The sequence below is a fragment of the Pseudomonas sp. ICMP 3272 genome, from assembly GCF_001466905.1.
Lineage (GTDB): Bacteria > Pseudomonadota > Gammaproteobacteria > Pseudomonadales > Pseudomonadaceae > Aquipseudomonas > Aquipseudomonas amygdali.
Genome location: NZ_LKEK01000059.1, coordinates 1 through 56923, shown reverse-complemented (window position 1 = coordinate 56923; position 56923 = coordinate 1). Strand labels below are relative to the sequence as shown.

The following is a 56923-nucleotide window of genomic DNA, read 5'->3' as shown; positions in this document are numbered from 1 at the left end:
CGGCCAAGCCTTCGTCAATGGCTTTCAGGTGCCAGGCTTCTGCTTCGACATAGCGAGACAAAGCACGTTTCAGGTGGTACTGACGATCACGGTCCGTGGCAAGCGCTAGCTGGTCAAGCATTTCGACCAAGCCTTCTTCAACACGGAATGACAAAACAGGCGATGCCATATCGGCCTCCACGGATGGTGGTTGTAAACAATGTATACAGAGGCTTGGAACGTATACTTGATACCTTGATCATGCAACAGATTTGTCTGCTTTTCGCCGAGTTGCTATTCATTTTTGGAAAATCGACAGCCACCCCGAACGACTGAACAACGTCAGAACGATCAAGCCCCCATCACCAACCCCAAACTATTCACTCCTCCCGGTTTCCCCTTTAGCCCTTTCTGATCTATACCTTGGGTTCAACGTTTTGTGAGGCGAGGAGCTATCAGATGTCGGACGTAGATCAGGTACAAAAGTCGCAACCCTCTCCCAGTCAGAGCCATGATGACGTGATTGCCCAGTTCAAGTGGCAGGGCAAGCAGATCGACTGGTTGCTGCAATGGCTGGTCAAGTTTGTCGCAAACACCAAGGTGGAGCTGGGCGTGACGCTGTCCGTGGGCGGGAATCTGGTTTCCGGGCACCTGATTTCTCACGACACCTATTTTGAGCAGTTGGCCGACGATATTTCGGCGCCGTTCAGTTCGTTTGCCAATGGCACTGACGCGACGATGAAAGAAATGATTCTGTCCTTCAAGCCGGGAGAGTCTTCCGAAGACACGCCAGCATTCCATTTCATTCACTTGAAGGATTGCCGGACCTATTCCACTGACGGTAATCCGATTTGCGACGCAGGTGTGCTGTGGCGCGGCAGGATCTCGGCGGTGGACGGCTTCACCATCGGGCTCATCGCTGAAAAACCAGGCGTGTCCTGACCTTTTCAGGCCCCGGCTTTCGTCGGGGCGTTCTCATCCATTCTGATGATGGTCTCCAGCGTGCTATGTGCACCCGCTGGTCTGGAAAGCTGCGCCGGTAGTAGCGTCACTTAGCCATTCTTTGCGCGACAAAATGTCGCAATGGGCCTTTAGCCGGGTAATATGTTCGCCCTGACCTCACACGCCGAATGGTTTTCGGCATGGCCTGATAGAGAACTGGCGACAAGAAAAAATAACAAGAAACGAGCCAGGCTGCCCGCCCCGGTCGACGTAAAGAATTAATGAGTAGACGAAAAAGGCGATTAGAGAAAATGACCAAAACTTCGCGACCTTTGTACATTTCCTACGCAGGACCCGCACTGCTGGAAATGCCCCTGCTGAACAAAGGCAGTGCCTTCACCCCGCAAGAGCGGGTCGAATTCAATCTGATCGGGTTGCTGCCGCAGAACGTAGAGACCATCGAAGAGCAAGTCACCCGGGTCTACAGCCAGTACAAGCAGTGCGCGAGCGATCTGGACAAGCATATCTACCTGCGTTCGATCCAGGACAACAACGAAACCCTGTTTTTCCGCCTGTTGGACTCTCATCTGGACGAGATGCTGCCGATCATTTACACCCCGACGGTGGGTCAGGCGTGTCAGGAATTCTCCAAGATCTACCGCACGCACCGTGGCCTGTTCATTTCCTATCCCGAGCGCGACCGCATCGATGACATTCTGCGTAGCGCCACCAAGGACCGGATCAAAATCATTGTCGTGACCGACAGCGAGCGAATTCTCGGTCTGGGCGACCAGGGCATCGGCGGCATGGGCATTCCGATTGGCAAACTGTCGCTGTACACCGCCTGTGGCGGGATCAGTCCGGCGTACACGCTGCCGATCGTGCTGGATGTCGGCACCAACAACCGTGAGCTGCTGGATGACCCGATGTACATGGGCTGGCGTCACGAGCGGGTATCGGGCAAGGAATACGAGGACTTCATCGCGCTGTTCATCGACGCGGTGCAGCGTCGCTGGCCGGACGTGCTGTTGCAGTTTGAAGATTTTGCCCAGTCCAACGCCATGCCGCTGCTCGAAAAGTATCGGGACGAGCTGTGCTGCTTCAACGATGACATCCAGGGCACCGCGTCGGTTGCCGTGGGTACGTTGCTGGCGGCCTGCAAGGCCAAGAATGAAACCCTCGGCCAGCAGAAGGTGGTGTTTGTCGGTGCCGGTTCGGCGGGCTGCGGGATCGCCGAGCACATCATCGCAGCGATGCGAATTGAAGGCCTGAGTGAAAGCGAAGCGCGCAAACGAATCTTCATGGTTGATCGCTTCGGCCTGCTGACCGAGGGTATGGACAACCTGCTCGATTTCCAGAAGCGTCTGGCGCAGAAGACCGCCGATGTGTCTGGCTGGACTGCTGGCACAGAAGCCTTCCCGCAGTTGCTCGACGTGGTGACGAACGCCGGGGCCACGGTGTTGATCGGCGTGTCCGGGCAGCGTGGTCTGTTCACCGAGCAAGTGATTCGCGAACTGCACAAACATTGCGCCAAACCACTGGTAATGCCGCTATCCAATCCGACTTCCAAGGTAGAAGCCACGCCGGAAGAAATCCTGCGCTGGACGGATGGCAATGCGCTGGTTGCTACCGGCAGTCCGTTCGCGCCGGTGGAGATCAACGGTCGCACCGTGCACATCGCTCAGTGCAACAACTCCTATATCTTTCCGGGCATCGGCCTCGGCGTGGTGGCTTGCAAGGCGTCGCGCATCACCGACCGTATGCTGATGGCGGCATCCAATGCGCTGGCCGAGTGTTCGCCGATGGTCACGGGGCAGGGCGATGCGGTGTTGCCGCCGCTCAAGGAGATCCAGCAGGTGAGCCGCAAAATTGCGCTGGCTGTTGCCAAAGAGGCCCAGGCTGAAGGCTTGGCACTGGAAACCTCCGAAGAGGCACTGCTTGAAGCCATCGAACGTAATTTCTGGTTGCCGGGCTATCGTGCCTATCGCCGTCGCTCGGTCTGATCGAGCGTTTCTAGAGTGACAGCGTCTGCGCGAGCTTGCTTGCGCAGACGCTTTGTTGGCGGGGTAAGTGCACGTTCATGGGCGGGTATTGCTTCACGGTGAAATAAGCTTCATTCACCCGATCCTCTCACCGTTTTCACATAAAATTGATGAAGCGCTGCCTAGAGTGCGCGCCATCGGGGAGTTACCTGGCTCCTGAATGCCCGATGCATATTAATTCGATAAGCAGACCACGATGCCGACACCCAGAACTGTTCGTCCAGAGGTTGTTACCTTACTTGCCAGTGCCTTTCTGTTACTGGGTTTCAATATAAATCTGTGGCAGCATCTTTTCGCGATTACCAGCTCCGATGCCAAAGGCCTGGCCATGCGCTTTGCGTTCGGGCTGATGATTTTCTGCGTATTCAATATCGTTCTGACGCTGTTGGCATTTCGTCGTGTGTTTAAACCCGTGGTGATCGCTCTGTTTATGATCAGCGCCGGGGTGGTGTATTTCATGACCGAGTACGGTGTCATGATTGACGCCGGGATGTTCCGAAACTTCGCCGAAACCAACGTAACGGAAGTGCAGGGGCTACTGTCTTTTAAACTGGCGTTGTATATCGTTCTGTTGGGTGTACTGCCTTCGCTGATTCTGTGGAAACTGCCGATCAGCTACCGTCGCTGGCACCTGGAACTGTTCAGCAAGCTGGTGGTAGGTGTGGTCTGTTGCGTGGCAATAGGCGGCGTTGCGCTGGCGAATTATCAAGGCTTGTCCTCGTTGTTCCGCAATCATCACGAATTGCGCCTGATGGTCGTCCCAAGCAATTACATCGGTGCCTCGCTTGGCTACCTGAGCGAGCAAGTGATCTCCGCACAGCGCCCGTTCGTCAAGATTGGCGAGGACGCCAAGCGGTCGGCGGACTGGGCCACGCATGCCCGCAAGTCGTTGACCGTACTGGTGGTGGGTGAAAGTGCCCGTGCCGAAAACTTCGGAATTCTTGGCTATGGTCGCGACACCACGCCCAACCTGAACAAGGAGAGCGGGTTGGTGGCGTTTACCGATGTTTACTCGTGCGGCACCGAAACCGCCGTGTCGGTGCCGTGCATGTTCTCCAACATGGGTCGAAAGAACTACAACGCAACCAAGGCCCGTAATCAGGAAGGTTTGCTGGATGTCCTGAAGCGTGCCGGTATAGAAGTGGTGTGGCGTGATAATCAGGCGGGCTGCAAAGGGACCTGTGATCGAGTGACCTTCCAGGATGTCAGTAATCTCAAGGACCCGTTGTTGTGCAACAGCCATGAATGCCGCGACGAGATACTGTTGCAAAACCTGCAGGGTTTTATCGACAGCCTCGACAAGGACACTGTTCTGGTCCTGCACCAAATGGGTAGCCATGGCCCTGAATACTTCAAGCGTTACCCTAAAGAGTTTGAAAAGTTTACGCCGGTGTGTGAAAGCAATGCCTTGAACAATTGCAGCCGGGACAGCATCGTCAATGCCTACGACAACACACTGTTGTATACCGATCACGTACTGGCCACGTTGATTGATCTGTTGCGCAGTAATCAAAACAAGGTCGACACTGCCATGGTGTACCTGTCGGACCATGGTGAGTCGCTTGGCGAGTACAACTTGTTCCTGCACGGCACACCGTATGTGCTGGCTCCTGATCAGCAAAAGCATGTGCCGATGCTTATCTGGTTGTCCGATACCTATCAGAAGTCCTTTGCAGTCAGCCCGGAGTGCCTGGCCAAACAGCGCAATGCGCCGTTGAGCCAGGACAATCTCTTTCATTCAATGCTCGGCTTGTTGAAAGTCGACACTCAGGTCTACAACCCAAGCCTGGATATGTTTGCCGGGTGCCGCACTGAGCTGGCCGCCGCCGACAAGCAGTAAAATGTGTGCTTGCTCAGGATAGAGATCGTTTCCACGCCTGCGTGGAGGCGATCATCCTTGGCCCTTTTGCCAGGCAACAGCCCCTCCTGTCTGTCATTTGCGTGAAGATACGCCAGACCCGGACGACAGACGCGCGATAATCTCCCATCACGATATATACTGCGCGCCATTGTTGAAGGGAGAGCCGTGTGGCCATCGATATTCACTGGATTCGCGACGACGACAGCCTCGCCCGGCATTGCGCAGAATGGCAGTTGCTGCCTTTTGTCGCGCTCGACACCGAGTTTATGCGGGTCGATACTTTTTATCCGATAGCAGCGTTGCTGCAGATTGGCGACGGGCAAAGCGCCTGGCTTATTGATCCTTTGCTGATCAACGACTGGCAGCCGCTGTCTGCGCTGCTCGAAAACCCCGACGTCATCAAGGTAGTGCACGCGTGCAGCGAGGACCTCGAAGTTTTGCTGCGTCTGGCTGGCAGCCTGCCGGTGCCGTTGTTTGATACCCAGTTGGCAGCCGCTTACCTGAACCTCGGTTTTTCCATGGGCTATTCGCGTCTGGTGCAGGAGGTCCTCAACATCGACCTGCCCAAGGGCGAAACCCGTTCTGACTGGCTGCAACGTCCGCTGTCGGAAACGCAGATCAGCTATGCCGCTGAAGATGCAGTGCACCTTGCCGAACTGTTCGCCATCCTGCGCCCGCGTTTGTCCGATGACAAATACGCCTGGCTGCTGGATGACGGTGCCGAACTGGTCGCCAACCTGCGCCGCGAAGTTGACCCGTACGAGGTGTACCGTGAGGCCAAACTGGCCTGGAAACTGTCCCGTGCCCAGTTGGCGGTGCTGCGTGAGTTGTGTGCCTGGCGTGAGCGCGAGGCGCGCGCCCGCAACCTGCCGCGCAACCGTATTGTGCGCGAGCACTCGCTGTGGCCATTGGCCAAGACGCAGCCGGACAACCTCGCTGCACTGGGGCGTATCGAAGACATGCACCCGCGCACCGTTCGCCATGACGGCGAGTTTCTGCTTGAGCTGATAAAGACCGCAGGCACGCTTCCACCGGAAGAGTGGCCGCCTGCATTGCCTGAGCCACTGCCCATTGATGCAGCCGGGTCGATCAAGCGTCTGCGTGCAATCGGTCAGCAATACGCCGAGCAGCTGGACATGGCTCCAGAGTTGATGCTGCGCAAGAAGACCCTCGAAGCGCTGCTCAAGAGCGGCTACCCCGACGGTCCTTACCAATTGCCCGACTCGCTGCGTGGCTGGCGTCGCGAGTTGATGGGGCAGGCGCTGCTGGACAGCCTGGCCACCCCCGGAGAACAGTCTTGAAGCGTATCTGCTCGATTTATCGCAGCCCGAAAAGAAACGAGATGTACCTTTACGTCTTGAAAAGTGATGTCCTCAAACGCGTGCCGCCTGAACTGCTGGTCGCGTTTGGCAAGCCTGTTCATGCATTCGACCTGGTCCTGAGCCCCGAGCGTGCGCTGTCGCGCGAGGACATCAATGTTGTGCTGGAGAATCTCGACAGCCAGGGCTATCACCTGCAGATGCCCCCTGCCGAAGATGACTACATCGAGCATTTGCCGGAAGAGCTGCTGCGCCGCAACGATCCGATGTAATAGTTGCTCACGTTGTAAAGCGGTCCACATCGCCGTGGGCTGCCTGTCCTGTTTTTAAGGTTTTTGAAACATGCGCGTTCTGATTGCCGAGCACGATTATCACGTTTACACCCAATTGTTGCGCAAGGCTGCGCCTGATCTGGAAGTCTTCAGCACGGGCGACTCTGCCGAGCTGGCGCGAATGGCCAGCGATTGCCCGGTCTGGCTGGGACAGCCGGACTTGATGGCCAACCTGCTGCGTCAAGGGCACAAGCCTCAGTGGCTGCAATCCACCTGGGCGGGTATTACGCCACTGCTGGCCGACAGCCTCTCGCGCGAATATCGCCTGACGCGTGCAGTCGGGATTTTCGGTCAGGTCATGGCTGAATTTGTTTTGACCTACATGCTCGGCCACGAGCGTGAGGTGCTGGCGCGTTTGATGAGTCAGGTCGAGCGCAAGTGGGACAATCGTACTGGCCAGAGTCTGTCGGGCCGCAAGGCATTGATCGTCGGTGCCGGTGATATCGGTCAGCGGGTTGCCGAGTTCCTCTTGCCGTTCGGTGTGCAGGTGTACGGTGTGGCCTCCAGTGCGCGCACTCAGGCGCCGTTCGTCGAAGTGACAGCGCTATCAGACATGGCGCGGCTGCTAGGCGAGATGGATTACGTCATCAACCTGCTGCCCAATACACGTGAGACACACGACCTCTACGACGCGAAGCTGTTCGCCAGCTTCAAGCCAACGGCGCTATTCATAAACGTCGGGCGCGGTGTAGCGGTTGTGGACGCAGATCTGGTCGAGGCGTTGAAGGAAGGCCATCTGGCCGGTGCGGTCATTGACGTGTGCCGTCAGGAGCCTTTGCCGCAGCGCCATCCATTCTGGACGGCCTATGGTCTGCTGTTGACCGGTCATAGTTCGGCCCCGACATCGCCGGTGGCCATGACCGAGCTTTTCGTTGAAAACCTCAAGGCGTTTCAGGCTGGAGAAGCACTGCGTGGAGAGGTCGATTTTTCGCGAGGTTATTGAAGCGGTTCCAAACGAGCCGACGTTTCAGGCGTCGGCTCGCCGGCATCGATTGCAGAGATCAGTCAGTTACAGCGAAAAATCACCTTCAGCGGCCAGTTCTGCCAGTGGCTTGCGCGGGCTAGGTGCTTCGCGGCCTTGCAGGTATTCCGGCAGTGTCGACTTGTCACCGATCTTGCCGATGGCCACCGCGGCATGCAGTGCGTAATCCTCGGGAATGTTCAGCTCCTTGCGGGTCAGGTCCTGATCGAAGCCGGCCATGCCGTGGGTGTGCCAGCCGCTCAGGCTCGCCTGCAGCGCAAGATATCCCCAGGCCGAGCCGGTATCGAAGGTGTGCCACAAGGCCGGGCTTTCTTCGGTTGCCCCTGGTGCGACGAAGGTGGTCTTGGAGACGATGATCACCAATGCTGCTGCATGTTGCGCCCAGTTGCGGTTGAACTCGTTGAGCAGGCCCAGATAACGCTCCCAGTTAGGCGTGTCGCGACGTGCATACAGAAAACGCCAAGGCTGCGTGTTGTAGGCTGAGGGTGCCCAGCGTGCGGCTTCGAAAAAGCTCAGCAGGGTTTCCTGATCGATGCTTTCGCCGCTGAACGCGCGTGGCGACCAGCGTTCGGTGAATTGCGGGTCGATAGGGTGATCGGCGATGCGAGGGTTCGTGCTCATGAAAGTCCTTGATAGCGAAGGTAGAAAACGAGCGTGGCTTGATGGGCCGTGGTCGGCAGGCATCGCTTGAGCGCACTGGAAAACCCGTTAACGCTACTGTTTTGCCCTGTCGCTGACAAGTCCCGGCTACCGGCAGTCGCAAGTGCTTGGCCCGCACCCTTTGTACCTCTAGACTGACGGCCTTTTCATTTTCGATACCGTTGTCCGAACCATGGCCGCTAAAGTTGAACCCTTCTGGATTCGCAAGACCCTTGACCAGCTCAGCACCGAAGAGTGGGAATCGTTGTGCGATGGCTGTGGCTTGTGCTGCCTGCAGAAGCTGGAAGACGAAGAAGACAACAGCGTTTATTACACGCGGATCGCCTGCAAGCTGCTGGACCTGAAGACCTGCCAGTGCTCCGACTACGCCAATCGTCGTGCGTCGGTGCCTGACTGTATTCAGCTGACGCCTGGCCAGGCAGATGAATTCAAATGGCTACCGCCGACCTGCGGCTACCGGCTGGTCAGCGAGGGCAAGGATTTGCCGCTCTGGCATCATTTGGTGTGTGGTGATCGCACGGCTGTGCATCACGAGCGTATCTCCCAGTCCGGCCGCATGCTCAGCGAGAACAGTGTGGCCGAAGACGACTGGGAGGATTACCTGATCTTTCGCGCAGGTTGAGCGTTTACACGACCGGCTTTGGCTCGGTCAGCGCTTCCACGCCTTTGACGGCAGCGTTTTTCACCGCGTTTTCGGCGTCGTCTTTCAGGTTGTTCAACTGGGCACCGGCACGTTCGATGGTCGAGCGGGCGCTGTGCAGGTCGCTGCGACCTTTTTCCACCAGGCTTTTGGCCGAGCAGTGACCGCTGATGCCACGAGCCAGCACTGCGCCGCCGATTGCCAGTTGGATCAGGCCCAGAAAGCCGCCACGACGGACACCTTTGCCCATCATCAGTACACCGCCAGCCAGTGAGCCAATGCGCTCCCAGCCGTGGACGTTCTGATCAGGGTTGCGCTGCAGCAGTTCAGGTGTGTCGATGCGTTCGATAATCGGGGTGTCGCGCATGATGGCTCTCCATGAGGCGGTAATTCGCAGGAAGTAGGTAGTAACCCGGTTCAGAGAAACTGACTGTTCGCCCGCGACACAGGTTCAATGCTTTTCCGTCAGCGGTCGCTGGCCGGATCGATTTTCTCGCGACCGAACTGTGGCCCCGAGCGGGTATTGATGCCTTTGGCCATGCGGTCGTAGAGCACGACGTTGACGGTTGCGGCCAGATTCATGCAGCCCTCGGTCGGTATATAGACCACGTCTTCACACCAGTCGCGAATGTCCTGATCGAGCGAGCCGTCCTCCGGACCGAAGATATACAACGCGCGGTCAGGGTGCGTGTATTCAGGCAGGGCACGGGCACCGTCCACCAGTTCGACGGCCACCGGAATACAACCCAGCGGCAGAATGCTCTTGAGGTCTTCGATGCCGATCAGCGGGATGTCCTGATGGATTTTCTTGGTGTCGGTGATGAAGTCCCGCGCACGCTCATAGCGTTTACCGGTATAGAACACCGACGCCACGCCGTAGCAGCCGGCCGCTCGCATGACGGAGCCGACATTTTCCGGGGACTTGGGGTTGTAAAGACCGATGCAGGCGTACCGTTTATTGGCCACGGGGAGGGTGCTCTGAAGAAAACCGCGGATTATACGGCAGCTTCAGAGCAATGCCATTTTCAATTCCGACGCTCAGAACCACATGCGTAAACCGACGACCAGCCGCGCGTCGGCAACGTCCTCACCGTCTTCGCGTGCGTAATCGGCAGTATTGCCGTAGGACCGATCCCAGGTTACGCCCACGTAAGGAGCGAATTGCGGGGTGATTTCATAGCGCAGCCGAAGGCCGAACTCACTGGTCGACAGGCCCGAGCCATTGCCGCGTTGCGGGTCGTTCTTGCCGTAGAAATTCAGCTCGGCAGTGGGCTGAAGAATAAGATTGTTGGTCAGCAACAGGTCGTAGTCGGCTTCCAGGCGCGCAGCGGTCTGCCCGGCTTCACCGATAAATGCCGTGGCTTCGATATCAAGATCCGAAATCGCCTGCCCTTGCAGGCCGAAAGCCGCCCAGGTTTGTGGCGCGCCAGGTTTGAAGTCCTGGCGTGCCCCGGCGACTACGTCCCACGATGAGCTGACGGCATGACCCCATAACGCCTGGACTTCCGCCTCCTCGGTCTTGCCGTTGCTGCGCTCGCCCTCTGAACGCAGCAGCAAGCGGTCGACATCACCGCCAATCCAGCCGGACAGGTCCCAGGCCAGCGCGCTGCCGTCGTTTGCGTCCTGCCATTCCAGCTTGTCGGCCAGAAAGTAACTGTTGATGGCGCTGTCGTGGACCTGATGCCCGCTATGGCTGGTGTACACCGCAGCCCGGTCGGCGTCGGTGACAGGCGGGATTGGTGTCCGGCTCTGCATTGGGGTGGCATTGTGCTCGCTGGCGTCCATAGGCATCGAGTGGCTGCCATGATCCATGCCTTCCATGCCATCCATTCCGGCAGCCAGCGTGGTTGCCCAGGGTGTTATGGCCAGGCCTGCCGCCAGCAGCACGGTTGGCAGGCAGGACGAGTTGCGCAATCCATTCACCGGTAAAATCCTCATTCTTCCACCCGTACTTCGCGGAACATGCCCATTTCCATGTGGTACAGCATGTGACAGTGATAAGCCCAACCGCCCAGTGCGTCAGCGGTGACGCGATAGCTGCGGCGTGACCCCGGAGGCATGTCGATGGTGTGTTTGCGCACCATGAACTGACCGTTCTCGTCTTCCAGATCGCTCCACATGCCGTGCAGATGGATGGGGTGAGACATCATCGTGTCGTTGACCAGCACGACACGCACTCGCTCGCCGTACTTGAGCATGAGCGGTTTGGCGTCCGAGAATTTCACACCGTCGAACGACCAGGCGAATTTTTCCATGTGCCCGGTCAGGTGCAGCTCGATCGTGCGGCTGGGCTCACGACCGTCCGGGTCTTCGAAGGTGCTGCGCAGGTCTGCGTAAGTCAGAACTCTGCGCCCGTTGTTCCTGAGGCCGATGCCCGGATCGTCGAGTTTGGGCGAGGTGCTCATGGCCTGCATGTCGACCAGCGGATTGTTTTGTTCGCTGTCCGGGTGTGACTGCATGGCAGGTGTTTCTTTCATCGGCATCTTGCTGTGGTCCATGCCGGGCATCGAGTCATGGCCCATCTTGCTATGGTCCATGCCTGACATGTCGTCCATCGCCGGGGCTGCGCCGTGGTTCATGCTGCCATGATCCATTCCCGCCATGCCCACATCATCCATGCTCAGCAATGGGCGTGGATCCAGAGGCGGGACCACGGCATGCAAGCCGGGCCTGCTGGCCAGGGTGCCGCGGGCGTAGCCGGTGCGGTCCATCGACTGGGCGAACAGCGTGTAGGCTCCTTCGGCAGGCTCGACGATCACGTCGAAGGTTTCTGCCACTGCGATGCGCAATTCATCGACCGTTACTGGCTTGACGTGCAAGCCATCGCTGGCGACTACGGTCATTTTCAGGCCCGGAATACGCACGTCGAAATACGTCATGGCCGAGCCGTTGATCAAGCGCAGTCGAATCCGCTCGCCAGGCTTGAACAGCCCGGTCCAGTTCATGTCCGGGGCCTGGCCGTTCATCAGGTAGGTGTAGGTCGCGCCGCTGACATCCGCCAGGTCGGTCGGCTCCATCCCCATTTTCGCCCACATCCAGCGATCACGAGTGGTCTCGCTCCAGCCTTTCTCACCGACGTCGTTGATGAAGTCGCCGACAGTACGCTTGTTATTGTTGTAATAATCGGACTGTTTCTTGAGCGTTTTCATCAGTTGAAGCGGCTCTTCGTCGGTCCAGTCGCTGAGCATGATCACGTGTTCGCGGTCGTACTTGAATGGCTCTGGCTCTTTGGCGTCGATCACCAGCGGCCCGTAAACCCCCGACTGTTCCTGAAAGCCCGAGTGGCTGTGGTACCAATAGGTGCCGTTCTGTTTGACCTTGAAGCGATAGACGTACATGCCATCGGCCGCGATACCGTCGAAGCTCAGCCCCGGAACGCCGTCCATGTTGGCGGGCAGAATGATGCCGTGCCAGTGGATCGAGGTGGCTTCGTCGAGACGGTTTTTTACCCTGATGGTCACCGTATCACCTTCGCGCCAGCGCAACAGCGGGCCTGGAATACCGCCGTTGATCGTCATCGCGGTTCTAGTATTACCGGTGATATTGACCTGGGTTTCGCCGACATAAAGATCGAACTCGGTGCCGGACAGCCCGGCCGGCTGACCCGGGTTCGGAACCGCCCATGCCGGACTGCGCCACAGCCCCAGGCCGCCGAGGATGCCACTGGCGGCAAGCCCTTTCACAAAGGTTCGTCTTGAGGTACGGGAGGGCATGGCGAAGTATCCGGTCAGTCGGTTGGCCGCAGGTCGAAGGCTGCGTGGGTAGGGCGGGGAAATACGGTTGCGGGAAAGTACCGGGTTACTCGTCCTTCTTCATCAATCCCGCCAGCGCGGCGAACGGGTTGTGGGTTGCCTTGGCGGTTTTCGGAGTGCTCAGCGAACCGTCGGCGAAATACTGCTGATCGGTGTAACGCGAGTGCTCGTTGTCGTGGCAATACAGGCACAGCAGCTCCCAGTTGGAACCGTCCTGCGGGTTGTTGTCATGGTTGTGGTCGCGGTGGTGCACGGTCAGTTCGCTGAGGCGTTTGCCAGCGAACTCGCGGGCGCAACGGCCGCAAACGTGCGGGTACATGCGCAACGCCTTGTCGCGGTAACCCATTTCTCGGTCGCGCTGGGCGTCGGCCAGAATGCGGTCCAGCTTGGCAGTATGGGAAGGAGGATTGGCCGTGCTCATGGTGTCACCTGTGCGTGTGCGCATTGGAAGCGGAATATCGGCAAGTTTAGCGCCAGATGGGCAAACTCACACCTGCTGAGACAGTAATTGGCCGTCGACCATGCGCAGGCGCCTGGACAACGAGATGGCCAGGGCACGAATGATCTTGGCGGCGATTTTCGGCGCTTCGTCGAGCATCTTGTCCAGAGAGTCGCGTCCCAGGTTCAATAACTGGCAATGGGTGGCCGCGATACAACTGGCTGAGCGACGTTCGCCATCCAGTACAGCCATTTCTCCGAATGCCCGCCCGCGACGCAGAACGGCAATGTCGACCTGTTGGCCGTCTGCAGCAAGTTTCTGCACGGACACGGTGCCTTGATGAATGATGCACATGAATGTCCCGGCATCGCCCTCGGCAAAGATGGTCTCGCCTTTTTCGATGTCGGTAATGCTGAAATACCCGGCTACGGTCACGAAGTCGCCGGGCAGCAGCGTGTCGAACAGGCCGCAGTCCAGCAGCATGTCGCGTATGGCGTTGTTCAGGTTGGACAATGGTTCTGACATGGTTCGGTCTTTCAATCCTGATACGAAGGGGGCAGCTCCGTGCCCCCCGATGCTAGTAAGACAGGTGTTTCACGCCAAGTTCATTCGGCGATCTGCAATACCTTGAAGATAAACGCGTACTCCAGCGCCACGTCACGCAACCCTTGATAGCGACCGCTCATGCCGCCGTGTCCGGCACCCAGTTCGGTCTTGAGCAGCAGCAGATTATCGTCGGTTTTGCTGGCGCGTAACTTCGCGACCCATTTGGCGGCTTCCCAATACTGCACACGACTGTCGTTGTAACCGGCGATGACCAGCATGGCCGGGTACGCCTGAGCGCTGACGTTCTCATAAGGCGCGTAGGCCTTGATGCGCTCATAGACCTCAGGCTCCTGCGGGTTTCCCCATTCGTCGTATTCGGTAACGGTCAACGGCAGGTCCGGATCGAGCATGGTGTTCAGCACATCGACGAACGGTACTTCGGCAATCGCTGCCTTGAACAGCTCGGGTCGCTGGTTGAGCACCGCACCGATCAGCAGACCACCGGCGCTGCCACCGCTGATCACAAGCTGTTCGGCGCTGGTTAGGCCTTGGGCAACAAGATGTTCGGCGCAGGCAATGAAGTCGCCGAAGGTGTTCTGTTTATGCTCCTGCTTGCCATTGCGATACCAGGCCTCGCCCAGCTCGCCACCGCCGCGTACATGGGCGATGGCAAAAGCCACGCCACGCTCGAGCAGGCTCAGGCGCGCGTGGGAAAACCACGGGTCGAGGCTTTCGCCGTAAGCGCCGTAGCCGTACAGATACAGCGGGGTCGCTTTGCCGACCAGCTCGCGCTTGACCACCAGGCTGATCGGCACCTGAGTGCCGTCACTGGCGGTGGCCCACAAACGCTGGCTGACGTAGGCATCGGCGTCGAAGGTGCCCAGCACCGGCGTTTCCTTGAGTACCACTTGCTCGCCGCTGGCCAGGGTCAGTTGACGCACCTGCGCCGGACGGTTCAGCGACTGGTAGCGCAGGCGAATCCTGTCGCTGTCGAACTCCAGGGTGTCCTGCACATACAGGCTGTACGCGGCGTCGGGCAACTGCACGCGATAGGCAGGCAGATCCTGCGGGCGTACTTCGATGATCGGCAGGCCGCCCTCACGAAGGCTCAGACTGACGGCCTTGGCGTTGAGGCTCACGCCTTCGAGCATGACCTTGTCATCGTGTGCAACCAGGGTCTGCCAGTCTTCGCGAGCCGGGGCGCCACTGGCGTGTTCCGCTGCGTGATACAGCGCGAAGTTGATGCCGCTCTGATTGCTGCGGATGAACCAGCTCCACACACCATTTAGCAGGCCGTGATCCGGGTAATACTCGTGCCCTTCGCTGCGCGGCGCGAGGCAGGTGAAGGCCTGTTGCGGATGATCGGCGTCCAGCACCCAGGCTTCGCTGGTGGTTTTGCTGTTGAGCAGAGTGATCAGTTGGCGTTCGGAACTGCTGCGGAAGCAGTGCAGGAAGAATCGGCCGTCCGGCTCGTCGAACACCAGCTCTGCCGATGCATTGCCAAGCGTGTGGCGATGCAGCCTGCCGGGGCGATGGGTCTCGTCCAGCTCACCGAAAAACAGGGTCTGGCTGTCGTTGGCCCAGGTCATGCTGCCGTCGCAGTCCTCAAACGGCAGGCTGCTGATCTGGCCGGTGCTCAGTTCCTTGACGTAAAGCTGGTACACCTCGTCGCCACTGGTGTCCAGGCTGTAGGCCAGACGCTGATGGTCGGGGCTGATGCTGAACGCACCCAGCGAAAAGAAGCCGCCATCGGCCATCGCGTTCGGGTCCAGCAACAGTTCTTCACGTCTTTCGTCCACCGTGTTGGAGTCGTCGGCCGGGCGCGGGCAGCGATAGTGACGGGCGTATTCATCGCCTTGTGTGGTGCGCGTGTAATAAAGGTACGGCCCCCAAGGGGAGGGCAGTGACAGATCGGTTTCGAGGATACGGCCCTTGATCTCCTGAAACAGGTTTTCGCGCAACCCGGTCTGCTCTGCCAGTTGCTGCTCCTGCCAGGCGTTTTCCGCCTTGAGGTAGTCGAGCACCTCATCAGTGTCGCGGTTCTGTAGCCAGGCATAGGGATCGGAACCGTCGGCCTTGCGAGCAATCGGGGCGCTGGAGGTTGCATTCGAGAAGGACATGCTGGGCTCTCTGTTTAGGCATCAATCATGGAAAATCGGTACACGCTGAACCGATTACTGAAGCGAGGCAAGCCGCGTCAGGCAAAAGCCGTTATCATAAGCGCCTCTTTACCTGCCTTACCACGGACGTCATGACCGAAAACGACTATCTGATCGCCTGGAGCGTCTACGCCTTCGCCGCGTTGGGTTGCCTGCTGGTATGGTTCCTGATGACCCGCTGGATGTGGCGTTATCTCAAGGAACCGTTGCTGGTAGCAGTCGCGGTGCTGCTGTTTACGCCGACCATGGTCGACCCTGCCAAGGATGCGATGGCGCCAGCCGTGGCGATCACCGCGCTCGACCTGATGTTCAAGGTCGGCAGCAATGTCTGGACCGCTGTGTCGGATCTGGCCATGTATGGCATGTTCGCCTTCGCTGCGTACGCGCTGTTCGTGCTCATCCGCTGGCCGATCGAGCGCAGCCGCAAGGCTCGCCAGCCCCGGCCCGCCGCTCAGCCTGCCGACACAGACCCCACTGATGAGCCGTTTGCCGAGGACGATCATTACCCTCGCAAATCCGCTGCGCCGCTTCCTCCGACCAGGGCTGCGCGAGTCGAACCGCGGTTGTAGATCCCGCTTCGTTGGCATGCGCCGTCATTGTCGGCGCATGACCTGCTGCAAAACGTCTTGAAGCGAGAACCTGAGCATGTGTGAACTACTGGGCATGAGCGCCAATGTCCCGACCGACATAGTCTTCAGCTTTACCGGGCTGATGCAGCGTGGCGGGCGTACTGGTCCGCATCGCGATGGCTGGGGCATTGCCTTCTACGAAGGTCGCGGCCTGCGCTTGTTCCAGGACCCCGCAGCCAGCAGTGAATCTGAAGTTGCGCAACTGGTGCAGCGCTATCCGATCAAAAGCGAAGTGGTTATTGGCCATATTCGTCAGGCCAACGTCGGCAAGGTCTGCCTGTCCAACACTCATCCTTTCGTGCGTGAACTCTGGGGCCGCAACTGGTGCTTTGCGCACAATGGTCAGCTAGCCGATTTCACTCCCGGTGCCACTTTCTACAGGCCTGTGGGCGATACCGACAGCGAAGCTGCATTCTGCGACCTGCTCAATCGCGTTCGCGAAGCCTTTCCCGAGCCGGTTGAGGTCGAGCAATTACTGCCCTCACTGATCCAGGCCTGCACTGAATACCGTAGTAAAGGCGTGTTCAACTGCCTGTTGAGCGATGGCGACTGGCTGTTTTGCTTTTGCAGTACCAAACTGGTCCAGATCACCCGGCGCGCGCCGTTCGGCCCGGCAAGGTTGAAAGATGTCGACGTGATTGTCGATTTTCAGGCTGAAACAACGCCGCACGACGTGGTGACTGTGATCGCCACCGAGCCATTGACCGAGAACGAAAACTGGAAGCGCTATGAGCCGGGCCAGTGGAGCCTGTGGCGCAAGGGTGAGTGCGTGGCGCAAGGCTCGGTCGAGACAGCAGTGCAGTAACGGCGCCTCCACCGGCACATTGGATAAAAAAGAAGAGGGATATTGATGCTGCGAAGTTATCTGCGATTGGTCCTGTTCACCACAGGCCTGCTTTTCGGGGTACAGATTCCCGGGTTCATCAGTGATTACAGCAAGCGTGTCGAAGCGCATCTGATCGAGGCGCAACAGGCCGTCAAGGGCTACACCGCTACTGCGCAGCAGTTCTTCAAGGGCGATATACAAGCGCTGATCCAACACTATCGCAGCAGCGAAGACCCGGTTTTCCGAGCCGATGCGGACAACATCGATACGTTGATGAGCCGTACCCATATCCTTGAGCGTCAGTGGCTTGGGCTCCAGGGGCCGTGGTATTCCAAAGCCCTGTTCGTCGTCACGTCTGCCGATGCGGATATTCGCCGGGAAACGTTCAACGGTTATACGTGGCAAGTTCTGCTGGCCCCCGAAGTCATTGCCTGGGGAATCATCAGTGCATTGCTGCTGGCCCTTGTGGTGGAAAGCGTTGGGCTGTTACTCGGCTGGGTGATTCACGGTGGACGACGCAAGCCGCAACTTGAGCGGGACTGGCGCTGATTGCTGGATACGGTAATAACGACAACGGGCGTTGCATAAAGTCAGCACGCGCCCGTCATGCTTATTTCGCCAGATGACGCATGCCTTCTTCCAGGCCGCGCAGGGTTAGCGGGTACATGTGCCCTTCAATCAGGTCGCGCACGATATGCGTGGACGTGGTGTACTCCCAGGCATCCTTGGGGTAGGGATTGATCCAGATGATCTTCTTGAATTTGGCCATGAAGCGCTGCATCCACACATAGCCTGCCTCTTCATTCCAGTGTTCGACGCTGCCACCGGGCTGGGTGATCTCATACGGTGCCATCGAAGCGTCGCCGATGAAAATCACTTTGTAGTCTGCGCCGTACTTGTGCAGCAGGTCTTGCGTGGCGGTTCGCTCTGAGCCGCGGCGCAGGTTGTTCTTCCACACCGATTCGTAGATGAAATTATGGAAGTAGAAATACTCCATATGCTTGAACTCGGTCTTGCAGGCCGAGAACAGCTCTTCGCAGATCTTGACGTGCGCGTCCATCGAACCGCCGATGTCGAACAGCAGCAATAATTTGATGGTGTTGCGCCGCTCAGGGCGCATCTGAATGTTCAGCAGGCCCGCGTCGCGTGCGGTGTGATCAATGGTGCCGTCGATGTCCAGTTCATCCGCAGCGCCCTGACGGGCAAACTTGCGCAGACGGCGCAGGGCCACCTTGATGTTGCGCGTACCCAGCTCGACCTGATCGTCCAGGTTTTTATATTCGCGCTGATCCCACACCTTGACTGCCTTGCCCTTGCGTTCCCCTGCGTCGCCGACACGAATGCCTTCAGGGTTATAGCCCCCCGAGCCGAAAGGGCTGGTGCCGCCTGTGCCGATCCATTTGTTGCCACCGGCGTGGCGTTCCTTCTGTTCTTCCAGACGCTTCTTGAATTCCTCGATCAGCTTGTCGAGGCCGCCGAGGGACTGAATCTGCGCGCGTTCCTCGTCACTCAACGAGCGCTCGAACTCTTTGCGCAGCCAGTCTTCGGGGATCAATGCCTGCAAATGATCGTCGAGATTTTCCAGACCTTTGAAATACGCACCGAAGGCCCGGTCGAATTTGTCGAAATGGCGCTCGTCCTTGACCAGAATCGTGCGCGCAAGAAAGTAGAACTCATCGATATCGGCAAAGATAACCCGCTGTTTCAGCGCATTGATCAGGTCCAGCAGTTCACGCAGAGACACCGGCACCCTGGCCGCGCGCATTTCGTTGAACAGGTTGAGCAGCATGGCTGTCGCCCTTTTACGTAACGGGGTTGATGGAGGCGCTCAACGGTTGCCGCGGCGGCTCATGAACGCCAGACGCTCAAGCAAATGCACATCCTGTTCATTCTTGACCAGCGCCCCGGCCAGCGGCGGGATAGCCTTGGTCGGGTCGCGCTCACGCAGTACGGCTTCACCGATGTTGTCGGCCATCAGCAGCTTCAGCCAGTCCACCAGTTCGGACGTGGAGGGCTTCTTCTTCAGGCCCGGCACTTTGCGCACGTCGAAAAACACGTCCAGCGCTTCGCTCACCAGGTCTTTCTTGATGTCCGGGTAATGCACGTCGACGATGCGTTGCAGGGTGGCACGGTCCGGGAAGGCGATGTAGTGGAAGAAGCAGCGACGCAGGAAGGCGTCCGGCAATTCCTTTTCGTTGTTGGAGGTAATGATGATGATCGGGCGCTTTTTGGCCTTGATCGTTTCATCGATTTCGTAGACGTAGAACTCCATCTTGTCGAGTTCCTGCAACAGGTCGTTGGGGAACTCGATGTCGGCCTTGTCGATCTCGTCGATCAGCAAAATGACCCGCTCATCGGACTCGAAGGCTTCCCAGAGCTTGCCCTTTTTCAGGTAGTTACGTACGTCGTGGACTTTGTCCACGCCCAATTGAGAGTCACGCAGACGGCTGACGGCATCGTATTCGTAGAGGCCCTGATGCGCCTTGGTAGTGGACTTGATATGCCAGGTGATCAGCTTCGCGCCAAAGGACTCGGCCAGTTGCTCGGCCAGCATGGTCTTGCCGGTGCCGGGCTCGCCCTTGACCAACAGCGGACGCTCCAGCGTGATTGCCGCGTTGACCGCCAGCTTGAGATCGTCAGTGGCGACGTATGCCGGGGTACCTTCGAACTTCATGATCAATCCTTTTCACGTGGGTAGGCGCAGCCTGTCGGCGCGCACACCGTAACAGGGGCAAGCAATGCCGGAACTATAACGTGGCTGCCGGACGACTGTGAACGCAGACGCCTCATTCAGTTCTTGAATGGGGCGTCACGCAGTGACCGGGTCGAAATTGTAACGCTGCTTTTGGTATGGCTAATTTGGCTATACCATACGCTTCATGTCGACTAAATACAGATTCAGGGATAAGTACAGGATTCAGTTGAGGGAAAAAGACCACCTGCCGCCGCATGTGCATCTGACCGGTGGTGGTCTGGATGTACTGATTTGCCTTGAGCTCGTAGAGCCCATGCGCGGACATGCCCCGACTGTTGTGCTTAAGGAAGCTCTCGAATGGATACGAATTCACCGCGATGAACTGATGGAGGAGTGGAAACGATGGCATCCATGAAACGACCCCGGCTCAGGGATGTTCAGGCGCAGTCCGGATACCGGCTGGCCCTGACATTCATCGACGATCAACAATTCGTCCTCGACATGAGCGCTGATGTGCAGGCTTTTCCGGGGTTACGACCCCTGATTGCTGCTGAAGCCTTTGCCCACGCCCAAGTGGGCGATGATGGCTGGACGGTTGAATGGCCTGAACTGGATATCCAGATCGGTGCGGATACCCTGTATCTCGACGCTCAGGCTCAAGCTGCCACCGACGAAAACACGCGTATTTTCATCGGGTGGCGTGCCCGCACGGGTTTGCCCTTGGCTAAGGCCGCACAGGCATTGGGTGTCAGCCCTCGCAGCATTACTCGCTACAGCAACTCTCGCGAAGCTACGCCACGTACCCTTGCGCTGGCTTGCCTGGGCTGGGATGTATTGCAGCAACAGGCACATGCCGCCGAGGAGCGGGGTGTTTATTCCGTGGATAAAAAGGACCACTAAGACCCCTTGCTGCTCTCATAACGCGCATTGAATGCCTGCACGAAAGCATTGCGCAGGATCTGCAGAAACGCCTGGAAGCCGCTGATGTCCTGCTGATGGACGCTGCCGCTCAGGTCGACACGGGTGGCGAACTGGTTTTCCCGCTGGTTTTTCAACACGGTTTCGCTGGTGCCGACCAGCGCTTCCCAGATCGAGCGGAAAACGCCCTTGTCCTTGTTCTCAACGTCCTGATGCCAGTTGAACACGTCAACATTGCGTAGCAGGGGCTTTATGTAGCCGCTGAGCTGCCCTTTATCCGCTTGCGCTTCAATCACAAGATCGCCGTCACCGGCGTTAAAGTCGAACTTGCCATACGCCGACGAGAAGTCGTTGAGCTTCTTGAGCTGAATGCCGGTGGCGCGCAGTTTGAAGTCGAAATCTTCAAAGTTGCTGAACGGATCGAATCTGGCGGTGCTTTCCAGATCGGCATGGTCCAGCAGGCGTGCCTTGCCCTTGAACTCGGCATCGCGGTTGCCTTCCACGTCGACCACGTTGGTCAGGTTATAGATGCTGGCATTGACCTGATCCGCCTCGATTTTTACTTTGGGCGTGGAGTTGAAGTTATTGAACGTGATGCGCCCGTTATCGATGCGCAATTCGTTGAGGGTGATGGGCAGCAGCTTGTCCATCTGGGTACGCCAGTCGGTGCCCTGACCGGTCTGCGAGTTCTGCTTGCTGCCGCCGTCCACGAAGTTGATCTGCGGTCCGGTGAAGAGGGCTTTCGCGACCACGGCATGGTCATACCAGAGCGAATGCCAGCTGACTGCCAGCTCGATCATCGGCGCGTCGAAGAAAGGCACCGGGACCTTGCCGTCGGTCTTGACGATCTTCAGTCCTTTGATCCGGTAAGCCCCTCGCCACAGTGCCAGGTCTACGTCGGTGATCTCACCTCGGTAGTCGCCCATGTCGGCCAGTTTGTCGTTCAGATAGTCGCGCACCAGATAGGGCAAGGCGATATTGACCGCGATCAGCAGAACTACCAGAGCGGCCATGGTCCATAGCGGCCAGCTGTAGCGACGTTTCATGACATGAGTCTCCTGTTTCAATGAGGGATTGACTGCGTACGCGGTCATCCGTTCGGTCAGACTGGACGCCCCAGGGTTGGCGGCATAGGCTTTGGGTCTTTAACCGATGTGCACAAGGACACTTTCATGAGCCGTATCTACGCTGATAACGCCCATTCCATCGGTAATACGCCGCTGGTGCAGATCAATCGTATTGCGCCCCGCGGTGTCACGATTCTGGCCAAGATCGAAGGACGTAATCCGGGCTACTCCGTCAAGTGCCGTATCGGCGCCAACATGATCTGGGACGCTGAAAGCAGCGGCAAACTCAAGCCCGGCATGACCATCGTCGAACCGACCTCGGGCAATACCGGGATTGGCCTGGCATTCGTTGCCGCCGCCCGTGGTTACAAATTGATGCTCACCATGCCCGCTTCCATGAGCATAGAACGTCGCAAGGTACTCAAGGCGCTGGGTGCCGAACTGGTGTTGACTGAACCGGCAAAGGGGATGAAAGGCGCGATTGCCAAGGCAGAAGAGCTGCTGGCGGGCGATCCGGAAAAATACTTCATGCCCGCACAGTTCGAGAACCCTGCCAACCCGGCCATCCACGAAAAGACCACCGGCCCTGAAATCTGGGCGGACACCGACGGCGCTATCGACGTACTGGTGGCAGGCGTCGGGACTGGCGGGACTATCACCGGTATTTCCCGCTATATCAAGCACACCGCAGGCAAGCCGATCCTGTCGGTTGCGGTCGAGCCGGACGGTTCGCCGATTATCACCCAGGCGATGGCCGGTGAAGAGATCAAGCCCAGCACGCACAAGATTCAAGGCATCGGTGCCGGTTTCATTCCGAAAAACCTCGACCTGTCGATTGTGGACCGCGTAGAGCGTGTCACCGATGAAGAATCCAAGGCCATGGCGCGGCGCTTGATGCAGGAAGAGGGCATCCTTTGCGGTATCTCGTGCGGAGCAGCCATGGCGGCGGCCGTCCGTCTGGCTGAAAAACCGGAGATGCAGGGCAAGACAATCGTGGTGATCCTGCCTGACTCTGGCGAACGTTACCTGTCCAGCATGCTGTTCAGCGACCTGTTTACCGATCAGGAGCTTTCCCAGTAACACATCTTCGCAAGTGTGCACTTCATGCGGGCAACGCAAGGGTTTATGATGGCCAGCTTACGCGTCACCGGACGATTATCTCTGTTCGTCCGGTGCTTGCGGTCCTTCATTCAGAATCATGCATCAGTACTGCCCGCGTGACGTTTGGCGTTATCTGCCCGCTTCAAGGAGAGCTTCATGACCCTTTCATTTGTTGCCAAGGCATCGATCCTGATGCTGTTTCTGGGCAGCACGCTGTACGTTCATTTGCGCGGTCGGGCCCGGCTGCCCCTGTTGCGGCAGTTCGTCAACCATTCGGCATTGTTCGCGCCTTACAACGCACTGATGTACCTGTTTTCCCGCGTGCCGTCCGAACCGTATCTGGACCGCAGCAAATTCCCTGAGCTGGATATCCTCAAGGACAACTGGGAAACCATTCGCGACGAAGCCATGCACCTGTTCGATGAAGGCTACATTCGGGCTGCCGAGAAGAACAACGACGCCGGTTTCGGCTCGTTCTTCAAGAAGGGCTGGAAGCGCTTTTACCTGAAGTGGTACGACAAGGCACTGCCATCTGCCGAAGCGCTGTGCCCGAAGACTGTCGAGCTGGTCAACAGCATTCCCAACGTCAAAGGTGCGATGTTCGCGCTGTTGCCGGGCGGCAGCCACCTCAACCCGCACCGCGATCCGTTTGCCGGTTCCCTGCGTTATCACCTGGGGCTGTCTACGCCGAATTCCGATGACTGCCGGATCTTTGTCGATGGCAAGGAATACGCCTGGCGTGACGGCCAGGACGTGATGTTCGACGAGACCTACGTGCACTGGGTCAAGAATGAAACGCCGCAGACCCGGGTGATTCTGTTCTGTGACGTCGAGCGTCCGCTGACCAACCGCTTCATGACGCGTGTGAACCGCAGCGTCAGTGCGTTTCTGGGCCGCGCAACCGCGCCGCAGAATCTGGATGACGAGCGTGTCGGCGGGATCAATCAGGCGTATGCGTTCAGCAAGCGCTTCAGCGACGGCTTCAGTGGCAAGGTCAAGCAGTTCAAGCGCGCCAACCCCAAGGCCTACCGCATTTTGCGGCCTGTACTGGCGGTGGTGGTGCTGACGTTGCTGGGCTACTGGTTGTTTGGTTAAGCAACCGCTTTGATCCGGTTGTTCGCTGTCACGGCGAACAACCGTCAGCCCTTTCTCAGTCCAGATTCACATGCCGGCTCAACAACGCTCGCAGCGCTGCGGGTTTGACCGGTTTGGGCAGGTAATCGAGTCCTGCTGCATGCACCTGAGCAATCAACTCCGGACGGCCATCAGCGCTGATGAGCACGCCGGGCACCGGTTGACCCAGGCGGGTTCGTAGCCAGGCCATCAGTTCAGTACCGGTTTCGCCCTCATCCAGATGGTAATCCACCAACGCAATCTGCGGCCTGACGCCATTGTTCAGCAGCGCTTCGCATTCCAGGCGACTGCGAGCGGTCCACACCTGACAACCCCAGCGTGACAACAGGCTGTTCATGCCGATCAGGATGCTGTCTTCATTGTCGACACACAGCACCTGCGTGCCGTTCAGCGCGGGTCGGCTGACATCCGGCAGCGTATCGGGCATTGTCGCCGGGGCTGCTGCCAGTGGCACGCGCACGCTGAAAACGCTGCCTTTGCCAGGCCACGAACGCACCTGCAAAGGGTGCTCGAGAATGCGACACAAACCATCGGCAATCGCCAGCCCCAGGCCCAGCCCCTTGGCTGCGTGAGTCTTGTGGCTGTCGAGGCGTTTGAATTCTTCGAAGATCACCTGGCGCTTGTCTTCGGGGATGCCCGGCCCGCGGTCCCAGACCTCAAGGCTCAGGCTGCCGCCGTGACGTCTGACACCCAGCAGAATAGGGCCTTTGGCATAGCGGAAAGCATTGGTCAGAAAGTTTTGCAGGACCCGGCGCAATAGCTTGATATCACTGTCGACGCGCAGTGAACTGCCTCTGAAACGAAAACTCAGACCCTGCTCCTGGGCCAGCGCTTTGAATTCGGCGCCCAGGGTGTCAAACAGCGCGTTGAGCGGGAACGGTTGGCGGTCCGGGGTGATCTTGCCGTTTTCCAGGCGCGAGATGTCCAGCAGGTCGCTGATCAGGTCTTCGGCAGAACGCAACGAGCTGTCCAGATGCTGGACCAGTTGCTGGGCGTCGCTGGAAATGCCGTCCTGCTGATGCGACAGCGCAGCAGAAAACAGTCTTGCAGCATTCAGCGGCTGCATCAGGTCATGGCTGACGGCGGCCAGAAAGCGGGTTTTCGATTCGTTGGCGGCTTCGGCGGTGCCCTTGGCCTCGGTCAGCGCCTGATTGAGCTGCGACAACTCGTGGGTACGTGCGGCGACACGCTGCTCAAGGCTTTCATTGACGCCTTTGAGGGCCTGTTCGGCGGCACGAAACGCGGTGATGTCGGTGAAGCTCATGACGAAACCGCCGCCGGGCATCGGATTGCCGATCAGCTCGATCACCTGACCGTTGGGGAACAGTCGCTCCGAGGTGTGCGCGCGGCCCTGACGCATCCAGTGCAGGCGTCGCGCCACGTGAACTTCAGCCTCACCCGGCCCGCACAGCCCGCGTTCGGCGTTGTAGCGAATGATGTCGGCAATCGGCCGGCCGACGCCAATCAGGCCTTCGGGGTAATTGAACAGCTCGAGGTAGCGGCGGTTCCAGGCCACCAGCCTCAAGGACTGATCCACCACACTGATGCCCTGGGTAATGTTTTCGATGGCACCCTGCAACAGTGCACGGTTGAACTGCAAAACTTCGGACGCTTCGTCGGCGATGCGTACGACGTCTTCCAGCTGCATATCGCGCCCTTCGATAGCGGCCTTGACCACGGCGCGGGTCGAGGAAGTGCCGAGCACGCCAGCCAGCAGCCGCTCGGTATGCGCGATCCACTCTCCATCGGCATTCAGACTGGGGTTGAAACCCTTGCCTTGTCTGTAGGCGAAGCGAATGAAGCTCTGACGTGCTCGGTCTTCACCGACAAAACGCGCCGAGAGGCTGAGCAGGTCTTCTATCTGGACGGCAAGCAGCGGTCGGCTGAAGTCGCGTCCCTGGGTTTCCTGACCAATGAAACGACCTGCCTGCCAGTGCTCCGCCACTCGGGTTCTCGACAACATCGACACCCAGGCGAACAGCGTGCAGTTGCCGGCCATCGACAGCACCACGCCCTGAGTCATCGGCGAGATCGGCAGGTCGAACGGGTTGCTGTGCAGCCAGGACAGTAGCGGGAAATTGCTCAGCGACCAGCCCATGCCATGCGCCGCGACCGGCAGCACCAGGGTGTAGAACCAGATGAAGATACCCGCTGCCAGGCCTGCAAAGACACCACGCCGGTTAGCCTGCTTCCAGTACAGCGCACCGAACATGGCCGGTGCCAACTGGGTGATCGCGGCGAAGGCAATCTGCCCGATAGTCGCCAGGCTGGCCGTTGAGCCCAGCATCCGGTAGCTGACATAGGCCAGCAGGAGAATCATCACAATGCTGATGCGCCTTACCGAGAGCATCCAGTGACGAAACGCTTCGAACGGCCGCTCGGTGTTTTTGCGCCTTAACAGCCAGGGCAGCAGCATGTCGTTGGATATCATCGTCGACAGCGCCACGCAGGCGACGATTACCATGCCGGTTGCCGCCGATGCGCCGCCGATGAAGGCCAGCAGGGCGAGTGACGGATGAGCGTGCGCCAGGGGCAGACTGATCACGAACGAGTCGGGCAGCATGGAGGCGGGCAGCAGCATTTGTCCGGCCAGCGCAATTGGCACGACGAACAATGCAGCCAGTGCCAGATAGGCCGGGAACACCCATTTGGCGAGATTCAGGTCCTGAGGCTCGATGTTTTCGACCACCGTGACGTGAAACTGTCGCGGCAGGCAGACAATCGCCATCATCGCCACACCGGTCTGCACGAACATCGACGGCCAGTTGATCGTGTCTTGCCAGTATTCCTCGAGGCGTGGCGCAAGTTTGGCCTGATTGAACAGGTCATCAAAACCGTCATACAGACCGAACGTGACGAACACGCCGACCGCCATGAAGGCAAACAGCTTGACCAGTGCTTCGAAGGCAATCGCCAGCACCATACCGCGATGGTGTTCGGTCACATCCAGATTGCGTGCACCGAAGACGATGGTGAACAGCGCCAGAATCAGCGACACCACCAGCGCGGTGTCCTGAGCGCGGGTGCCGGTGGAATCAGCCACAGCACCAATCAGGATATTTACGCCCAGCACGATGCCTTTCAGTTGCAGCGCGATATACGGCAGCATGCCGATCAGACAGATCAGCGCGACCATGACCGCCAGTGACTGGGACTTGCCGTAGCGTGCTGCGATGAAGTCGGCAATTGAGGTGATGTTTTCCTGCTTGCTGATCAGCACCATCTTCTGCAGCACCCAAGGCGCCAGCACCATCAGCACGATAGGCCCCAGATAAATCGGCAGGAAAGACCACAGCTGTTCGGCCGCCTGACCCACCGCGCCGAAAAACGTCCAACTGGTGCAATACACTGCCAGCGACAGGCTGTAGACCCAGGCGCGCATGGTCGGGCGCAGTGATGCGCTGTAGCGGTCGCCGTAAAAGGCGATAGCAAACATGATGGCCATATAGGACAAGGCAACGGCCGCAATCAGCCCGCTGGACAGCGACATATGAAATTCCACACCGTATTGATAGCGCGCAGTCTCGCACGATGGCCGCGCTTCGTCTTTGTCGACCAAGGTCGAGCGTGGCGGGGTGTCGCAGCTGTTACGCAAACGCCCGTAACGATGAAAAATGGTGCGGGGTGTTTTGTAAAAAGAAATGTCCTATCGACATTCGGCGGCGTTACGTCTTCAATGTGTCTCGGATTGGCGGCTACGTCAGTTCACCCCAGCCTCTCAGGACCACGGACGATGAGCCAACAGTCACAATTCAGCTTGCTCGGGAAACGCCGTTTCCTGCCGTTTTTCATCACGCAGTCCCTCGGGGCGTTCAATGACAATATTTTCAAGCAGTCATTGATCCTCGCCATCCTCTATAAGCTGAGCATTGACGGGGATCGTTCGATCTACGTCAATCTGTGTGCCTTGCTGTTCATCCTGCCGTTCTTCCTGTTCTCGGCGCTGGCCGGGCAGTTCGGCGAGAAGTACCCCAAGGACACGCTGATCCGCATCATCAAGTTCGGCGAGATCGTCATCATGGCGGTCGGGGCTGCGGGCTTTCTGTTCGATCACCTTGAATTGATGCTGGCGGCGCTGTTTGCCATGGGCACGCATTCAGCGCTGTTCGGGCCGGTCAAATATTCGATCCTGCCTCAGCACCTGCGCGAGAGCGAACTGGTCGGCGGCAACGCGCTGGTCGAGATGGGTACCTTTCTGGCGATTCTGGCCGGCACCATCAGCGCGGGTGTGATGATGTCTTCTTCGCACTATGCCTGGGTGGTGGCGGCTGCCATCGTGCTGGTCGCCTGCCTGGGGTTCCTGGCCAGCTTCGGTATCCCGCGCGCCGATGCCGCCTCGCCGGAGATGAAGCTCAACTGGAACATCTTCACCCAGTCATGGGCGACCTTGCGCATGGGGCTGGGGCAAACGCCTGCGGTTTCGCGCTCGATTGTCGGCAACTCGTGGTTCTGGTTCGTGGGGGCGATCTACCTGACGCAGATCCCGGCCTATGCCAAGGAATGGATGTATGGCGACGAAACGGTCGTTACGCTGATCCTGACCGTGTTCTCCATCGGCATCGCGCTGGGCTCGCTGCTTTGCGAGCGGTTATCCGGGCATAAGGTCGAGATCGGGCTGGTGCCGTTTGGCTCGATGGGGCTGACGATTTTCGGTCTGTTGCTGTGGTGGCATTCCGGTGGTTTCCCGCAGAACGTGCAGGCCAACGACTGGCTGGCGGTCCTTTCCTACGGGCAGGGCTGGCTGGTGCTGTTCGATATTCTGGGTATTGGCGTGTTCGGCGGCTTCTATATCGTGCCGTTGTACGCCCTGATCCAGTCGCGAACACCGGTGAAAGAGCGCTCACGAGTCATTGCTGCCAACAACATCCTCAACGCGCTGTTCATGGTGGTTTCGGCGATTGTCTCGATCCTGTTGCTGAGCTTCGCCAAACTGTCGATTCCGCAGCTGTTTCTGGCGGTGTCGCTGATGAACATCGCCGTCAATATCTACATCTTCAAGATCGTCCCCGAGTTCACCATGCGCTTCATGATCTGGCTGCTGGGCCACTCCATGTACCGCGTCGAACACCGGGATTTGAACCGGATACCTGATGAAGGCGCAGCGCTGCTGGTCTGCAACCATGTGTCCTTTGTCGATGCGTTGCTGATTGCCGGTGCAGTGCGGCGGCCGATCCGGTTTGTCATGTACTACAAGATCTACCAGTTGCCGGTCCTCAACTTTATCTTCCGCACGGCCGGGACCATCCCGATTGCCGGGCGCAACGAGGACATGGACATCTACGAGCAATCGTTCAAGCGCATCGCTCAGTACCTCGCGGAAGGCGAGCTTGTGTGTATCTTCCCGGAAGGCAAGCTGACCACCGACGGCGAGATCAGCGGCTTCAAGAGCGGCATGAGCCGCATCATCCAGGAAACGCCAGTGCCGGTCATTCCGCTGGCACTACAAGGCTTGTGGGGCAGCTTTTTCAGCCGTGACCCGAGCAAGACTCTGTTCCGTCGCCTCTGGTCTCGCGTGGTGCTGGTCGCCGGTTCGCCCATTGCAGCAGATGTTGCAACGCCGGTGGATGTGCGCGAAGAGGTGAAGGCGCTGAGAGGGAAGGTGCAATAAGCGCTCCGCGCTGCATTTAGTGATGCTCTGCGTCACCTTCAGGTGCCGCAGCTGATCAAAGGCCCGGCTTGGTTTCTTCCTCCGGCATCTTCCTGAAATACGTCGATAGCAACGCCCCGGAAATGTTGTGCCAGACGCTGAACAGCGCGCTTGGCACCGCCGCCAGTGGCGAAAAGTGAGCGCTGGCCAATGCGGCGCCAAGCCCTGAGTTCTGCATGCCTACTTCCAGCGCCAGTGACTTGCGTTGCGGCAAGGGCAGCTTGAATGCCTTGCCGGTAAAATAACCCAGCAAAAAGCCGAAGGTGTTGTGCAGGATCACCACGGCCATGATCAACAAGCCCGATTCGGCGATTTTCGCCTGGCTGGCGGCGACTACGGCGCAGACAATCATCACGATGCTCACCACCGAGACCAGCGGCAGCACGTCCACGGCATATCTGACCCGCGCACCCAGCAGACGCTGTGCAACTACACCGAGCACGATCGGCAGCATGACCAGTTGCAGGATCGACCAGAACATATCGAGGAAGGACACCGGCAACCACGCCGACGCCAGTAACCAGATCAGCGTCGGGGTCAGCAGCGGGGCGAGCAGGGTAGTCACCGCTGCGATTGCCACCGCCAGCGCCAGATCACCTTTGGCCAGCCAGGCCATGACGTTGGAGGACGTACCGCTCGGGCAGCAGCCGACCAGAATCACACCCACGGCGATTTCCGGCGGCAGTTGAAACACCTGACACAGCAACCAGGCCACGCCGGGCATTATCACAAAATGCGCGACCACACCCAGCGCAACGCGCCACGGGTTGCGCGCCACCTCAGAGAAGTCTTCCAGCTTCAAGGTAAGACCCATGCCGAACATGACCAGACCCAGCAGCGGTACGATCCAGCTTTTCAGACCGATAAAAGCCTGCGGGAACAGAAACGCCAGGATGGCGAACAGCAGCACCCAATAAGCAAAGGTATTACCGACAAACCGACTCAAGGCTGCCAACGCGCGCATGGCGTGTTCCCTCCTTTAAAAAAACCTGTGTGAAATGAACGCGCCGTCTCACAGGACGGCGCGGTGTAGCAGGCAGCGACGGGCGGGGATCAGATCCCCTGCGGGATTTCCTCGCCGCCCAGCGCGTCGAACAGCTCCGGCAGGAACTCGCCGAACGTCAGCATCATCAGTGTGAAGCTGGCGTCGAGCTGGCCCAGCGCTTCGTCGCCACCGTCCTGTTCCGCCTGATCCTGCAGCAGGTCTTCGAACTTCAGGCGCTTGACCACCAGCTTGTCGTCCAGCACGAACGACAGCTTGTCCTGCCAGGCCAGCGACAGCTGGGTGACGACCTTGCCGGTGTTCAAGTGCAGCTGAATTTCGTCGCTGGTCAGGTCCTGACGCTTGCAACGTACGATGCCGCCATCTTCGTGGGTGTCGCGCAGTTCGCACTCGTCCAGCACGAAGAAGTTGTCGGCCGCTTTCTGGGTCTTGACCCAGTCGGTCATGGTTGCACTTGGCGAAACCTTGACGGTCAGCGGACGTACCGGCAACGAGCCGATCACTTCACGCAGGGTCGACAGCAGGTCTTCGGCGCGTTTCGGGCTGGAGGCGTTGACCAGAATCAGGCCCTGCTTTGGCGCGATGGCAGCGAAGGTCGCGGAGCGGCGGATAAACGCACGCGGCAAAAAGGCCTGGATGATTTCATCCTTGAGTTGATCGCGTTCCTTCTTGTAGACCTTGCGCATCTGCTCGGCTTCGATCTCGTCGACCTTTTCCTTGAGCGCGTCGCGTACAACGCTACCTGGCAGAATGCGTTCTTCCTTGCGTGCAGCAATCAGCAGGAAGTCCTGGCTGACGTGTACCAATGGAGCGTCCTCGCCCTTGCCGAAAGGAGCGACGAAACCATAGGTGGCCACCTCCTGGCTGGCGCAGGCACGAGCCGGTTTGGTTGCCAGTGCTGTCTCCAGCGCTTCGGCATCGAAAGGCACGTCCTGGGTCAGGCGATAGACAAGCAGGTTTTTGAACCACATGAGGTGAGTCTCTCTTTCTATACAAAGGCGGGCATTATTCGCTCCTCGGCGGCTGCGGCCAACCCTGCACAGAGCGTTTGTAAGCCTTTGGAAGGATTATAAAAATTATTTAAAAAAGTGCTTGCCAGAGTGCAGGTCGCTCCGTAGAATGCGCGCCACACCGAGAGTGAAGGGTGATTAGCTCAGCTGGGAGAGCAGCTGCCTTACAAGCAGCGGGTCGGCGGTTCGATCCCGTCATCACCCACCAAACTCGCTTTTAGTGTTACGCGCAGCGGTAGTTCAGTCGGTTAGAATACCGGCCTGTCACGCCGGGGGTCGCGGGTTCGAGTCCCGTCCGCTGCGCCATATTCAGCTTCAAGGCCCTTGAACTCCTTGAAGCAAACAGAAAGCCCGCCTTGTGCGGGCTTTCTGCTTTCTGTTTTCCTGAAACGATGAAGTCCTCGTTCATTCATCGGGGTGTGACAGGCAGCTACCGAGCCATCCTGGTAACCATACGACCAAGCTATTTCCGCCCAGGCTTTCGACCATGTGCGGGCCATCTGCATCGGCCACGTTGGCCAGGGTCAGCAGTCCATTTTGATGCGCGTTGTGAAAACAATATTCAGTGCAGTCATCGCAGTTCAATACCCTTGACGTTTGGTTTCTAATGGCACGATCTGGTTGATCTTTGCAGAGCAGCGCTGTTTTCATGTGATGCAATGTCGTGTGCTTCCACGCATCATCAAGTAAGACTTCCTCTTTGCCAATGTAAGTTATTTCCTTATTTATTGAAGTTTCTGGCTCGCTCTTTGTTTAACGCGATCAGGTCCTTGATTTCTCATCTTCGCTGGTATTAGCTGGTTTTGTCGGTTAGAGCACTTCAGTGTGCTGACCGACTGTCTTATATCTGATTCTGTAAGATCGCCCTGTCAAGGCGGTTGAATACTCTATATTTAAATAAGGAAATTATATGAACACTGGTATTAAACTGCTCATGGCTGCCTCTGTCATGGCAGCCTCCGTCAGCGCGTTGGCCTTGCCTGCGCTGCACACCGCGACTATCGATCAGCACGGCACTGTCGTTACTCAATCGTCTCCGTGGATCAAGTCCGTAAGTTACAGTAGTAAGAGCGACTATTTCGCAACGTATAAAGTGATTTTCAATGAGGGCCACTTCAAACACTCGCCTGGTTTCTGCTCGGCATCTTCTATTGATACCAGTGACTATGAACGGCTGTTCTACGGTCACGTCAAGTTGGGTGGGGCTGCCACCACAAAAGAAGTCAATGTGTTAGGTCTCATGGTCGGCAAGGACGGTGCCTCGGGCGATGCTTCCATGAGCTTTCAGCTGGCGTGCAGCAACTGATTGAATGAGCCTCGCCGGGTGCGGGGCTTTCTCGGGGGCAGAACCTCGTTAAACACCTGCGGCTTTCCATCCATCGCATTTGCGCAGATCATCTATCCATTCCCAACAAGAACGGACGTGTCATGAATTTACCTCTTCAGGGCATCAAGGTGGTGGAGCTGGGCCAGCTTATTGCCGGACCTTTTGCGGCGAAGATCCTTGCCGAGTTCGGTGCCGAGGTCATCAAGGTCGAGCCGCCGCTGACCGGTGATCCTCTGCGCAAATGGCGTTTGCTGCACAACGGTACCTCCGTATGGTGGGCGGTGCAGTCGCGCAACAAGCAGTCAGTGACCCTCGATCTGCGCCAGCCTCAGGCGCAGGAAATGGCCCGCCAGCTGATTCGTGATGCCGATGTGCTGGTCGAGAATTTCCGCCCCGGTACGCTTGAGGGTTGGGGGCTCAGTTGGGAAGAGCTGCATGCCCTCAATCCGAAACTGATCATGCTGCGCGTCTCCGGCTATGGGCAGACCGGCCCGTACCGTGACAGGCCGGGTTTTGGCGTAATAGGCGAGGCGATGGGCGGTCTGCGTCATTTATCGGGCGAGCCAGGGCGTACGCCGGTGCGTGTCGGTGTGTCGATCGGCGACTCGCTGTCGGCGCTGCACGGCGTTATCGGCATTCTGCTTGCGCTTCGGCACCGCGAACAGAATGGCGGTGACGGTCAGCAGATAGATGTCGCGTTGTACGAGTCAGTGTTCAACGTGATGGAAAGCCTGATTCCCGAGTATTCGGTATTCAATACTGTCCGTGAGCCAGCAGGCAGCAGCATGCCAGGCATCGCACCGACCAACGCCTACCGCTGCAATGATGGTAAGTACGCGCTGATCGCAGGCAATGGCGACAGTATCTACCGTCGGTTGATGGAAAAGATCGGTCGCCTGGATCTGGCCAATGACCCCGAGCTTGAGCATAACGACGGGCGAGTCAGGCATGTGGCACGCATTGATGCTGCCATTTCGACCTGGACCGCCGAGCGCTCGATGGACGAAGTTCTTGCTGCACTCAACGAGGCGCGTATCCCGGCAGGCAAGATCTACGACGCTGCCGATATCGCCAGCGACCCGCATTATCAGGCGCGTGACATGTTGTTGCAGAGCGCGCTGGATGACGGCACGCCCGTCACTCTCCCGGGGATCGTGCCTAAACTTCTAGACACGCCGGGCCAGGTAAGAGCGCCTGCGCCGACCCTGGGTCAGCACACTGATGCCGTTCTCGAAGCACACGGTATAGACACAGCCACTCGCGCTGAATGGCGTCGGCTTGGCATCATCTGATCCGAAATGCGGCCTTTGCCGTAAACAAAACTCTATTCCAAACGGAGCTGATCCCGTGATTGATCATCTGGACCATCTTGTATTGACCACTGCTGATGTTGACGCCTGCAAGGACTTTTACGTACGTGTGATGGGTATGGCCCCAGAGCGCTTTCGCCAGGGCCGACTGGCGTTTCGCTTCGGCAATCAGAAAATCAATGTCCATGAGCGTGGCAAAGAGTTCGAGCCCAAGGCTCATCTGCCTGTGCCAGGTGCGCTGGACCTGTGTTTCATTGCCAGCATCCCGCTGGATCAGGTCATCGCGCACCTGCAAGAGCAGGACTGGCCTATCGTTGAAGGTCCGGTAGAGCGTACCGGTGCCACCGGGCCGATTCGTTCTGTGTATGTGCGCGATCCTGATCTGAACCTGATCGAAATTTCCGAATTGGCCTGATTCAGGTCGGCGACGGACTGACCCCTTCCGTGATAGTGGCAGGTCTGACCTGACCGGTTTTCGGCAGGGGTGAAGGCTCGGGTTGTGTCGGCTCGTCCTCGCCATTCAGCGCCCGATGCATCTTCTCGCTGTCCAGTGCGCCAACCCATTTGGCGATGGCCATGGTGCCGACGCCGTTGCCGATGGTATTGGTGATCGCCCGCGCTTCGGACATGAAACGGTCCACGCCCAGTAACAGCACCATGCCCGCGACCGGTATGGTGCCCAGGGACGCGAGGGTCGCGGCGAGAATGATGAAGCCTGAACCCGTGACACCCGCCGAACCCTTGGAGGTGAACATCAGCACCACCAGCACGATCAACTGGTCGGTCAGGGTCAGTGGCGTATTGGTCGCTTGGGCGATGAAGATCGCGGCAATCGTATAGTAGATCGCCTGTCCGTCCGGGTTGAAGGTCAGGCCGGATGGAATGATCATTCCTGCAACCGGTTTTGATACGCCGGCTTTCTCCATTTTCGAGATCATCTGTGGCAGCACCGATTCAGATGAACTGGTGCCCAGTACCGTGAACAGTTCTTCCTTGATGAAACGCAGGAATTTCCAGAGGCTGAAACCGCTGTAACGGCATATCGGCCCGAGCACGAAGATCACGAACACTGTGCAGGTCAGGTAGACGCAGGCCATCAGTTTGCCCAGGGAAAACAGCGAACCGAAACCATATTTGCCGATGGTGAAGGCAATTGCTCCGAATGCGCCGAGCGGTGCCAGGCGCATGACCATGTTGACGATTCTGAACATGCCCTGCATCAGGCTGTCCAGCGCATCGACAAAAGGTTTGGCACGCGGGCCTGCCTGCGCCAGAGCGATCCCGAGCAGGATCGAGAACAGCAGGATTTGCAGAATATTGCCCTTGGCGAACGCGTCGATGATGGTGTCGGGGATGATGCCCATCAAAAAGTCCATGAACGACGAATGCTTCGCCGCGCTGGTGTAGGTGCTCAGGCTGGAAGAGTCCAGCGTTGCTACGTCGATGTTCATCCCTGCACCGGGTTTGAACACATCCACCACGACCAGACCAATGACCAGCGCCAGGGTCGACACCACTTCAAAATAGACCAGTGCCCGAAACCCGACGCGGCCCAGCTCCTTCATGTTTTCCATGCGCGCGATGCCTGACACCACTGTCAGGAAAATCACTGGTGCGAGCAGCATCTTGATCAGCTTGATGAATGCGTCGCCGATGGGTTTGAGCGCTGCGCCGGTTTCCGGTGCCACAACGCCAACGATGGCGCCAAGAATGACCGCGAGTAAAACCTGTACGTACAGTTTGCCTAGAATGCTTTTCATGACCGGGTCCTGAGTTTTTATTGTTGTCAGGAAATGCCCGGAGACTCGGCAGGCCGGTCTCCGTGGCGTTGTACCTCGATACGACGTTGATCTGGCGAACGCGCCTCAGCGGTTGATCAGTTGCAGTACCGCATCGGTGACCTGCCGAGTGGTGGCTGTGCCGCCGAGGTCCGGGGTATGCAGACCGCTTTCGGTAACCGCCTCAATGGCCGACATCAGGGTCTTGGCCGCTGCCGATTCACCCAGATGCTCAAGCATCATCGCGGCGGTCCAGAACGTTGCAATCGGGTTGGCGACGCCTTTGCCGGTGATATCGAATGCTGAACCGTGGATCGGTTCGAACATCGACGGGAAGTTGCGGCCTGGGTTGAGGTTGGCGGTAGGGGCGATGCCCAGACTGCCGGACAGGGCGGCAGCCAGATCGGAAAGGATGTCGGCGTGCAGGTTGGTGGCGACGATGACATCCAGCGACGATGGCTTGAGCACCATGCGCGTGGTCACGGCATCCACCAGCTCCTTGTCGATCCTGACGTCCGGGAAGTCCTTGGCCACTTCGTAGAAAATCTCGTCCCACAACACCATGCCATGGCGCTGCGCGTTGGACTTGGTGACCATGGTCAGGTGCTTGCACGGGCGAGTGCGCGCCAGTTCGAAAGCGAAGCGATGAATGCGCTCTACACCGGCCCGTGTGAACACCGAAACCTCGGTTGCGACTTCTTCCGGCAAGCCACGATGCACGCGCCCGCCATTGCCGGAGTACTCACCCTCGGAGTTTTCGCGAACGACGACCCAGTCGATCTCGTGGCCGTTGTGCAGCGGGCTCTTTACACCGGGCAGAACGCGCGCTGGACGTACGTTGGCGTATTGGTCAAAGCCCTGGCAGATCGGCAGGCGCAAACCCCACAGGGAAATATGGTCGGGTACATTCAAGGCGCCCACTGCGCCGAAGAAAATGGCATCGAAGGTCTTGAGTTCGGCCAGACCGCCTTCAGGAATGTAGTGGCCGTTCTTCAGGTAGTTATCCGAATTCCAGTCAAAGTGCTTGAAGGTCAGGCCGAAGCCGGATTTTGTCGACAGCGCCTGCAGGACTTCAACACCTGCGGCGATCACTTCCACGCCAATGCCGTCGCCGGGTACTGCTGCAATGTTGTAACTGTTCATGGTCCACTCCACTGTCCGATGCTTTTTGTTATGCCTGCGAACGCTCTGTTCGACAGGGGGTGGACGGAGTATATGTAGTGAGCCGGAACGTATGAGTTACTCGAAATCACTACATAATTAACTTTGAGTTACTAATGAACCAGACACAGGACCTGTCGTTTTTCCATCTGTTGGCTCAGCTGGGCAGCCTTGCCGCGACAGCCCGCGAACTGGGCGTGACGCCGCCTGCCATCAGCAAGCGCTTGAGTCTTCTGGAAGCGCGGCTGGGCACACGCCTGGTGAATCGCACCACGCGGTCCATGAGTCTGACTGCCGAGGGCGAGTTGTATTTCAGCCATGCGGCGCGGATTCTGACCCAGATTGATGAAGTCGAGCAGTTGATCACCAGCAGTTCTGCCAGCCCCAAAGGGCTAATCAGGGTCAACGCTTCACTGGGTTTCGGTCGCCGTCATATAGGCCCGGCACTGGCGGCTTTTTTTGCCCGTTACCCCGAGGTGCAGATCCAGCTGGAAATCAGTGATCACCCACTGGATCTGGCCACCCATGGTTTTGATCTGGGCATTCGTTTCGGCAGTCTTCCGGATGCGGCCTTTCATGCGCGCAAGATCGCGTCCAATCGACGTCTGCTCTGCGCATCACCGCTGTACCTGGAAAAGCACGGTACGCCGACACGTCTGGCGGAACTGCAGCAGCACAATTGTATTTTTCTGCGTCAGAACGAAACACCCTACGGGGTGTGGAGCTTCAGCAACGGGGGGCGTACGCAGAACATCAAGGTACATGGCGCATTGGGCTGCAACGACGGTGAGGTCGCGCTGAACTGGGCGCTGGAAGGGTTCGGCATTTTGCTGCGCGCCGAATGGGACATTGCCCGGTACGTACGCAGTGGCCGTTTGCGTCTGGTACTTGAAGACCAGACACCCACTCGGGCGGACGTCTACGCGGTCTATCCGCAGCAGTTGCATCTGTCCGCCAGGGTGCGTTGTCTGATCGATTTTCTGGTGGAGCGTTTTGCCAGTCTGGATCGGGTTGTCCCGCTGCAAGACCCGCATTGAGCTGCGGGCGTCAGCAGCCCTTCGAAGCAGCCCCTTCCTTCGGTATGAATGCAGCCTTGTCTCCTGGTTTGGTAATGACGTAAGCGCGTCGCCACGGCTGGTCGTCGATCAGTTTCCAGCGATGGCCTGGGCCGGTAGTGTCCTGTGCCAACAATATTTCCCCTGGGCGCAGTATGAAATTCTCTCCGCCGGTGGTGGAAAACTCGAGCGTGCCTGAAAGGGTGATCACGTATTGCTCTTCTGGCGCGGCGTGCCAGTTGTATTGCGAGTGCGCCGGGGTTTCCTTGAAGTGCAGGGCGCTGACATCGGTCATTGCCTTTTGATCAATCGAGCCTTCGATGACGTGTGACAGATTGTCGGGGCCTGTGCACAGCCTGTATGCCTTGATGCCCTCGGTTACAACAATAGGTGGCTTCTTGGTGGCATAGGCGGTGCTGATCGGCAACATGACTGCTGCGGTGATGGCTGCAAGGCCTGCCAACTGGCAAGCCGTCGAGCGCATCAGGCGAAAACGATTGTTCGATTGCATAAAACGTTCCTGAGCACGACAAACTGCATAAGCCCTGATCGCCAGTCGCGGTGATCGAAACAGGGGCTGGGCAGATTCGCCCACGCAGCGGATCGAATCACATCCGGTAACGGTTAAAAATTATCTTTAGTTTCATGTTGCCGGGCGCCGCCCGGTCTAGCTTTTGTCATATTCATCTATGTCACCCGCGGCACTTGGTTTCCTTACGCTAATGACTCAATCAGTCAGGCTTTCAAGGAGCCCCGGATGCACCCCAGAAAAAGAATTGAAAAACGGTCCATTGACCACCATCCCGGCATGCCAGCGTTCAGCGTGCCTTTCGATCATCCAGATGATGCGGCGCGCTATGCCCATGAGCGAATCGGCAATCGGCGTGACCGTGAATACGGCGGCTTTATTCTGGTTCGCAAGGATGGCAAGTACGTCGCGACCGAACCCATGAACGGCAGCCGGTTCAGCTTTGACCCCAACGAAGTCTTTCCGCGCAACGATGAGGAGGGGTATGTGCTCTACCCGCAAGGGTATGACGACTATGCGATTTACCACTCTCACCCGTCACTTCAGGCCGGGCTTGAAGAATGGCCGGAGCGTGAAAAGGTTACTTACCCGAACAGCTTTTCGGCGGGCGACATCTATGCAGTGATCGATGATCAGGATATTTGCCCGGCGACCTATCTTTCCGGGCCTGACGGCTCGCTGATCAAATACACTTTGTCCCGTTCTGCCGCTGAAGACACACTGTTTGCGCGTGTTGCCGGACCACCAAAGATGCCGCACCTGAGTGAACTCAGTCAGATCCACAAGGCGCTGCAGAACCTTACCATGCTGCCCAGTGATGTGGTCCGGTTGCTGGCAGGTGCCGGGAACCTGGAAGTGATAGTGCCCAGTCGTCTGTGGGGGCGGGTCGGGAAAGTGTCGACTGACTGGCACCCTTATCCGGACGAAGCCGCCACTCGCAGGCCTCCTGTAACACCGCCTGCAAGCTGTGCCGTGCAGTGGCCACCAAGGCCTCTGAGCCTCAGCGCGCCGTTTACCCGTGCGGATGAGGCCGCACGTTACGCGCACGGCCAGATTGGCACTCGCATTCATTCGCAGATCATCGGTTTTCTACTGTTCAACCCGGTAACGCGCGCCTACCGGATCGCCGAGCCGATCCTTGAGGATGGTGCCCCGGTCTACGCGCCCTGTTCGGCGTTTCACCCCGATGCGTACTACCGGCCTGCGTTACCTGATGGCTATCGTGTTGACGGCATATATTTTTCGTCTGCCAACCTCGTAGCCGAAGGCGGGCGTGAAGTAGTGAGCGATTTCTTCGACCCGGACGATCTGCATCGCATGTTCAGTTATCGGTACAAGCCTGCACAGCGACCCAAAGGCTCGCCAATTCGTTATGGCTTCGAGATGTCGGCAGTTTATTTCTCGGCAGCCGATGGTGCACTGCTCGCGTACACACCCAGCCGGTCCGACGAGGAGCTTCAGCTTTTGCGAAGTGTGTCGCGCGTGTACTCGGGGGCTGAGTCCATCCAGGCGCAACTCGCCGCAGGTACGATCAATATGCAGGACTTTGTTCGCAGAGTGGCACGAGCCGGGCAACTGCGCGTGCTGCAGACCAGTGAGCGCTGGCCTCATGCAGGGGTGGTCAGGCCCGTGCCTTGAGCCCTTCGCTGCAAACCCGCGCGTTTCCCATGCGAATCGCAAACTGAACTGCAACTGAACAATCCAGTGCCGCGCCGGGAAAACCTTTGGATACCTGAACTTATCGGCGTTTTCTCCCTCTCATGCCGGTAGCCATTGATCGCGGCGGCCTGATAAGCTCGCGGCTTTACTCGTTTGCCCTTTTGGCGCATGAACAAGGAATTAGCATGAAACAGCATCGGTTGGCAGCGGCGATTGCCCTGGTCGGTCTGGTACTCGCAGGTTGTGACAAGCAAGCCAGCACCGTAGAGCTGAAAACTCCGGCACAAAAAGCGTCTTATGGCATCGGTCTGAACATGGGCAAAAGCCTGGCTCAGGAAGGTATGGATGATCTGGATTCCAAGGCTGTAGCCCTGGGTATCGAAGACGCAGTCGGCAAGAAAGATCAGAAACTCAAAGACGAAGAGTTGGTTGAAGCCTTCTCGGCCCTGCAGAAGCGCTCCGAGGAGCGTCTGGCCAAGATGAGCGAAGAGGCTTCGGCCGCCGGCAAGAAATTCCTCGAAGAGAACGGCAAGAAGGACGGCGTGGTCACCACTGCTTCCGGCTTGCAGTATCAAATCATCAAGAAAGCGGATGGCGCTCAGCCCAAGCCTACCGATGTTGTGACTGTTCACTACGAAGGCAAACTGATTGACGGCAAGGTCTTCGACAGTTCCGTTGAACGCGGCAGCCCGATTGACCTGCCTGTAGGCGGCGTTATTCCGGGTTGGGTCGAAGGTCTGCAACTGATGCACGTAGGCGAGAAGATCAAACTCTTCATCCCTAGTGATCTGGCGTACGGCGCGCAGAGCCCGAGCCCGGCTATCCCGGCCAACTCGGTACTGGTGTTCGATCTTGAACTGTTGGGTATCAAGGACCCTGCAGCGGCACCGACTGCTGGTGCTGATGCCGACGAAGAAGAAGAGGCAGCTCCTGCCGCTTCGGCTCCGGCCAAGAAGTAACGCACTACCTGGCTACAGAAAACGCCCTGTCTCGACAGGGCGTTTTTGTGTCCGGCTTATTTCCCGAACGCTTGGCCATTCGGGCAGTCCCACTATCATGGACGCGCGCAGTAGCATTGTCCGACAGTCCGGCAAGGTAACGGCACTCGCTTGAGCAAGGTACCGGTTTCACACCTTTGTAGCTTTTTTGTGAGTAAAAAACGCCCGATTTGACTGTGGCCCCCCGATAACGGGGAGTTCGGGCATGAAAAAAGCCACTGTTCACAAGGTTATCCACAATTATTGTGGATAACCTTGTGGCTCCGGCCAGGCAGGTTCGCCGGATCTGCTTTTATCAAAAGACATTTTGCTGAACGGGAGTGGGTATGAAAGCACCGTGGAATTTTATCCGTTATCTGCCCGGAGCCCGGCGTCTGCTGGCAGCGGGGCGACTGCCAGGGTTGTTGTTTGCGGTCGCGCGCAAGGGTAATAGTGAAGGTAATCGTCTGGGCAAGCTCAAGGACGATCTGCGTTTGCTCCAGGCCCTGTGCCTGGCTTACTGGCGCGGTGAGTACCGAAGCATCAGCCCCAAAGCCATTTTGTCCATTGTCGCGGGCCTGATGTATTTCCTCAGCCCGCTGGACGCTATTCCTGACTGGATTCCAGGCCTGGGAATGTTCGATGACATCGCAGTGCTGGCCTGGGTCACCAAGCACTTGAGCGACGAACTGGATGCTTTTCGCGCATGGCGTGAGCAGCAACCGCCCGAGAAGCTCATCGTGGTCGAGCAGTTGCCCAAGACTCAGGCGCTGTTGGAGAAAGAGCGGGGTAAGGTGTAAGTCTCACGGATGGAACACAAGCCTTAGCGTTACGCTGTTAAGATGCCAGCCTATGAATCAAGCCTGATCAGTGTGCGGTCGTGTAGTACAAGGTGACTCTATGGATCTTCAAGTGATATCCCGTGACGGTGAGCCGGAATATGCAGTGCTGCCCTGGACTCAGTACCAGGTACTGCTCAAGGCTGCCGGGTTGGTCGGCAAGGCGCGCCAGGAACCGGTTGCATCGACTTCCGGCATCGCTGCCGGTGAGCTTCCAGGGTTCGATGAGTTGCGGGCGCTGCGCGAGGCTAAAGGCCTTGAAGTGGCCAGCCTGGCCCGTACGGTCGGCATCAGTCCGTCTTATCTGGAGTTGATCGAGAATGGTACTCGTCAGCCGGATGCTGCAATCAAGCGCAGCCTGGCATGGGAGCTTGGAGTGCCGGGCTGGCGAGGTGAGTCGTGAGCGTGCGCATCAGCCGTCAGCATTGGGACGGCCTGCTCAATGAGCTCGATCAGGCGCGCCGCCAGCGTCATCTGCTGACCTATCGCGCGTTGGTCGAGCGTCTGCAATTGCCCAGTCCGGCCATGCAGACCCTGACCGCGGCCCTTGAGCATCTGGCCGCCATGGACGCCCACGCGGAACAGCCTTTGCGCAGCTCGCTGGTGATCAGCCAGGGCGCAAGCCGCCTGCCGCGCCCAGGCTTTTTTGAATGCGCAGAGCGCCTCGGACGCTTCTCTGGGCCGTCAGATGGCGTCGCCGCCGCTTCGTGGCACGCCGCCGAAGTGGTTCGGGTGTTTGAACACAGCTACCCGGAAGTGGAAGTGCAGTAGAAGAGGTCCGGCCCCGAATCTTCAATGGCTGTATCGACCCCTTTGTGAGCAATGCGGATCGCCGCCCTGGTCACTCCCAAAACAGCGAATCTGTGGGAGCGAGCTTGCTCGCGAAGTCGCACGCTCACTTCATCTAACCTCACGCTTGTACCAATAGATCCAGCCGCGTCGAATCGATCACATGAATGCTCGCGCCAGCAACGTCCTTGGCGAAATGTTTGGCTTGTGAGGCCAGGTCGGCCAGTTGGCTGGCATCGACCAGCGTGCAGCTTTCTTCGTGCAGATGCACTACGCCAATCGACAGTGATAACAACGGGAATTCCTGGCGTTGTCCCTGTCGGTTGAGGGCGACGAAGCAACCGGCTTCCAGATGCTCCGCGCGGTAGAAACGTCGGCATTGATTCTGGAAATCATCCAGCAGGGTTTTCAGGCGCCGCTCCCAATCCTCGACGCCCAGCACCATCAGAAAATCATCCCCGCCGATGTGTCCGACAAAGTCCCTGCTCGGGTCGATACGGTCGTTCAGGCACTGCGCGAGACACAGCAGCACTTCATCACCACGGGCGTAGCCGTAGATGTCGTTGAAAGGCTTGAAGCTGTCAATGTCCACATAGCAGATCACCGATTCGCGGCCCTGTTGCAGCAGACGCGTCAGGCATTGCTGGATCGGAACATTGCCGGGCAGCAGGGTCAGCGGGTTGGCGTAACGTGCCTGCTGGATTTTCATCTCGGTAATCAATTTCAGAACATCGATCACCCGTCCGAGGCCCAGATAGGTACCGTTGGAGGTGATGATGAAATCCTCTTCGATGCGCTGCCGGGCGCGGCTGGTCAACAGTCGGCTGACCTGTTGCAGTGACTGGCTGACTTCCACGGCCAGAAAGTCATCGCTCATCAGACGGCTGATCGGCTTGCGGGCAAACAGTTCGGTGCCGAAGGGCTTGAGCAGTGCCTCGGACAATGAATGCCGATGGACGATGCCGCAGGGCCTGGCCTCGTCGTCCAGCACGGCCAGCGAGTTGAGATTGGCCTGCCTGCGAAACGCTTCCAGTACTTCAGCGGTGGGCGTGGACTGGCTGACTGATGGTTGCGGGTTGAGCAGGGCAGAAAGGTCTGCCGCTTCTTCGTTCAGCGACACGCTGGTGGTCTCTGCCTTGGGCAGCATGGCGCGGGTGTCGCGCGGCGGGCGCTCTTGCGGGCGCGCAAGCAGATAGCCTTGAACCAGGTTTACGCCCATGTCCTTCAGCGTTGCCAGCTCTTCGGGTAATTCGATGCCTTCGGCAATCACGGTCGCTCTGGAAGCCTTGGCCATCTGCAGCATGGAGCCAACGAATTCGCGCTTCACCGCATCCTGATGAATTCCGTCGATGAAGTGCCGATCGATTTTCACGTAGTCTGGACGCAGCTCCGACCAGAGTCGCAGGCTTGAATAACCAGCACCCAGGTCATCCAGCGCGATGGAGAAGCCCATGTCGCGGTAGTGGTGCAGCGCGTTGTACAGCAGGTCGAAATCGTCGGTAGGCATCTGCTCGGTCAGTTCGATGACCACGTCCTTCGGCGCGATGTGGTATCGGCGCAGCATTTCCAGCGTCCGGCCGGGAGGATGAGACGTTTCGAGCAGCGATTCGGGAGAGACGTTGAGGAACAGCTTGCCCGGCAACTTCTGCTGACTGAAACGCCGGCAGGCGCTGTCACGGCAACTCAGTTCCAGCTCACTCAGGCGGCCTGCCTGTCGAGCGATGGCAAACAGGTTCAGGGGCGAATGCAACGCGCTGTTGGACGGTCCGCGGGTCAAGGCTTCATAACCCAGAATTCGACGTTCCGATAGCGAAACGATGGGCTGGAACAAGCTGTGCAAATCACCACGAGCCAGAATTGAACTCAGTGTGCTCAACTGTTCGGTTAGGGTCATGGTCGTCTCGAAGAGAATAAAAAGGGCTGAGCGCTTGCGCGTTCAGCCCCGTATTTCACGACAGCTTCATGACTGTTTGATGACGTTGAAGCTAAATGGCCATCAATGAGTCTGCCTTATTTTTTTGCCACAGCGGCGCTTAGCCCCAGATAGTCGATCAGAATACGCCCGGTCTCTGCCAGGTAGGCATCGTCCTCGGGTTTGGTTTTCTCGTCTTCCACTGGCAGCGCGTCTTCGTCTTCTTTCTTCAACTCCTTCAGCGGCTCTTCACCCTTGGCCTTGCGGCGGGTGTTTTCCAGCGCGAGCTGCTTGCTTTCGATGGACGCATGCTCGGCACGACGGTCGGCTTCATTGAGGCTGACCGTTTTTTCGTTCATCAGCTTCTTGGCCAGCGCCAGGCGGTCTTCAATGAACACGAACTCGGCGTCTTTCGCCGAACGCGCTTCATGTCGCGCCTGCAGTTGGGCCAGGAAGGGCTTGAACGGATCGATGGCAGGTTTGATCGCCGGTTTGATGCTGTCCCATGGCATGGCCTCGGGCAGGGCGCTCTCGCCGATTTCCTTGGTATCGATCAGCGACGGGTAAGTGATGTCCGGCACTACACCCTGATGCTGGGTGCTCTGACCGGAAACCCGGTAGAACTTGGCCAGGGTCAGTTTCAGTTCGCCATGATTGAGCGGCTGAATGGTCTGCACGGTGCCTTTACCGAAGGTCTGGCCACCGATCACCAGTGCGCGGTGATAATCCTGCATCGCGCCAGCGAAAATCTCTGACGCCGAAGCGGACAGACGGTTGACCAGCAAGGCCATGGGGCCTTTGTAGAACGCGCCTTTGGCTTCGTCTTCCAGCACATCGACCTTGCCGTCGGCGTTGCGCACCAGCACGGTCGGGCCTTTGTCGATGAACAGACTGGTCAGCTCGGTCGCTTCCTGCAACGAACCACCACCATTGTTACGCAGATCCAGTACCACGCCATCGACCTTCTCGGCCTGCAGCTCGGTAAGCAGTTTCTTCACGTCACGGGTGGTGCTCTTGTATTCCGGATCGCCAGCACGATAGGCCTTGAAGTCCAGATAGAACGCAGGGATGTCGATGACCCCGAGTTTGTAGTCCTTGCCATCCTGTTTGAGGTGCAGGATCGACTTCTTGGCCGCCTGTTCTTCGAGCTTCACCGCTTCACGGGTGATGGCGACTATTTTGCTGGTCTGGTCATTCGGCGCATTGCTGGCCGGGATAATCTCCAGACGGACCACGGAACCTTTCGGACCGCGGATCAGCTTGACGACTTCATCCAGACGCCAGCCGATCACGTCGACCATTTCCTTGTCGCCCTGGGCAACGGCCACGATCTTGTCGGCCGGCGCGACCTGCTTGGTCTTGGCCGCCGGGCCTGCCGGGACCAGACGCACGATCTTCACGTTGTCGTTGTCGCTCTGCAACACGGCGCCGATGCCTTCCAGCGATAGGCTCATGTTGATGTCGAAGTTCTCCGCGCTGTCAGGTGACAGGTAGTTGGTGTGCGGGTCGTAGGACATGGCGAACGTGTTGATGTAGGCCTGGAAGATATCTTCGGCACGGGTCTGGTTCAGACGCGCCTGCTGATTCTTGTAGCGCTTGGTCAGGGTTTCCTGAATCTTCGCCGGGTCCTTGCCTGCAATCTTCAGACGCAGGACTTCATCCTTGATGCGCTTGCGCCACAGTTCGTCGAGCTCGGCAGTATCCTTGGGCCATGCGGCGTCCTTGCGGTCGACCAGCAGGGTTTCCTTGGTATTGAAGTCAAGCTTGTCGACGCCCTTGCTCAATTCAGCCAGCGCGAAGTCCAGACGCGCCTTGATGCGGTCCAGGTAGCGCTTGTAGATAGTGAACCCCGGATTCAGGTCGCCACTTTTGAGGAAGTCGTCGAACTGGAACTGCCATTTGTCGAATTCGGCAATGTCGCTGGCCATGAAATAGCTGCGCGAGGGGTCCAGTTGCTTGATGTAGCTCTGGTAAATAATCGCCGAACGCTTGTCGTCCAGGGGCGGCTTGCTGTAGTGATGTCGTTTGAGCAGCTCAACCACGTTGAGGCTGGCAATCACTTCGTCGCGGTCCGGCTGAAGATTATCCCAGCTGTTGGCGGCAAAGGTACTGGCTGACATCGGCAAAACGCTAAGGCCGACAAACAGTGCGAGGGCAGTGCTGGGGAATAATTGCTTCATGCTGATTCGACGCGAGGACAATTGATAACGCATATTAGGCCGTCTTTGAGGTCGCCGGTTCCTTTGGACCCGGCCGCATAATGCAAAAGCCCGGGCAAAACAGCCACGGGCTCAGTCTGGACTCACTATGGAGGCACCGTGAAGGCATTGCAAGGCGTTGAAGGACATGTGGAATGGGTCGAGGAGCCGAGTCCGGCCCTCGATGTGGGGCAGGTACGTATCAAAGTGGCTGCGGCAGGTTTGAATCGTGCCGATCTGTTACAGCGCGAAGGCAAGTATCCGCCGCCGCCCGGCGTCACTCAGACGCTGGGTCTGGAGTGCTCGGGCGTGATCGCCGAAGTCGGTCCGGGTACGTCCTGGGTCGTCGGAGACCGCGTCTGCGCGCTGTTGGCGGGCGGGGCGATGGCCGAAGAAGTGGTGGTCGACGGGCGACATGTATTACCGGTCCCGGAGGGGCTGTCGCTGCATGAGGCCGCCGCCATCCCTGAGGTGTATGCCACCGCGTGGCTCAACCTGTTTCAGCTGGCAGGCCTCAAGCCGGGTGAAAAGGTGTTGTTGCACGCAGGCGCAAGTGGGGTTGGTTCAGCCGGTATTCAGCTTTGCAAAGCGTTCGGCAACCCGGTCTGGGTCAGCGTCGGTTCGACCGAGCGTCTGGCCTATTGCGTCGAACTGGGAGCACAGGGGGGCGTAGTACGTAGCGAAAGTCTTGAAGGCCTGAACGATTTTGCACCGTTCAACGTCATCCTCGACCCGGTGGGCGCAAGCTACGCCGAACTCAACGTGAAACTGCTGGCTCTGGACGGTCGCTGGGTGCTGATCGGTATCATGAGCGGGCGCGAGGCGCAGGTGGATCTGGCGCACGTGCTGGGCAAACGTATCCAGCTGATGGGTTCGACCTTGCGCAGTCGCGATGACACATTCAAGGCCGACCTGCTCAGCGACCTGGGCCAGCACGTCTGGCCGCTGTTCACTGAAGGCCGCCTCAAGCCGCAACTGGCAAAATCCTTTGCGATCAAGGATGCCGACGCTGCGTTCGAAGAGCTGGCGACCAACACGGTGTCCGGCAAGATCGTGCTGGTCATCGACGAAAGCCTGGTCTGACCCGTCGGTGCCTCTGGGCTCAGCTCCAGTCGTGCACCGGCCAGCCTGCTTTCTGCGCGTGTTCCAGTAACACGGCATCGGGGTTGACCACGTTAGGGTGGTCAACCTTGAGCAGCAGCGGCAGGTCATTGCGCGAATCCGAGTAGAAGCTCGCCCCCTCAAGGTTTTCCCCTTCGGCGTCCAGCCACTCCATCAGGCGCGTGATCTTGCCTTCCCGATAGGTCAGCACGCCGACCGTGGCACCGCTGTACACGCCATGTTGCACGTCCAGTTCGATGCCCAGCACTTCGTCGATCCCCAATCGTTCTGCGATGGGTTTTACCAAGTGCACACCTGACGCCGAGATCACCAGAATCCGGTCGCCTTTGGCGCGATGCTGAGCAATACATTTGCAAGCGTCGCTGTAGATAATCGGCTCGATCACATCCTCGACCCACGGGCCGACCAGGTGATCGATTTCTTCAGGCGTACGACCCGCCATGGGTTCAAGGCTGAACGCCATGAACTCTTCCATCGCCAGCTCGCCTGCGCTGTAGGCGGCCATCAGTTCGTCGTTGCGCTGCATGAACGAGGTTGAGTCGACCCAGCCCAGGCGACCCATCTGCTCGCTCCAGAGCGTGGCACAGTCGCCACCGATCAGGGTCTCGTCCAGGTCAAAAATTGCCAAGGGCATGTGCGTTTCTCCTAAAAGTCTGTTGAATCAGCTGTCAGCTTCACGCCTGGCGTCTTGATCGGCAAGCGTGTGGCGTTATCCGTGCAGAACAAATTCAGTTCAGAGCACGGTCAGTTCAGAGCACAGAGCGCCGACGGTTCGATGTTCAGTGTTACACGCCTTCCATCCGGGTGCAGGTCGTCGGCGCTGCGGTTCAGTACGTCGACCACCAGTTCCACGCCGCGGGCCTGTATCCGGTAGCGGATGACGTTGCCGAGCAGACTGTGACTGCGTACTTCGCCTTCCAGTTCGCCGGTCAGGCTCAATTGGATCGATTCAGGGCGAATCGCAATGCGGCTGGTGATCGGGCGTTGCATCAGACGTGTGGCGTCTTCGGCTTCCAGCAGGTTGTAGTTGCCGATGAAGCCCGCAGCGAACACGTCAACCGGAGCGGTGTAAAGGGTTTCTGCGTCACCACTCTGCACGATCCGGCCTTCGTTCATCAGGAAGATGCGGTCGGACATGGTCAGCGCCTCCTCCTGATCGTGGGTCACGAAGATCGTGGTAAGGCCCAGCTCGCGCTGAATGGCGCGAATCTGCTCACGCAGGTTTTTGCGAATTCGCGCATCCAGTGCCGACAGCGGCTCATCAAGCAACAGCAGGCGTGGGCGAGTGACCAGCGAGCGCGCCAGAGCCACGCGCTGGCATTGCCCGCCGGATAACTGATGCGGATAACGCGTGGCAAAGTCGTGCAGCTCGACCATGCGCAGAATATCGGCAACGCGCTTTTCGCTGTCGGCCGCACTGACTTTCTGAATTCGCAGGCCAAACGCGACGTTTTGCTCGACGGTCATGTTGGGAAACAGCGCGTAGCTCTGGAACACCATGCCGATGTTGCGTTTTTGTGGTGTGAGCGGCACCAGGTCAGTGCCATCAAGCAGGATGCGCCCGCTATTGACCGGTGTCAGCCCGGCAATGCAGCGCAATAACGTGGACTTGCCGCAGCCGGATGGGCCGAGCAAGGTGACAAACTCGCCTTTCGTGATACTGCAGTTGATGTCGCTGAACACTGACGTGCTGGCATAGCTTTTCTGCAGGTTTTCAATGCTGACAAAACTCATTTCAGTCTTTGTCCTTGTTCAGTCGATTGGCGGCCCAGGTCAGCACCAGCACGAAGAGGAAATAGGAAATCACCAGCGCGCTGTTGAAGTGACCGCTGCTGTTGCGCATGTTGTTCAGGTAGACCTGCAGGGTTTCATAGCGGGTGCCGACCAGCAGGTTGGCGAACACAAATTCGCCGAAAAGGAACGAGAACGACAGCAGCAGGGCAATCATCAAGCCCTTGCGCAGGTTAGGCAGCACGACCATGAACGCTGCTTGCCAGGTGCTGGCGCCGAGCAATTGGGCGGCGTCCATCAGGTCCGTGAGGTTGATGGCCTGCAGGTTGTTGGTGATGGCGCGGTACATGAAGGGCAGGGCGACTGTGAAGTAACAGCCGATCAGAATCCACGGCGTGCCGACCATCGCCATGGGGCCTGAGCCATACAGCTGCAGCAGGCCGACCGACGAGACCACGGGAGGCACGGCGAACGGCAGCAGGATCAGGATGTTCATCAGCCCGTCGAGGCGCGGGAAGTAGTAATGGACGACAAACAGCAGCGGCAGAATCAGCACCACCGAGAGTATCAACGCGCCGACGCATACCAGTAGTGACTGGCCGAACGCCGCCAGAAAACGCGGATCGCTCCACAGCGCCACGTACCACTTGAAGGTCAGGCCACTGGGCAGAATGGTCGCCGACCAACTGGTGGAAATCGAGTACAGAAAGGTCCCGGCCAGCGGCAGCAACAGGATCAGGAACAGCAGGTAAACCACGGTTTTGTGGTAAATGCCCGCGGGCCTTCGTTCAGCGCGCGACATGGTAGCTCCTCTTCAACAGCCACTGATGGACGACTGTGACCAGAGTCATGAGGCCGACCAGAATCATCGCCAGAGCGCTGGCCATGTTCGGGTCCAGGGTGATATCGCCTGCCACCATCGCAGCGATGCGGATCGGCAGCACGTTGAAATTGCCGGTGGTCAGGGCGTAAACCGTGGCATACGCGCCCAGCGCGTTGGCCAGCAGAATCACGAACGTACCGAGTAGCGCAGGGGTCAGGACCGGCAGGCCGATATAGCGCCAGAATTGATAACCGCTGGCACCCAATAGCGCCGCCGACTCGTTCCAGTCCTCGCGTACAGCGTCAAATGCCGGGTAGAGCAGCAGCACGCCAAGCGGAATCTGGAAGTAGGTGTAGAGGATGATCAACCCGGTCTTGGAGTACAGGTTGAAGTCATCGATGATCCCGGTTTGCTTGAGGATCAGGGTCAATGCGCCGTTGAAACCCAACAGAATGATGAACGCGAACGCCAATGGAACGCCGGCAAAGTTGCTGGTCATGTTGGCGAACGAATTGACGAAATCCCGCAGCCGCGAGTCTACCTTGCGCAGTGAATAGGCACCCAGCACGGCGATGATGATGCCGAACAGGCTCGACCAGAAGCTGATCTCCAGGCTGTACTGGATCGCCTGCCGATAGAACTTCGAGCTGAACGCTTTGGTGAAATTTTCCCAGCCCCAACCGGCGTCGCTTTGCAGGCTGTGGATCGCCACCCAGAGCAGCGGCGCAATCTGAAACACAATGAAGAACACGGCAAAGGGCATCAGGCACAACAGGCCCAGCCACTTGCCTCGGGAAAATCGGGTCAATTGAGAATCTCCCGGCAGACCGGTTTGTCGTGATGTACGCCGAGCAGCTCGCAGATGGTGCCGCACAGATCGATCTGGCGCGGTGCAGCGTCGACATTCAGGCTGAACGCATCACCCAGCACGAACAGCGGCACTTCGCGTTCTTCCGGCAGCAGGCCGTTGTGCGAGCGGTCGTTGTTCATGCCGTGGTCGGCGGTCACCAGCACTTGATAGCCTGCGTCCAGCCAGCGTTGCAGGTAGTCAGCCAGAATGATGTCGGCATTGCGTGCGGTGTTGCGGTATTGCGCAGTGTCGAGGCCGTGCTTGTGCCCGGCGTCGTCGATGTTCATGGGGTGAATCAGCAGAAAGTTCGGTGCATGTTTAAGGCGCAGGCTTTCCGCGTCGGCGAACAGGTGCGAGTCCGGGTAGTGATCGGCCCAGTAGAACAGCCCGTGCTGAATGGGTAGTTCCGTTGCCTCGGTATGACGATCGCGTGCCGTGTCGAACGGTGTGCGGTTATACAGCTCGCTGAACCAGTGATAGGCCGCCGCTGCAGTGGTCAGCCCGGCGTCGCGAGCGTAGTGAAAGACGCTGCGCTGGTTAGACAGACGTGAAACGTTGTTGTGCACGATGCCGCTGTCGATAGGTGCGACCCCGGTCAATATGCATTCGTACAGGGGGCGGGAGAGGGCGGGTAGCGCGCATTCCAGCTTGTAGAGCGCGGCGCGGCCAGCATCATGCCAGGCTTGAAGATGGCCCATTGCGTGGCGGGCCACGTCGTAGTTGAGGCCATCGAGCACGATCAGGATGACGTTGTGTTTCATGGGCGACTCGCTTTGAAAGAACGGGCGAGTCTGGCTCGCCCGATGTACACGACTTCATCCCTGAGCCGCAGGAGAGAATCAGTTCATCTCGATGATGACCTGTTCGTTCCACTTCTGAGGCAGCGCTTTGGAGGTTTTCTCCCAGGCAGCTGCGTCTTTGATCGGCTTGGCATTGAGGTATTGTTCATGCGGCAGCAACTGGGCTTTCACGTCGTCTGGCAGCTTGATGTGTTCGACGCGAATCGGACGCGCATTGCCTTTGGCCAGGTTGATCTGACCGGCATCGCTGAAGGTGTATTCACGCGCCAGTTTGGCAGCGTTCGGGTGCTTGGCGTATTTGTTGATGATGGTGGTGTAGCCGGAAACTACCGAGCCGTCCGAAGGGATCAGCACCACGTAGTCATCCGGTTTGGCCATCTTGGCTTTGTAGTTGAGACCGTTAAAGTCCCAGACCACGCCGACTTCGATTTCGCCTTTTTCGATGGTTTGAATGGTCGGGTTGGCCAGCGACAGGCGCTTCTGCTTGGCCAGGTCGGTGAACAGTGCCAGGCCTGGCTCGATGTTGCTTTCGTCGCCTTTCATGGCAATGGCTGCGGCCAGTACGCCATTGGTTGCTTGCGCAGCAGTGCTCACATCACCAATGGAAACCTTGTATTTACCTGTTTTAAGGTCGGCCCAGCTTTTTGGTATTTCAGAGCCGTGCAACAGGTTCTTGTTGACGATAAAGGCGATGGTGCCGGTGTAGGCCAGCGCCCAATGGCCGTCCTTGTCCTTGGCCCATTCCGGAATCTGATCCCAAGTGGTTGGCTTGTAAGGCTGGGTCACGCCTTTGGCAACGGCGATAGGACCGAACGCGGCACCCACGTCGCCGATGTCACCGCTGGCGTTGTCCTTCTCCGCATCGAATTTGGCGATCTCCTGGGCCGAACTCATGTCGGTGTCCATGTGCTTGAGGCCGTATTTGGTTTCCAGGTCTTTCCAGATGCCACCCCAGTTAGCCCAGTCATCCGGCATGCCGAGACTATTGACCGCGCCTTCAGCCTTGGCCGCAGCCTCCAGCGTTTTAAGGTCCGTGTCCGCAGCCATGGCCAGCGAACTCATTGCCATGGCTGAACCGAGGAGTGATGCCAACAAAAGATGTTTCATTCGGAGCTCCTAGTGCACTTCTTGCAAGAAGTGTTCGTTGCGGATTGTTTGGTCTAGATCAGCAATACCTGAGCCAAGTTAGGCTTTTTGCATGACATTTTCGTGTCGTGTTCAGTGGCAGAAGCTGTTTTTAACGTGGTTCGGCAGTGCCTGGCGCTAAGCGTAGACCATGGGAACATGCTTGCTTTTCAACGGTTAAAGACCTTTTTTCAGAGCAGTTGGCATGGATCGTGTTTTGTCATGTCACAGAATGGTCATGTGCCCGGCCTAGGCTTGAAGCAACGGAGTTAACGGCGTCGGTTGCACTGATGTGTGCCCCGCAACAGAGCTGGTCTAGTCCAGACGGATACCGGAATGCGCGAAGATGTGCCACGGGCGGTAACAACGATTTGCAGTGCTCTGCAAGAGCAGATCGAACATGGCTTGTTGCCGCATGGCAGCAAGCTGCCTGCGGAGCGCAAGCTTAGCGAGGTGTTTGCTACCACCCGTATCACGTTGCGTGAGGCTCTCGTGCAACTGGAGGCGCAAGGGCTTATTTACCGTGAAGAGCGTCGCGGCTGGTTCATTTCCCCGCCACGACTGGCCTATGACCTGATCAGGCGCAGCCATTTCCACGCAATGGTCTGTGCCCAGGGAAGGGTGCCGCACACCCGGCTTCTGTCTGCACGCCTGCAACCTGCTTCAGCGATGATCTGCGAAATGCTGGAGCTGCCGGCGCTGTCGAGCGTGATCCAGATCTGTCGCGCGCGACGGATCGATCAGCGTCTGGTGCTGTATGTCGAGCACTACCTGAGACCGGAGTTGTTCCCCGGCATTCTCGAACACGACCTGAACGAATCGCTCAGTGAACTCTACGCCCGCCGCTATGACATTCATTACGGTCGGGTGCGCTTCGACATGGTCCCCACAGCGCTGCACAGCGAAGCAGCCGCTGCACTGAAGGTTTCACTGGGTAGCCCGGGCCTGCGCATTGCACGTGTCAATTATGATTGGAAAGATCGGTTGATCGACTGTGACCTCGAATACTGGCGTCATGATGCTATTCATGTGCGCGCAGAGGTGCACGGCGACTGAATGCCGGTGTGGCAAACCCACTTCCCAAGCGCGGTCTGTACCACCGTTAGTTTGCTGTTTTCTATCAATAAATACTCATTTCTTTGATAAGAACGTGTGCAATTTACAGACTGTTTAATAGGTTTTGTATAATGCATGCGTTTGATTAACAAAAAAATTAATGAGCGTTATTCTATTGCTGGTGGCGGAGCGGCGTTAAATTAGTTGGTTTTTTTGATGAAATTTTCCAGAGTAATTATTCTGGTTTTCAGCGAATTTAAGAAAAATCTTAATATTAATTAATGTTTGTTAATGGGGTGTGGTAGGTTTTTGGTGTGGAAAGATATGCACTGGTTAGTTGGTATTATTTGCACGATCGTTCCACGTTTGGATTAAGGCTGACATGGCAGTTGTCCTATAAAGCAATGCTTGATAAGTACGGCTGCTTTTATTTAAAGGATCTATGAGGATGCTGTAATGAATCTCGACAAGGCGTTGGTACTGCGTACCTGTGCAAATAACATGGCCGATCACTGCGGCCTTATATGGCCCGCGTCCGGCGCGGTGGAATCCAGATACTGGCAGTCAACCAGGCGGCATGAGAATGGTCTGGTCGGTTTACTGTGGGGCGCTGGAACCAGCGCTTTTCTAAGCGTGCATGCCGATGCTCGATGGATTGTCTGTGAAGTCGCCGTTGCAGACATCATCAGTCTGGAAGAGCCGGGAATGGTCAAGTTTCCGCGGGCCGAGGTGATTCATGTCGGCGACAGGATCAGCGCGTCACACTTCATTTCGGCACGTCAGGCCGACCCTGCGTCAACGTCAACGTTAACGCCTACGGCCATACCCACGCCCATGCCTGCGGCAGCAAGTGTCACGTTACCGGTGGCCGAACAGGCCCGTCATGAAGTGTTCGATGTCGCGTTGGTCAGCGCGGCTGCCCCCCCAGTAAACACCCTACCGGTGACGACGCCGCAGAATTTGCAGACCGCCACTTACGGCAGCACGTTGAGTGGCGACAATCACAGTCGTCTGATTGCCGGTTATGGCAGTAACGAGACCGCTGGCAACCACAGTGATCTAATTGCCGGTTATGGAAGTACAGGCACCGCCGGCTCCGACAGCTCGCTGGTCGCTGGCTATGGAAGCACCCAGACCGCCGGTGGGGACAGCGCGCTGACAGCGGGTTACGGCAGCACCCAGACCGCCCGTGAAGGCAGCAACCTGACGGCAGGGTACGGCAGCACCGGCACGGCAGGTTCGGACAGCTCGCTGATCGCCGGTTACGGCAGTACTCAGACTTCTGGCGGGGACAGCTCACTCACAGCGGGTTACGGCAGCACGCAAACGGCACAGGAAGGCAGCAATCTCACTGCAGGGTATGGCAGCACTGGCACGGCAGGTTCGGACAGCTCGCTGATCGCCGGTTACGGCAGCACCCAGACTTCCGGAGAAGACAGCTCGCTCACAGCGGGTTACGGCAGCACGCAAACGGCGCAGGAAGGCAGCAATCTCACCGCAGGGTACGGCAGCACCGGCACGGCAGGTTCGGACAGCTCGCTGATCGCCGGCTACGGCAGTACCCAGACCTCCGGAGAAGACAGCTCGCTCACAGCGGGTTACGGCAGCACGCAAACGGCGCAGGAAGGCAGCAATCTCACCGCAGGGTATGGCAGCACCGGCACGGCAGGCTCGGACAGCTCGTTGATCGCCGGTTATGGCAGTACACAAACCTCGGGAGGCGACAGTTCGCTGACCGCGGGCTACGGCAGTACGCAGACGGCCCAGGAGGGCAGCAATCTGACGGCGGGGTACGGCAGCACGGGTACAGCAGGTGTCGACAGCTCTCTGATCGCGGGATACGGCAACGGGATACGGCAGCACGCAGACCTCGGGAAGTGACAGCGCCCTGACCGCAGGCTACGGCAGCACGCAAACGGCCCAGGAAGGCAGCAATCTCACTGCTGGGTATGGCAGCACCGGCACGGCAGGTTCCGACAGCTCGCTGATCGCCGGTTACGGCAGCACGCAAACCTCGGGCAGTGACAGCTCGCTCACGGCGGGGTACGGCAGTACGCAGACGGCCCAGGAGGGCAGCAACCTGACGGCGGGGTACGGCAGCACGGGTACAGCAGGTGTCGACAGCTCTCTGATCGCGGGATACGGCAGCACGCAGACCTCGGGAAGTGACAGCGCCCTGACCGCAGGCTACGGCAGCAC

At 58.2% G+C, this 56923-nt stretch carries 53 protein-coding genes, 2 tRNA genes and 1 pseudogene (1 of these 56 cut by a window edge); 29 read left to right on the top strand and 27 right to left on the bottom strand.

Annotated elements, in window-relative coordinates; genetic code table 11:
* Positions 1-169: the 5' portion of a CopG family ribbon-helix-helix protein gene (locus AO068_RS16450; RefSeq protein WP_002552596.1), read on the bottom strand. It extends 80 nt beyond the left edge of the window; 169 of the gene's 249 nt are visible here — the first part of the coding sequence; its start codon is at positions 167-169; its stop codon lies beyond the left edge, outside the window.
* A 269-nt stretch (positions 170-438) separates the two neighbouring features.
* On the opposite strand from AO068_RS16450, the gene gvpU reads away from it, so the two are divergent.
* The 6 genes from gvpU (at position 439) to AO068_RS16420 (ending at position 7418) form a co-directional block, all read left to right on the top strand.
* A complete protein-coding gene (gene gvpU / locus AO068_RS16445; RefSeq protein WP_002552597.1) occupies positions 439-921 on the top strand; it encodes a gas vesicle accessory protein GvpU in 483 nt (160 codons plus the stop codon).
* Between the two features lie 311 nt (positions 922-1232).
* Positions 1233-2924 (top strand): NAD-dependent malic enzyme, encoded by a 1692-nt coding sequence (locus tag AO068_RS16440; RefSeq protein ID WP_058399757.1) that lies wholly within the window; start codon positions 1233-1235, stop codon positions 2922-2924.
* A 235-nt stretch (positions 2925-3159) separates the two neighbouring features.
* Positions 3160-4803 (top strand): phosphoethanolamine transferase, encoded by a 1644-nt coding sequence (locus tag AO068_RS16435; protein WP_005740972.1) that lies wholly within the window; start codon positions 3160-3162, stop codon positions 4801-4803.
* 188 nt (positions 4804-4991) lie between these two features.
* The gene (gene rnd / locus AO068_RS16430; protein WP_058408897.1) at positions 4992-6125 is read left to right on the top strand and encodes a ribonuclease D; all 1134 of its coding nucleotides are present in this window, start codon (positions 4992-4994) and stop codon (positions 6123-6125) included.
* The gene (locus tag AO068_RS16425; RefSeq protein ID WP_003407219.1) at positions 6122-6415 is read left to right on the top strand and encodes a YcgL domain-containing protein; all 294 of its coding nucleotides are present in this window, start codon (positions 6122-6124) and stop codon (positions 6413-6415) included. The genes rnd and AO068_RS16425 overlap by 4 nt, the downstream gene beginning before the upstream one ends.
* Positions 6416-6485: 70 nt before the next feature.
* Positions 6486-7418 (top strand): D-2-hydroxyacid dehydrogenase, encoded by a 933-nt coding sequence (locus tag AO068_RS16420; RefSeq protein ID WP_058408896.1) that lies wholly within the window; start codon positions 6486-6488, stop codon positions 7416-7418.
* A gap of 66 nt (positions 7419-7484) precedes the next feature.
* Here AO068_RS16420 and AO068_RS16415 read toward each other — a convergent pair whose 3' ends face one another.
* Positions 7485-8078 (bottom strand): nitroreductase family protein, encoded by a 594-nt coding sequence (locus AO068_RS16415; protein ID WP_004657710.1) that lies wholly within the window; start codon positions 8076-8078, stop codon positions 7485-7487.
* A gap of 211 nt (positions 8079-8289) precedes the next feature.
* Here AO068_RS16415 and AO068_RS16410 point away from each other — a divergent pair, with 211 nt between their 5' ends.
* Positions 8290-8739: a YcgN family cysteine cluster protein gene (locus AO068_RS16410; protein WP_058399761.1), complete on the top strand. Its 450-nt coding sequence runs from the start codon at positions 8290-8292 to the stop codon at positions 8737-8739.
* 4 nt (positions 8740-8743) lie between these two features.
* On the opposite strand, the gene AO068_RS16405 is transcribed toward AO068_RS16410, so the two are convergent.
* The 7 genes from AO068_RS16405 to AO068_RS16375 all read right to left on the bottom strand — a co-directional run bounded on the left by AO068_RS16405 (position 8744) and on the right by AO068_RS16375 (position 15614).
* On the bottom strand, positions 8744-9124 hold the full coding sequence (locus AO068_RS16405; protein ID WP_054078587.1) for a YgaP family membrane protein: 381 nt from the start codon (positions 9122-9124) through the stop codon (positions 8744-8746).
* A 98-nt stretch (positions 9125-9222) separates the two neighbouring features.
* Positions 9223-9723, bottom strand: coding sequence for an RNA methyltransferase (locus AO068_RS16400; RefSeq protein WP_002552608.1), 501 nt, complete (start codon positions 9721-9723; stop codon positions 9223-9225).
* A 72-nt stretch (positions 9724-9795) separates the two neighbouring features.
* Positions 9796-10680, bottom strand: coding sequence for a copper resistance protein B (locus AO068_RS16395; RefSeq protein WP_058408904.1), 885 nt, complete (start codon positions 10678-10680; stop codon positions 9796-9798).
* Between the two features lie 11 nt (positions 10681-10691).
* Positions 10692-12470 (bottom strand): copper resistance system multicopper oxidase, encoded by a 1779-nt coding sequence (locus tag AO068_RS16390; RefSeq protein WP_058408895.1) that lies wholly within the window; start codon positions 12468-12470, stop codon positions 10692-10694.
* 85 nt (positions 12471-12555) lie between these two features.
* The gene (locus AO068_RS16385; RefSeq protein WP_002552611.1) at positions 12556-12930 is read right to left on the bottom strand and encodes a YajD family HNH nuclease; all 375 of its coding nucleotides are present in this window, start codon (positions 12928-12930) and stop codon (positions 12556-12558) included.
* Positions 12931-12996: 66 nt separating this feature from the next.
* The gene (locus AO068_RS16380; protein WP_058408894.1) at positions 12997-13473 is read right to left on the bottom strand and encodes a cyclic nucleotide-binding domain-containing protein; all 477 of its coding nucleotides are present in this window, start codon (positions 13471-13473) and stop codon (positions 12997-12999) included.
* 80 nt (positions 13474-13553) lie between these two features.
* Positions 13554-15614 (bottom strand): S9 family peptidase, encoded by a 2061-nt coding sequence (locus AO068_RS16375; RefSeq protein WP_058408893.1) that lies wholly within the window; start codon positions 15612-15614, stop codon positions 13554-13556.
* 131 nt (positions 15615-15745) lie between these two features.
* Between AO068_RS16375 and AO068_RS16370 the strand changes: the two genes are divergently transcribed.
* The 3 genes from AO068_RS16370 to AO068_RS16360 all read left to right on the top strand — a co-directional run bounded on the left by AO068_RS16370 (position 15746) and on the right by AO068_RS16360 (position 17657).
* Positions 15746-16222 carry a hypothetical protein gene (locus tag AO068_RS16370; protein WP_058408892.1) on the top strand — a complete coding sequence of 159 codons (477 nt, stop codon included), beginning with the start codon at positions 15746-15748 and terminating at the stop codon, positions 16220-16222.
* Positions 16223-16298: 76 nt separating this feature from the next.
* A complete protein-coding gene (locus AO068_RS16365; RefSeq protein WP_005782804.1) occupies positions 16299-17087 on the top strand; it encodes a class II glutamine amidotransferase in 789 nt (262 codons plus the stop codon).
* Between the two features lie 45 nt (positions 17088-17132).
* Positions 17133-17657 (top strand): DUF2937 family protein, encoded by a 525-nt coding sequence (locus AO068_RS16360; protein ID WP_002552616.1) that lies wholly within the window; start codon positions 17133-17135, stop codon positions 17655-17657.
* Positions 17658-17718: 61 nt separating this feature from the next.
* Here the strand turns inward: AO068_RS16360 and AO068_RS16355 are convergent, their stop codons facing one another.
* Both AO068_RS16355 and AO068_RS16350 read right to left on the bottom strand, forming a co-directional pair.
* Complete coding sequence (locus AO068_RS16355; RefSeq protein WP_058408891.1) at positions 17719-18897, bottom strand: vWA domain-containing protein; 1179 nt, start codon at positions 18895-18897, stop codon at positions 17719-17721.
* 39 nt (positions 18898-18936) lie between these two features.
* Positions 18937-19782 (bottom strand): AAA family ATPase, encoded by an 846-nt coding sequence (locus AO068_RS16350; protein ID WP_002552618.1) that lies wholly within the window; start codon positions 19780-19782, stop codon positions 18937-18939.
* A 205-nt stretch (positions 19783-19987) separates the two neighbouring features.
* Here AO068_RS16350 and AO068_RS27115 point away from each other — a divergent pair, with 205 nt between their 5' ends.
* Positions 19988-20218, top strand: a complete 231-nt coding sequence (locus AO068_RS27115; RefSeq protein ID WP_044317730.1) for a DUF4160 domain-containing protein — start codon at positions 19988-19990, stop codon at positions 20216-20218.
* The gene (locus tag AO068_RS16345; RefSeq protein WP_058408903.1) at positions 20215-20703 is read left to right on the top strand and encodes a DUF2442 domain-containing protein; all 489 of its coding nucleotides are present in this window, start codon (positions 20215-20217) and stop codon (positions 20701-20703) included. Before AO068_RS27115 ends, AO068_RS16345 begins: the two co-directional genes overlap by 4 nt.
* Here AO068_RS16345 and AO068_RS16340 read toward each other — a convergent pair.
* Positions 20700-21767 carry a DUF748 domain-containing protein gene (locus AO068_RS16340; protein WP_058408890.1) on the bottom strand — a complete coding sequence of 356 codons (1068 nt, stop codon included), beginning with the start codon at positions 21765-21767 and terminating at the stop codon, positions 20700-20702. The two genes, AO068_RS16345 and AO068_RS16340, sit on opposite strands and share 4 nt — an antisense overlap.
* Positions 21768-21893: 126 nt before the next feature.
* On the opposite strand from AO068_RS16340, the gene cysK reads away from it, so the two are divergent.
* Together cysK and AO068_RS16330 are read left to right on the top strand one after the other, a co-directional pair.
* Complete coding sequence (gene cysK, locus AO068_RS16335; RefSeq protein WP_058408889.1) at positions 21894-22868, top strand: cysteine synthase A; 975 nt, start codon at positions 21894-21896, stop codon at positions 22866-22868.
* Between the two features lie 177 nt (positions 22869-23045).
* A complete protein-coding gene (locus AO068_RS16330; protein WP_058399769.1) occupies positions 23046-23984 on the top strand; it encodes an aspartyl/asparaginyl beta-hydroxylase domain-containing protein in 939 nt (312 codons plus the stop codon).
* A 55-nt stretch (positions 23985-24039) separates the two neighbouring features.
* Here AO068_RS16330 and AO068_RS16325 read toward each other — a convergent pair whose 3' ends face one another.
* Positions 24040-27513: a hybrid sensor histidine kinase/response regulator gene (locus tag AO068_RS16325; protein ID WP_058408888.1), complete on the bottom strand. Its 3474-nt coding sequence runs from the start codon at positions 27511-27513 to the stop codon at positions 24040-24042.
* 243 nt (positions 27514-27756) lie between these two features.
* Between AO068_RS16325 and AO068_RS16320 the strand changes: the two genes are divergently transcribed.
* The gene (locus tag AO068_RS16320; RefSeq protein ID WP_058408887.1) at positions 27757-29631 is read left to right on the top strand and encodes an MFS transporter; all 1875 of its coding nucleotides are present in this window, start codon (positions 27757-27759) and stop codon (positions 29629-29631) included.
* Between the two features lie 55 nt (positions 29632-29686).
* Here AO068_RS16320 and AO068_RS16315 read toward each other — a convergent pair whose 3' ends face one another.
* Complete coding sequence (locus AO068_RS16315; RefSeq protein WP_058399772.1) at positions 29687-30634, bottom strand: bile acid:sodium symporter family protein; 948 nt, start codon at positions 30632-30634, stop codon at positions 29687-29689.
* 89 nt (positions 30635-30723) lie between these two features.
* Positions 30724-31644, bottom strand: coding sequence for a recombination-associated protein RdgC (gene rdgC, locus AO068_RS16310; RefSeq protein WP_057402085.1), 921 nt, complete (start codon positions 31642-31644; stop codon positions 30724-30726).
* Between the two features lie 171 nt (positions 31645-31815).
* Here rdgC and AO068_RS16305 point away from each other — a divergent pair.
* Positions 31816-31891 (top strand) — tRNA-Val (locus AO068_RS16305).
* 21 nt (positions 31892-31912) lie between these two features.
* Positions 31913-31989 (top strand) — tRNA-Asp (locus tag AO068_RS16300).
* Between the two features lie 99 nt (positions 31990-32088).
* Here AO068_RS16300 and AO068_RS29735 read toward each other — a convergent pair.
* Complete coding sequence (locus AO068_RS29735; RefSeq protein WP_404944494.1) at positions 32089-32334, bottom strand: hypothetical protein; 246 nt, start codon at positions 32332-32334, stop codon at positions 32089-32091.
* 259 nt (positions 32335-32593) lie between these two features.
* On the opposite strand from AO068_RS29735, the gene AO068_RS16295 reads away from it, so the two are divergent.
* The 3 genes from AO068_RS16295 (at position 32594) to AO068_RS16285 (ending at position 34735) form a co-directional block, all read left to right on the top strand.
* Positions 32594-32989, top strand: a complete 396-nt coding sequence (locus AO068_RS16295; RefSeq protein ID WP_058399773.1) for a hypothetical protein — start codon at positions 32594-32596, stop codon at positions 32987-32989.
* Positions 32990-33111: 122 nt separating this feature from the next.
* Positions 33112-34302, top strand: a complete 1191-nt coding sequence (locus AO068_RS16290) for a CaiB/BaiF CoA transferase family protein (protein ID WP_058408886.1) — start codon at positions 33112-33114, stop codon at positions 34300-34302.
* Positions 34303-34357: 55 nt separating this feature from the next.
* Entirely contained in the window at positions 34358-34735 is a 378-nt protein-coding gene (locus AO068_RS16285) for a VOC family protein (protein WP_058408885.1), read from the top strand.
* Position 34736: 1 nt separating this feature from the next.
* On the opposite strand, the gene AO068_RS16280 is transcribed toward AO068_RS16285, so the two are convergent.
* Both AO068_RS16280 and AO068_RS16275 read right to left on the bottom strand, forming a co-directional pair.
* On the bottom strand, positions 34737-36080 hold the full coding sequence (locus AO068_RS16280) for a dicarboxylate/amino acid:cation symporter (RefSeq protein WP_058408884.1): 1344 nt from the start codon (positions 36078-36080) through the stop codon (positions 34737-34739).
* Between the two features lie 105 nt (positions 36081-36185).
* Entirely contained in the window at positions 36186-37241 is a 1056-nt protein-coding gene (locus AO068_RS16275; protein WP_058408883.1) for a tartrate dehydrogenase, read from the bottom strand.
* A 134-nt stretch (positions 37242-37375) separates the two neighbouring features.
* Here AO068_RS16275 and AO068_RS16270 point away from each other — a divergent pair, with 134 nt between their 5' ends.
* On the top strand, positions 37376-38296 hold the full coding sequence (locus AO068_RS16270) for a LysR family transcriptional regulator (protein WP_058408882.1): 921 nt from the start codon (positions 37376-37378) through the stop codon (positions 38294-38296).
* A gap of 10 nt (positions 38297-38306) precedes the next feature.
* Here the strand turns inward: AO068_RS16270 and AO068_RS16265 are convergent, their stop codons facing one another.
* Positions 38307-38825 (bottom strand): hypothetical protein, encoded by a 519-nt coding sequence (locus AO068_RS16265; protein ID WP_058399777.1) that lies wholly within the window; start codon positions 38823-38825, stop codon positions 38307-38309.
* A gap of 246 nt (positions 38826-39071) precedes the next feature.
* On the opposite strand from AO068_RS16265, the gene AO068_RS16260 reads away from it, so the two are divergent.
* The 5 genes from AO068_RS16260 to AO068_RS16240 all read left to right on the top strand — a co-directional run bounded on the left by AO068_RS16260 (position 39072) and on the right by AO068_RS16240 (position 43089).
* A complete protein-coding gene (locus tag AO068_RS16260; RefSeq protein WP_058399778.1) occupies positions 39072-40481 on the top strand; it encodes a DUF4329 domain-containing protein in 1410 nt (469 codons plus the stop codon).
* A 206-nt stretch (positions 40482-40687) separates the two neighbouring features.
* Positions 40688-41461 (top strand): FKBP-type peptidyl-prolyl cis-trans isomerase, encoded by a 774-nt coding sequence (locus AO068_RS16255; protein ID WP_002552635.1) that lies wholly within the window; start codon positions 40688-40690, stop codon positions 41459-41461.
* Between the two features lie 365 nt (positions 41462-41826).
* Entirely contained in the window at positions 41827-42279 is a 453-nt protein-coding gene (locus AO068_RS16250; protein ID WP_002552636.1) for a YkvA family protein, read from the top strand.
* 100 nt (positions 42280-42379) lie between these two features.
* Positions 42380-42721, top strand: a complete 342-nt coding sequence (locus tag AO068_RS16245) for a helix-turn-helix domain-containing protein (protein WP_058408881.1) — start codon at positions 42380-42382, stop codon at positions 42719-42721.
* On the top strand, positions 42718-43089 hold the full coding sequence (locus tag AO068_RS16240; RefSeq protein ID WP_044323694.1) for a hypothetical protein: 372 nt from the start codon (positions 42718-42720) through the stop codon (positions 43087-43089). The genes AO068_RS16245 and AO068_RS16240 overlap by 4 nt, the downstream gene beginning before the upstream one ends.
* 139 nt (positions 43090-43228) lie before the next feature.
* On the opposite strand, the gene AO068_RS16235 is transcribed toward AO068_RS16240, so the two are convergent.
* Complete coding sequence (locus tag AO068_RS16235; protein ID WP_058408880.1) at positions 43229-45001, bottom strand: bifunctional diguanylate cyclase/phosphodiesterase; 1773 nt, start codon at positions 44999-45001, stop codon at positions 43229-43231.
* A 116-nt stretch (positions 45002-45117) separates the two neighbouring features.
* Positions 45118-47199: a carboxy terminal-processing peptidase gene (locus AO068_RS16230; protein ID WP_004657761.1), complete on the bottom strand. Its 2082-nt coding sequence runs from the start codon at positions 47197-47199 to the stop codon at positions 45118-45120.
* A 138-nt stretch (positions 47200-47337) separates the two neighbouring features.
* On the opposite strand from AO068_RS16230, the gene AO068_RS16225 reads away from it, so the two are divergent.
* Positions 47338-48300 carry an NAD(P)H-quinone oxidoreductase gene (locus AO068_RS16225; RefSeq protein WP_005732900.1) on the top strand — a complete coding sequence of 321 codons (963 nt, stop codon included), beginning with the start codon at positions 47338-47340 and terminating at the stop codon, positions 48298-48300.
* Between the two features lie 19 nt (positions 48301-48319).
* Here the strand turns inward: AO068_RS16225 and AO068_RS16220 are convergent, their stop codons facing one another.
* The 6 genes from AO068_RS16220 to AO068_RS16195 form a co-directional block, all read right to left on the bottom strand.
* Entirely contained in the window at positions 48320-48973 is a 654-nt protein-coding gene (locus AO068_RS16220; RefSeq protein ID WP_058399780.1) for an HAD family hydrolase, read from the bottom strand.
* 110 nt (positions 48974-49083) lie between these two features.
* Positions 49084-50073: an ABC transporter ATP-binding protein gene (locus tag AO068_RS16215; RefSeq protein ID WP_002552643.1), complete on the bottom strand. Its 990-nt coding sequence runs from the start codon at positions 50071-50073 to the stop codon at positions 49084-49086.
* A gap of 1 nt (position 50074) precedes the next feature.
* Entirely contained in the window at positions 50075-50872 is a 798-nt protein-coding gene (locus AO068_RS16210; RefSeq protein WP_002552644.1) for an ABC transporter permease, read from the bottom strand.
* The gene (locus AO068_RS16205; RefSeq protein WP_058408879.1) at positions 50859-51701 is read right to left on the bottom strand and encodes an ABC transporter permease; all 843 of its coding nucleotides are present in this window, start codon (positions 51699-51701) and stop codon (positions 50859-50861) included. Before AO068_RS16205 ends, AO068_RS16210 begins: the two co-directional genes overlap by 14 nt.
* The gene (locus AO068_RS16200; RefSeq protein WP_058408878.1) at positions 51698-52504 is read right to left on the bottom strand and encodes an alkaline phosphatase family protein; all 807 of its coding nucleotides are present in this window, start codon (positions 52502-52504) and stop codon (positions 51698-51700) included. Before AO068_RS16200 ends, AO068_RS16205 begins: the two co-directional genes overlap by 4 nt.
* 78 nt (positions 52505-52582) lie before the next feature.
* Positions 52583-53650, bottom strand: coding sequence for an ABC transporter substrate-binding protein (locus tag AO068_RS16195; protein ID WP_058408877.1), 1068 nt, complete (start codon positions 53648-53650; stop codon positions 52583-52585).
* Positions 53651-54004: 354 nt separating this feature from the next.
* On the opposite strand from AO068_RS16195, the gene AO068_RS16190 reads away from it, so the two are divergent.
* Both AO068_RS16190 and AO068_RS16185 read left to right on the top strand, forming a co-directional pair.
* Positions 54005-54724 carry a UTRA domain-containing protein gene (locus AO068_RS16190; RefSeq protein WP_058399784.1) on the top strand — a complete coding sequence of 240 codons (720 nt, stop codon included), beginning with the start codon at positions 54005-54007 and terminating at the stop codon, positions 54722-54724.
* A 456-nt stretch (positions 54725-55180) separates the two neighbouring features.
* A pseudogene (locus AO068_RS16185) lies at positions 55181-56923 on the top strand (beta strand repeat-containing protein); the annotation flags it as partial.

Bases quoted from the DNA above. Each gene is read 5' to 3' on its own strand.
- gvpU (WP_002552597.1), top strand. From the start codon at position 439: ATGTCGGACGTAGATCAGGTACAAAAGTCGCAACCCTCTCCCAGTCAG.
- AO068_RS16440 (WP_058399757.1), top strand. From the start codon at position 1,233: ATGACCAAAACTTCGCGACCTTTGTACATTTCCTACGCAGGACCCGCA.
- AO068_RS16435 (WP_005740972.1), top strand. From the start codon at position 3,160: ATGCCGACACCCAGAACTGTTCGTCCAGAGGTTGTTACCTTACTTGCC.
- AO068_RS16420 (WP_058408896.1), top strand. From the start codon at position 6,486: ATGCGCGTTCTGATTGCCGAGCACGATTATCACGTTTACACCCAATTG.
- AO068_RS16415 (WP_004657710.1), bottom strand. From the start codon at position 8,078: ATGAGCACGAACCCTCGCATCGCCGATCACCCTATCGACCCGCAATTC.
- AO068_RS16410 (WP_058399761.1), top strand. From the start codon at position 8,290: ATGGCCGCTAAAGTTGAACCCTTCTGGATTCGCAAGACCCTTGACCAG.
- AO068_RS16405 (WP_054078587.1), bottom strand. From the start codon at position 9,124: ATGCGCGACACCCCGATTATCGAACGCATCGACACACCTGAACTGCTG.
- AO068_RS16390 (WP_058408895.1), bottom strand. From the start codon at position 12,470: ATGCCCTCCCGTACCTCAAGACGAACCTTTGTGAAAGGGCTTGCCGCC.
- AO068_RS16385 (WP_002552611.1), bottom strand. From the start codon at position 12,930: ATGAGCACGGCCAATCCTCCTTCCCATACTGCCAAGCTGGACCGCATT.
- AO068_RS16380 (WP_058408894.1), bottom strand. From the start codon at position 13,473: ATGTCAGAACCATTGTCCAACCTGAACAACGCCATACGCGACATGCTG.
- AO068_RS16375 (WP_058408893.1), bottom strand. From the start codon at position 15,614: ATGTCCTTCTCGAATGCAACCTCCAGCGCCCCGATTGCTCGCAAGGCC.
- AO068_RS16370 (WP_058408892.1), top strand. From the start codon at position 15,746: ATGACCGAAAACGACTATCTGATCGCCTGGAGCGTCTACGCCTTCGCC.
- AO068_RS16365 (WP_005782804.1), top strand. From the start codon at position 16,299: ATGTGTGAACTACTGGGCATGAGCGCCAATGTCCCGACCGACATAGTC.
- AO068_RS16360 (WP_002552616.1), top strand. From the start codon at position 17,133: ATGCTGCGAAGTTATCTGCGATTGGTCCTGTTCACCACAGGCCTGCTT.
- AO068_RS16355 (WP_058408891.1), bottom strand. From the start codon at position 18,897: ATGCTGCTCAACCTGTTCAACGAAATGCGCGCGGCCAGGGTGCCGGTG.
- AO068_RS16350 (WP_002552618.1), bottom strand. From the start codon at position 19,782: ATGAAGTTCGAAGGTACCCCGGCATACGTCGCCACTGACGATCTCAAG.
- AO068_RS27115 (WP_044317730.1), top strand. From the start codon at position 19,988: ATGTCGACTAAATACAGATTCAGGGATAAGTACAGGATTCAGTTGAGG.
- AO068_RS16345 (WP_058408903.1), top strand. From the start codon at position 20,215: ATGAAACGACCCCGGCTCAGGGATGTTCAGGCGCAGTCCGGATACCGG.
- AO068_RS16340 (WP_058408890.1), bottom strand. From the start codon at position 21,767: ATGAAACGTCGCTACAGCTGGCCGCTATGGACCATGGCCGCTCTGGTA.
- cysK (WP_058408889.1), top strand. From the start codon at position 21,894: ATGAGCCGTATCTACGCTGATAACGCCCATTCCATCGGTAATACGCCG.
- AO068_RS16330 (WP_058399769.1), top strand. From the start codon at position 23,046: ATGACCCTTTCATTTGTTGCCAAGGCATCGATCCTGATGCTGTTTCTG.
- AO068_RS16325 (WP_058408888.1), bottom strand. From the start codon at position 27,513: ATGTCGCTGTCCAGCGGGCTGATTGCGGCCGTTGCCTTGTCCTATATG.
- AO068_RS16320 (WP_058408887.1), top strand. From the start codon at position 27,757: ATGAGCCAACAGTCACAATTCAGCTTGCTCGGGAAACGCCGTTTCCTG.
- AO068_RS16315 (WP_058399772.1), bottom strand. From the start codon at position 30,634: ATGCGCGCGTTGGCAGCCTTGAGTCGGTTTGTCGGTAATACCTTTGCT.
- rdgC (WP_057402085.1), bottom strand. From the start codon at position 31,644: ATGTGGTTCAAAAACCTGCTTGTCTATCGCCTGACCCAGGACGTGCCT.
- AO068_RS29735 (WP_404944494.1), bottom strand. From the start codon at position 32,334: ATGAAAACAGCGCTGCTCTGCAAAGATCAACCAGATCGTGCCATTAGA.
- AO068_RS16295 (WP_058399773.1), top strand. From the start codon at position 32,594: ATGAACACTGGTATTAAACTGCTCATGGCTGCCTCTGTCATGGCAGCC.
- AO068_RS16290 (WP_058408886.1), top strand. From the start codon at position 33,112: ATGAATTTACCTCTTCAGGGCATCAAGGTGGTGGAGCTGGGCCAGCTT.
- AO068_RS16280 (WP_058408884.1), bottom strand. From the start codon at position 36,080: ATGAAAAGCATTCTAGGCAAACTGTACGTACAGGTTTTACTCGCGGTC.
- AO068_RS16275 (WP_058408883.1), bottom strand. From the start codon at position 37,241: ATGAACAGTTACAACATTGCAGCAGTACCCGGCGACGGCATTGGCGTG.
- AO068_RS16270 (WP_058408882.1), top strand. From the start codon at position 37,376: ATGAACCAGACACAGGACCTGTCGTTTTTCCATCTGTTGGCTCAGCTG.
- AO068_RS16265 (WP_058399777.1), bottom strand. From the start codon at position 38,825: ATGCAATCGAACAATCGTTTTCGCCTGATGCGCTCGACGGCTTGCCAG.
- AO068_RS16260 (WP_058399778.1), top strand. From the start codon at position 39,072: ATGCACCCCAGAAAAAGAATTGAAAAACGGTCCATTGACCACCATCCC.
- AO068_RS16255 (WP_002552635.1), top strand. From the start codon at position 40,688: ATGAAACAGCATCGGTTGGCAGCGGCGATTGCCCTGGTCGGTCTGGTA.
- AO068_RS16250 (WP_002552636.1), top strand. From the start codon at position 41,827: ATGAAAGCACCGTGGAATTTTATCCGTTATCTGCCCGGAGCCCGGCGT.
- AO068_RS16245 (WP_058408881.1), top strand. From the start codon at position 42,380: ATGGATCTTCAAGTGATATCCCGTGACGGTGAGCCGGAATATGCAGTG.
- AO068_RS16235 (WP_058408880.1), bottom strand. From the start codon at position 45,001: ATGACCCTAACCGAACAGTTGAGCACACTGAGTTCAATTCTGGCTCGT.
- AO068_RS16230 (WP_004657761.1), bottom strand. From the start codon at position 47,199: ATGAAGCAATTATTCCCCAGCACTGCCCTCGCACTGTTTGTCGGCCTT.
- AO068_RS16220 (WP_058399780.1), bottom strand. From the start codon at position 48,973: ATGCCCTTGGCAATTTTTGACCTGGACGAGACCCTGATCGGTGGCGAC.
- AO068_RS16215 (WP_002552643.1), bottom strand. From the start codon at position 50,073: ATGAGTTTTGTCAGCATTGAAAACCTGCAGAAAAGCTATGCCAGCACG.
- AO068_RS16210 (WP_002552644.1), bottom strand. From the start codon at position 50,872: ATGTCGCGCGCTGAACGAAGGCCCGCGGGCATTTACCACAAAACCGTG.
- AO068_RS16200 (WP_058408878.1), bottom strand. From the start codon at position 52,504: ATGAAACACAACGTCATCCTGATCGTGCTCGATGGCCTCAACTACGAC.
- AO068_RS16195 (WP_058408877.1), bottom strand. From the start codon at position 53,650: ATGAAACATCTTTTGTTGGCATCACTCCTCGGTTCAGCCATGGCAATG.
- AO068_RS16190 (WP_058399784.1), top strand. From the start codon at position 54,005: ATGCGCGAAGATGTGCCACGGGCGGTAACAACGATTTGCAGTGCTCTG.